Source organism: Nocardioidaceae bacterium SCSIO 66511 (genome assembly GCA_023100825.1).
In the GTDB taxonomy this organism is placed as follows: domain Bacteria; phylum Actinomycetota; class Actinomycetes; order Propionibacteriales; family Nocardioidaceae; genus Solicola.
Window position 1 is genome coordinate 978,060 of the sequence record CP095846.1, and the last position, 54,686, is coordinate 1,032,745.

The following is a 54,686-nucleotide window of genomic DNA, read 5'->3' on the forward strand; positions in this document are numbered from 1 at the left end:
GTGCTCGTCGCTCAGGGCGGGCGCTTCGGCGGCTGGTCGCTCTACTGCGTCGACGGAGCGCTGAGGTACGCGTACAACTGCTACGGACGCGACCGCGCGCTCGTACGCGCCGAGCAGCAGCTGCGGCCCAGGCGACACCGGCTCGCGATGCGGTTCGCGTACGACGGCGGTCCTGCGGGCAGCGGTGCGACGGTGTTCCTCGAGGTCGACGGCGAGACCGTCGGCGAGGGGCGGGTCGAGGCCACGACGGCGTACTACTTCTCGTTCGACGAGACGCTCAATGTCGGCATCGACCGGGGTACGCCGGTCTGCGAGGACTACGCCGTCGGCGACAACGCCTTCACCGAGACGATCCATCGGGTGCATTTCGATCTCGACACCGATGGCTCCGAACTGACCAACGCCGAGCGCCTACGCACCCGCCTCGCGCACCACTGACCGATAGCGGCCCTTGGCCTACCGGGCAAGGATGCGCCGAATCGCGTCCACATCGCGAGCGAGGTCATCGCTGAGGGAGCGCCAGACGATGCGGTAGTCGATGAATCCGTACTCGTGTGCAACGACATTTCGCATGCGCTTCATCTTCAGCCACTCGACCTCCGGGTGGGCTGCGATGAAGTCGTCGTCGAGACGCGAGACTGCTTCGCCCAATCGGTGCAGTAGCGCCTCGGTGACCAGCTGAGTCGGCCGGTCGTCGAAGAAGTTCTGTTGGCCGTGCGAGATCACGTACTGGCTGATTTCGTCGGCGAAGGTGAGCATGTCCGTGAGAATGCGCTCAGTTCGATGATCTGGGCCCGCACCCGTCGGCGAACTCGTCACACCGCCACCGGACCCTCGATCCGATCGACGCCGGCCGCGCCATCTGAAATGACGTCGACCCGGATCCCGAGCAGCTCCTCCAACGCCTCGGCGAGTGCGATCTGGTCGTAGAGGGTCGCATCGTCGGAGAAGCGCACCAGCAGGTCGAGGTCGGATGTCGTGGTGTCGGTGCCGGTTGCGGCCGACCCGAAGACCCTGACGTCGCTCGCATGGTGTTCGGCGGCGACGCCGACGATGTCGTTGCGGTACTGTGCGAGCAGCATCGACGGGCGCATCCGCGTCGCCTCCTCGATCCGCGCGAGGGTTGCCGGGCTCGGGGTGAGCCTGCCCGACTCGTAGGCCGAGATGTTGGGCTGGGCGATTCCGGTGAGTTCGGCGAGTTCCCGCTGAGACAAGCCCGCACGACGGCGCCGCTGTCGAATCTCCATTTTCCGATGATATCAGCGCTTATATCTTGCTCTCGGAGTTACGCGGTCGGGATCACTCCGAGGGAGGTCAGTCGTCGCTGCGGGGTACGACGGTCGCCAGTCGCTCGATCGCGTCATCCATATGCGCGACCAGCAGCCGATCGACGAGCGCGGGGTCACCCGCAGCGAAAGCATCGGCGATCGCCTGGTGCTCGGGTACGCGTACGTCGGGTGCGGGGTACGTGCCGCCGAGCGCGTTGATGCACATGCGGGTCTCGGTCAAGAGTGTGTCGTGCATCCGGGACAGCCGTAGGCTCTGCGCTCCGCGTACGAGGCAGTCGTGGAAGTCGAGGTCGGACTCGCCGACCTGATCTGCCCGCTCCCGGTCGGACGCGGCCGACATGTGCTCGGCGATCGCGCGGAGGTCGGCGGCGGTCTTGAGCGGGTCGTGCTCGAAGACCTGGGCTGCGGCGGCGCGTTCGACGGCACTACGGGCGACGTACATATCGCGTACGTCGGCCTCGGTCATCTCGACCACGAACAACCCGCGGTTCGGGATCGAGATGAGCAGCCCCTCTTGGGTGAGGCGCTGCATGCCTTCGCGTAAAGGCCCCCTGCTGACGCCGAGCTCGCGGGCGAGCTCGGCTTCGCCGAGCTGCGCACCCGCCGGCAGCTCTCCGCTACGGATGGCATCGCGCAGCTTGGCCGCGATGATGCTCGGGGTCGACTCTCGTACGACGGGTTCGAGATGGCGGCGGTTAGTGGTCACGACGGCTCCTTGCGCAGCGGACGATTCGGCGGTCACCGTCGGAACAGCGTCCCGAGTCCGTCGAGCCGGGGTACGTCGCCGATCAGGTCGAGCCCCTTCCACACCGTCACCTGGTTGGCGGTGAGCACGATCTTGCCGGCGGCCTCCTCGAGCTCGTCGAGCCAGGCGAGCGAATGCATCGCGGTGTCGGGGACGAGCACGGCCTCGGCGTCGGGCACATCGGCGGCATGGATCATCGAGATCACGGCGTCCTTGCCGAGCGTACCCACCTCGGCGGCGGTGATGATGTCGTTGCTGCGCATCGTGAGTACGTCGGCGCCGCCCTTGCGCATGAAGTCGACGAAATGGGTGGCGACGTCTTCGGGGTACGAAGCGGCGACGGCGACCTTGCTGATGCCCAGGTGGCGGAATGCATCGACGAACGCGATCGACGTCGAGGAGACCGGTACGTCGAGCTCGGCGGCGACTCCCGCGGCCTGCTCGCGTGCGCCGTCCCAGCCGAACACGAAGCTGCCCGAGGTGCATGCCCACATGACGGCATCGGGCTCGTACTCTTCGAGCGCCCGGGCGCCCTCGGCGAGCCTCGGTGCGCTGCCGAGGTCGAGGAGTGCGTCGACGCGGTGAGCGTCCTCGCCGACCGAGGTGTGTACGAGCGGCAACCGGATCGCACCGTCGAGACGCTGCTCGAGTGCGGGGTAGTCATCCTCGGCACTGTGGCCCGGATACAGTAGGCCGATCGTCGGTTTATCGCTCATTAGTGACTCCTCGTGATGGTATAGATGCGCGTTGTGACCAGCACTTTCACAACGAGGTCACAATACGGTGCAGATTGTTGACAATGCTACTGCGCCTGGTTAGTTTCCAAGAAATTCGCAACCGTCTCGGGTGCACGACGAAGGGCTTGTATGTACCTCACCGGACCAACGACACGACGTCGCCGAATCGGAGTCGCCGCGATCGGGGCTTTGCTCTCCGTCGGCCTGATCGCCGCTTGTGGTGGTGAGACGGACGACTCTGGCGACCGCGGTGGGGGCGACACCGATAAGAACGCCACGCTGGAGTCGCTGAAGGACGAAGGCACGATCACCGTCGGCATCGCGGGTGAGGAGCCGTACAGCTACACCGACGAAGACGGTGAGCTCACCGGCGCGACCATCGCATTGCACAAGAAGATCTGGGGCGACCTCGGCATCGACAACGTCGAAGCGCAGCAGGTCGAGTGGGATGCGCTGATCCCGGGCCTGAACGCCGGGCGCTACGACGCGATCAGTGCCGGCATGTCGATCCTGCCTGACCGCTGCGAGCAGGCAGACTTCGGCGACCCCGAGATCATGTATACGACCGCGTTCATGGTGCCCGAGGGCAACCCCGAGGACCTGCACGATATGCAGGACATCAAGGACTCCGGTGTCTCGTTCTCGGCGATGAACGGCGCGATCGAGCAGGGCTATGCCGACACGATGGGCATCAAGACCATCACCGTTCAGACTCCGGAGGACGGGATGGAGGCCGTGGAGAGCGGTCGCGCCGACGTCTACGCCCTGACCGGCATCTCCCTGCGTGCCCTGGCCGACAAGCACCCCGACGCCAAGGTCGAGGTGACCGATCCGTTCACCGCCGTCGTCGACGGCAAGGAGCAGGTCGGCGCCGGCGCGACGGTGTTCCGCAAGGACAGCGACGACCTGCGCGAGGCGTACAACAAGGAGCTCGCCAAGATCGTCGGCGACAAGCAGTCGTTCGAGGACGTTGTCGGCGAGTTCGGCTTCACCGAGGCCGAGCGGCCGCAGGGTGACGTTGACACCGAGATGCTCTGCGCCGGCGATCTGCCGGACGCCGAGTGATCCGACCGTCGTTCCGTCGACGTGTCTGAGATCTTCGATGCCCTGAGCGACTACGGGCCGCAGATCCGCGATGGCCTGTTCGTCACACTGCAGTTATCGCTGGGAGGCGCCGTTGTCGCGTTTCTCGTCGCGGTGATCCTCGGCCTGGCCGCGATATCCGGGCATGCGGTGCCGCGGACGATCTCCCGCATCATTGTGGAGTTCTTCCGCGGCACCTCGCTCGTGGTCCAGTTGTTCTTCATCTACTACGTGTTCCCTGCGTTCGGGCTGGAGCTTGATGCGGTCACCTGCGGGGTGATCGCGCTCGGGTTGAACTACGGCGCGTACGGCTCCGAGGTCGTACGCGGGTCGCTGAACGCCGTGCCCAAGGGGCAGTGGGAGACGGCAACGGCGCTGTCGATGCCATGGGTGACCAAGATCCGCCGGATCATCTGGCCGCAGGCCTGGGCGTTGATGCTGCCCGGGTTGAACAACCTGATGATCATGCTGGTCAAGGGCACCGCGATCGCGTTCCTGATCGGGCTGCACGATCTGACGTACGCGTCGGATGAGATGCGCAGTGGCGGTGTCGGCACCTACGTCGCGTACGGCATCGGGTTCGTCATCTACTACCTCGTCTCGCTGGTGTTCTACAGCCTGCTGCGGTTGTTGGAGCGACGCGCGCAACGTCGGCTGGGTATCAAACCGACCAAGGTGCAGACGGTTCAAGCGACGGCAGGGGCGGTGGCCTGATGAACTGGCATTGGGATATCGCCGGGGACGCGTTCCCGGTCATGCTGGAGGCCTTCCTCAAGACCACCCTCCTCGTCACGGTGGTGGGTTCGCTCATGGCTGCCGTCCTCGGTTTGGTCTGGGCGATGGGGCAACGCGAGCTTCCGGGTCCGGCGAGTAAGTTCCTCGGTTGGGTCCTCGGGGTCATCCGAATGACGCCGCTCCCGCTGCAGTTGCTGTTTGTCGCAGCGCTGTACGCGAACGAGTTCGACGGCTACCACAGGTTTGAGAGCCTCGACTCGACCACGGTTCTGACCGTCATCGGCATCCTCGTATTCGGCGTGCATTACTCGACCTACATGGCAGAGTCTTACCGCGCCGGCATCGACTCGATCCCCAAGGGGCAGTGGGAGGCAGCGACCGCGCTTTCTCTGCCACTGGGGCGTACGTGGCGGGCGGTGATGATCCCGCAGGCCATCCGGGCCACGTTGCCGTCGCTGGGCAACTGGGCGATCGCGATGTTCAAGGACACCCCGTTCCTGCTCGCGATCTCCGTACCCGAGATGGTTGCCGAGGCAAGGCGTATTGGTGGTGCGCAATTCTCGTACACCGAGGCGTTCACCATCGCCGGACTCATCTTCCTGGCGGCGAGTTATCCGACCGCCATTCTGATGCGCAAATTGGAGAAGAAGCTTGCCTACTGAGAACGCATCACCGCGGATCGTCTTCGAAGACGTACTGAAGAAGTTCGGTAAGAACACCGTTCTGAACGACCTCAACTTCTCGGTGGAGAAGGGCGAGCGGGTCACGTTGATCGGGCCGAGCGGGTCCGGTAAGACCACCATCCTTCGGTTGCTGATGACGCTGGAGGAACTCACCGACGGCTACATCTACATCGACGGTGACCCGCTCACGCACGCCAACCGCGACGGCAAACGGACGAAGCTTCGTCCGAAGGAGATCAGCCAGATCCGCCGCCGGATCGGCATGGTCTTCCAGCAGTTCAACCTGTTCCCGAACATGTCGGTCATCGACAACGTGATCGAGGCCCCGGTGCACGTGCTGGGGATGAACAAGGACGAAGCGCGTGAGAAGGGCGAGACGCTGCTGAAGCAGGTCGGTCTCGGCGACAAGACGGGTGCGCATCCGACGCAGCTCTCGGGCGGCCAGCAACAGCGGGTGGCGATCGCCCGTGCCCTGGCCATGGAGCCGGAGATCCTGTTGCTCGACGAGGTCACCTCGGCGCTCGACCCGGAGCTGGTCAAGGATGTTCTCGGAGTGCTGCGCGATCTCGCGGAGACGACCGACATCACGATGCTGATCGTCACGCATGAGATGCAGTTCGCGCGCGACGTCTCGCACCGGGTGCTGATGTTCGACCAGGGCCACATCATCGAAGAGGCCGATCCGGACGTCATGTTCACCGATCCGAAGCAGCGGCGTACGCGGGAGTTCCTGGAGGCGATCCTCTAAGGGGGCCGACTCGCTTCTCAGATGCTGTGCAGATTGTTGACAATCTGCGTGGGTCATCGCTAGGTTTCCGGAACGGTCAGCCTGCGCACATCAAAGACGCTGTGCGCGCTGGCCGTTCCTTCGCACTTTTGTCGCGATGATTGGACAGCGTCATGTCCCACGACCCATCCAGGCGGCGGCTGCTGCGCGGAATCGGCGCGGCCGCCGTCGGTGTTCCGCTGCTGGGCTGGTCGACCGGCTGTACGTTCACCGAACCCGGCACCGGCGCCCCGAAGGGCAGTGTGCTCGACCGCGGCCGCGACCAAGGCTCGCTCAAGGTGGCGATCTTCAACGAGCCTCCGTACACCAAGCTCGAAGTCGACGGCACCGTCACCGGCGCCGAGCCGGATGTGCTCCGTGCGGTGCTCGAACGCCTCGGCATCGACGACATCGAGGGCGTACGCATCGAGTACGACGCGATGATCCCGGCGCTGAAGTCCGGACAGGTCGACGTGATCGCCGCCGGCCTGTTCATGAAGCAGTCCCGCTGCTCCGAGGTCGCCTACACCGAGCCGGTCATCGTGTCGACGGAGTCGTTCGCCGTACCGCCGGGCAACCCACAGAACGTCACCACGATCCAGGATGTGCTCGACACGCCGAAGCTGAAGGTCGCAGTGCTGCCCGGCGGGTTCGAGGAGGGCATCCTGATGGCCGCCAACGTGCCGGAGAAGCAACGCGTGATCGTGCGCGACAACGTGACGGGTGTTGAGGCCCTGGAGGCGGGCCGGGCGAATGCGTTCCTGCTGCCGACCCTGTCGCTGCAAGGGCTCGCCAAGGAGAACGACACCTTCGAGGTGACCGACCCGATCGAGGACGCACCGGCCACCGGCTCCGGTGCCGCGTTCGAGCAGTCACAGACCGACGACGTCGTCGAGTACAACAAGGAGCTCGCAAAGTTCAAGCAGAGCAGCGACTTCGACGATCTGATGGACAAATGGGGCTTCGACGCCGAGGCGGCTCGAAACGCCACCACCGAAGAACTCTGCAAGGCTGACGGGTGATCGCGGATGTCTGAGGTTCTCGAATATCAAAGCCTGCTGTGGGAAGGTCTACGGATCACGGCCGTCGCAGCCGTCTTCGGCATCCTGCTCACGATCGTGGTGGCGTTCGTGGTCGGCATGATGCGGCTGTCGCGGAGTCCCTGGCTGCGCGGACCTTCGTACGTCTTCGTCGAGTTCTTCCGCGGTACGTCGATCCTCGTCCAGCTCGCCTGGGTGGTGTACGCGCTGCCGTTCCTCGGTGTGCGATTCACCGACAACCTGGTCGCGGGCATCGTCGTGCTCGGTTTGAACGAGGGTGCGTACGCATCGGAGGTCGTACGCGGGGCGATCGCCTCCCGGCCACGTGGGCAGACCGAGGCCGGCATCGCGCTCGGCCTGACTCCTGCACAGCGGATGCGCAGAATCCTTGTGCCACAGTCGATTCCGGTGATGCTGCCGTCGTTCGGCAACGTCGCGGTCGACCTGTTGAAGGCGACGCCGTTGCTCTACTTCATCGGCATCACCGACTTCACCGCCAACGGCATGTCCATTCGTACCGAGACGCAGCAGACGACGGCGATCTTCATCGGCATGCTGATCGTGTACTTCATCCTGTCGTTGCTGCTCGCGGCGTTCACCCGCTGGATGGAGAACAGGTTCGCGCTGGAACGACGACGTAGCCCGCTGTTGCGCCCACTGGTCGGGAGCGCCTCATGACCAATGACACGACTCTCGCCGCCGACATCTGGGACAACGGCTTCGCCGTCGACATCTTCCCCAAGCTGCTCGATGCGTTCTGGCTGACACTTCGGCTCACCGCCGGAGGCATGACCATCGCGTTGGTGCTCGGGCTGATCGTCGCGGTGATCCGTTACCCGCGGATTCCCGTGCTGTCACAGGTGTTCGACTTCTACGTGCTGTTCATTCGCGGCACACCGTTGCTGGTGCAGATCTTCGCGGTGTACTTCATCCTGCCCGACTACGGCATCACGCTGTCCTTGTTCGTCACGGGTGTGCTCGTGCTGGGCGTGAACTACAGCGCGTACACCGCGGAGGTCTATCGGTCGGGTATCGAATCTCTGCCGAAGGGCCAGTGGGAGGCGTCGACCGCACTGAACCTGCCACGAGCGCGGATTTGGACCAAGATCGTGCTGCCGCAGTCGATTCCGCCGACCATCCCGGTGCTCGGCAACTACCTGATCCAGATGTTCAAGGACACCGCATTGCTGTACGCGATCGGCGCCTTGGAACTGCTGACCCAGGCACGTGCGATCGGGCAGAGCGAGGGTCGGTTCCTCGAGCCGCTCACCATCGCCGGTCTGATGTACCTGGTGGTCAGCTACATCGCCGCCGTCAGCGTCAGGCGATTGGAACGTCACTATGCACCCGCCGTCTGACCCGACCGTCTTCGTACGTACCGATAGGAAGAGCCGATGATCACCTTCGAGAACGTCAGCAAGAGCTGGGGCGACAACCACGTGCTTCGATCGCTCAACTTCGAGGTCGAACGCGGCGAGAAGGTCTCGATCATCGGGCCGTCCGGATCGGGTAAGACGACGATCCTGCGCGTGCTGATGACCCTGGAGACACCCGACGACGGGGTCGTCACCATCGACGGCGAGACGCTGTGGGACGCGAGGGACGGTAAGAAGCCCAAGGAGACCAAGCAGATGCGCGCGGTGCGCAGCAAGGTCGGGATGGTCTTCCAGTCGTTCAACCTGTTCCCGCACATGACGGCGTTCGAGAACCTCATCGAGGCGCCGATCCGCGTACTCGGCATGAGCAAGGCCGAGGCCGGTGAGCGTGCGCTCGATCTGCTGGACCAGGTGGGACTACGCGATCATGCCGACCACAAACCACCGAAGCTCTCCGGCGGTCAGCAGCAGCGGGTCGCGATCGCGCGGGCGATGGCGATGCGGCCCTCGATCCTGCTCTTCGACGAGCCGACATCGGCGCTCGACCCGGAGCTGATCGGCGATGTGCTGGCGGTGATCCGCGATCTTGCCAACGACACCGATATGACGATGCTGATGGTCACCCACGAGATGCGCTTCGCGGAGGAGATCTCCGACCGGGTGGTGATGTTCGACTCCGGTGCGACGGTCGAGACCGGGCCGCCAGAGCAGGTGCTGAAGAATCCGACGCACGAGCGCACGCAGCGCTTCCTGCACGCCGTACTCGACCACTGACGGCCCGGCCCGGATCTGCTAACGCAGCAGGCGCATAGCCGCCAGGGCGTACGTGCGGGCGGCGACCACGAGCTCGTCGACGCCGACCGATTCATCCGGCTGGTGTGCTTGGCTTCCGACCGAGCCCGGGCCGAGTACGACGACCGGCATACCGTACGTACGCGCGATGAAGCCGCCGTCGCACGCCGCGCTCCAGCCCGCGAGCGGAAGACCGGGGCCGCCCGCCGCGCGGAGTGCACCGTCGGTCGCGCTCACGAACGCGTGGTCGGCCGGTGTCTCGAAGCCCGGCATCTCCATGGTCATGTCGATCTCGACGCTGAGGCCGCGGGCCTCCAACTCGAGCGCCGCAATGCGCTTACGCGTCTCGGCAAGCACCGGCGCACCGTCCTCGGTCGGCAGCAGCCGCCGGTCGACCATCAGGTTGCACTCGGCCGGCACCGTTGACGTACCGAGTCCGCCGTCGATCTGTCCGACGTTCCAGGTCGGCGGACCGACCAGCGGATGTGCGTCGGCGGCAGCCATCTCGACGTGCCAGCGCTCGAGCTCGCCGACGATCGTCGCAGCGCCGTTGATCGCGTTCACGCCGTCGGCCGGGTTGCCCGAATGCGCAGCCTTGCCCGTCACCCGGATCGCGATGTACGAGTCGCCGCGCGCCGCGATGATGGGCTGCAGATCGGTCGGCTCGGCCACGATGCAACCGCCGAAGCCGGAGCCTCCCGCACGCTCGATGTAGTGCCGAATGCCCTTGCCCGTCTCCTCTTCGTCCATCACGGCGGCGAGCTCGACGGGGCCGGCCAGCGATACGCCCGCCGTACGAAGGGCGGACATCGCCACGACCGACGCCGCAAGTCCGCCCTTCATATCGGTTGACCCGCGCCCGTACAGCCGACCGTCGCTGACATCGCCGCCGATCGGATCGCGCGTCCAGCCGTCGCCGATGGGTACGACGTCGGTGTGGCCGAGCAGAATGAGCCCAGGTGCCGAACCACCAGCCAGCGTTGCGGAAACGTTGGGCCGGTCGGGCTCCACATCGTCGAGCTCGACGTCCAACCCACGCGCCCGGCACGCATCGGCGAGTACGCGTGCGGTCTCGGACTCGCCTCCGGGCGGGTTCTCGCCCGGTGCACGCACGAGCGCTCCGGTGAGCGTGACGACGTCGTCGGCCGAGATCAGGTCGAGGACCTCGCGCTCGGCGGCGGTCAGCTCGCTCATGCGGCGACGTGCTTGTCGATCGCGGCGCGAAGCCGGCGTACGCCCTCATGCGTACGCTCGGCGTCGGTGGTCGCGAAGCAGAGGCGCAACGCATCGGAGAAGTGACCCTCCGGCGAGAAGGCCGGACCCGGGATGTACGCGACGCCTTCGGCGAGAGCGGTCTCGAACAACGCCTGGGTGTCGACGCCGTTGGTCAGCGTGACCCACAGGAAGAAGCCGCCCTCGGGGTCGGTCCAGCGCGCGATGTCGCCGAGATGCTGGGTCAGTGCGTCCTGCATCGCGTGCTTGCGCTTGCGGTACTGCTCGCGCTGGGTTTCCAGATGCTTGTCCAGATGGCCGCCTTCGAGGAAGCCGGTGACGAGGCGCTGCGCGGGCAGGTTCGTGCAGGTGTCCATCGCCTGCTTCGCGTTGATCAGCAGCGACTGCAGCTCGGGGGCGGCGTCGACCCAGCCGACGCGCAGCCCCGGCGCGATGATCTTCGAGAACGTACGTACGGAGAAGACCAGCGGGTCGCCCTCGCCGATCTCGCGCAGGGTCGGTAGGTCCTCGCCCTCGAAACGCAGCATGCCGTACGGATCGTCGTCGATCACGACGGAACCCCACTCACGCGCGAGCGCGAGGAGCGAGCGGCGGCGTTCCAGCGACATGGTCGAACCGGACGGGTTTTGGAACGTCGGCACCGTGTAGATCGCCTTGGGCGTACGCCCCGCACGCTCAGCGATCCCCGGCAGCGCCTCGACGACCATGCCGTCGTCGTCGACCGGCACCTCGGCCAGCTTCGCGCCGTACGACATCGCGGTCGCGCTGCCGTTGGTGTACGTCGGGCCCTCGACCACCACGAGGTCGTCGGGGTCGACGAACGCCTTGCAGGCCAGGTCGAGACCCTGCATGCCGCCGGCGGTGATCGTCAGCCGATCGGCGGTCGTCGCGTCACTCGTACCCTGCAGCGTCGACAGGAGTGCTTCACGCAGTGGCGGATCGCCCTCGGTGGCGCCGTAGCCGTAGGCGTCCGCGGCGTCGGGGCTCAACGCCGACTCGGCGATCCCCGCGAGGATCTGCGACGGAACGGCGTCGTCGGCTGGGCTGCCCATGGCGAACCGCACGATGTCGTGGGACTGCTGCTGCAGCAACGACGTGCTGGAGTCGATGACCGATCCCACGAGCTGGTCGGCGCGGGCGGCGAGTGGGAGGTTCGATGAGGTCATGCGATCACTTCCTTACAGTGAGCTCGTGCGGTAGGTCGGTCAGGTGCTCGACGCCGTCAGGGGAGACGACGATCGGTTCGGACAGCTCATAGCCCCAACCGTCCATCCAGATACCCAGGATGACGTGGAACGCCATGCCGGCTTCGAGGACGGTCGGATCGGCTGCGCGCAGGCTGACCGTACGCTCGCCCCAGTCGGGGGGATAACCGATGCCGATCGAATAGCCGATGCGTGACTCCTTCACGAGTCCCTGCCGGCTCAGGATGTCGTTGACGGTCGCGTGTACGTCCGAGACGATCGCGCCCGGTTTGATCGCCTCGAGGCCGGCGGCGAGTGCTTCGTCGACCGTCTTCGCGGTGTCGGTGAGCAGCGGCGGCGGGTCGCCGAGATGGATGGTCCGCGCGAGCGGCGCATGGTAGCGACCGAACGCTCCCGCGAGCTCGATGGTCGTGGCCTCACCTGCGATGAACGGCTGCTCGCTCCACGTCAGGTGCGGCGTACCTGCGGCAGCGCCGGTCGGCAGCATCGGCGGGATGGCCGGGTAGTCGCCGCCGTGCTCGGCAGTGCCCTTCGCCTGCGCAGCGACGATGTCACCGGCCACATCGCATTGGCGCCGGCCAGGCCACACCGACTCCAACGCCGCCTGCATCGTCGCCTCGGCGATCTGACCGGCGATCCGCAGTTGGGCGACCTCGTGGTCGGACTTGACCAGACGTACCCAGTTGACCAGCTCGGCGCTGTCGACGACCTTGGCGCCGTCCAAACCTGCGACGAGGTCGACGTACGCGCGCGCGGAGAAGAAATGCGAGTCGCATTCGGCGCCGACGACGGCGTCGGGGCCGGCGGGGAGGATCCCGCGTTCGCGAGCTGCCTCGGTGATCCATCCGAACGGGTGGATGTCCGGGCGGTGTACGAGGGTCTCGGGGTACCCGACGATCTGCTCATCGGGCAGGTTGCAGGTGTGGCGTGCGCCCGCGGCGTCCATCGCGCGAGCGAACAGCGTCGGCGGTCCGTCGGCCGGCAGGATCAGGCACTGCGGCGTGTAGAAGGACCAGGCGTTGTACCCGGTCAGATAGAACAGGTTCGCCGGGTCTGTGACGACCAACGCCGACAGCGACCTCGTTCGCATCGATGTGCGTACGCGGCGTAGCCGGTGCGCGTACTCGTCGTCGCTGGCCATGCTGGCCATCTCGGTGGAGCGTGTCATCGCGTCCTCGCTGTCGGCCATCTCCGGTGAGCGTGTCATCGGGTCCTCCCTTCGGTTGTGTGAATACGTCAATGCGGCCGGCGGAGTGTTCCGCGGCCGAGATCGGTGGATGCGTTCAGCCGTCCAGCAGCGCCTGGCCCTGGCCGATTGCATGCTTGTTGATTGCACGGAGCGCGGCCCACATCGTCGCCTGGTTGGCGGTGACGATCGGCTTACCGAGCTCGCGCTCGAGCGGCGCGATCACGTCGTACGTCGGGAGGTTCGTGCACGAGACGACGATCGCGTCGGCGTCGGGTCGGTCTGCCTGTCGGATGAGTCGGGTCGTACGCGCGTACCCCACCTCCCAGATCTTCTCGTGCAGGCCGAGACACGCCTTGCCGACGACTTCGGCGCCGGCCTCCTCGAGGTACTCGTCGAGCAGCGCGGTCATCGGCTCGTCGTACGGCGTCGCGATCGAGACCCGCTTGGCGCCGAGGTGCTCGATCGCGTTGAGCACGGCGCCCGAGGTGGTGAGTGCCCGCTGCGCACCGGCCGCCTCCATCGAGGAGACCAGGCTGTTCTCGCCGAGGATGCCGTTGGCGAAGCTGCCCGACGTGCAGCCGTACGCGACGACGGACAGTTCGATCGTCGAGATATCGGCAACGCACTGCGCGATCGCCGTCGGGTCACCGATCAGCATCGCCATCTCGACGGTGACCGGAAGGGGTACGAAGGCCTCGCGGGTGAAGTGCAGCGTCACGCCCTTCGGCGTCCACCGCCACATCTCGCCGTCGAGGGCCATGTCATGGGGCACGATGATGCCGATCCGCAAGGGCATCGATGGTCCGACGAGGTCGGCGACCTCGACGGGAACGTCCGCGGCTTCGGTGCCGGTCGGAATCGAGGTCGTCATGCGGAAATGATGCACCAGAAACGTGATTGTTGACAATCCTACTGAGGGGTTCCTACGCTCCCATCGTGAACCGACCAATCATCGCCGTGCTCACCGCGCCCGGTGTCGCCGATCCCGCAGGCATAGCGGCGATCGAGGACCGTGCCGATATCCGCTTCACCGACGTCGGCGGGTTGGCCGCCGCGGTCTCCGGCGCCGACGCGCTCTTGCTCTGGGACTTCTTCTCAACGGCCGTCCGCGACGTGTGGCCGCACGCGGGTTCGCTGCGCTGGATCCACGTCGCGGCGGCCGGGGTCGACAAGCTGTTGTTCGACGAGCTGCGCGAGTCCGACGTCGTGGTGACGAACGCCCGCGGTGTCTTCGACCGGCCGATCGCGGAGTTCGTGCTCGCGTCCATCCTCGCGCAGGCCAAGGGCATGCACACCAGCCACGACCACCAGCAGGAGCGTCGCTGGGAGCATCGCGAGACGCGTACGCTCGTCGGCGAGAGAGCGCTTGTCGTCGGCACCGGGGCGATCGGTCGCGAGACCGCCCGGCTTCTCGCCGCCGTCGGCATGGAGGTACGAGGGGCGGGGCGTACGGCTCGCAGCGGCGACCCCGACTTCGGAGAGATCGTCGAGAGCGCATCGCTCGCCGAGCAGGTGGGTTGGGCCGATCATGTCGTGGTCGCCGCGCCGCTCACGGACGCGACCAGAGGTTTGGTCGACGCCGAGGTGCTCGGCGCGATGCAGCCGAGCGCACACCTGGTGAACATCGGCCGGGGAGAGATCGTCGACGAGGACGCACTGCTCGCGACTCTCGAGGCGGGCGGGATCGCCGCCGCTTCGCTCGACGTCTTCTGCACCGAGCCGCTGCCCGACGACAGTCCGCTGTGGAGCGCACCTGGCCTGGTCGTCTCGCCGCATATGTCCGGCGACGTACTCGGCTGGCGGGAAACGCTCGCCCGCCAGTTCGTCGACAACGCACAACGATTCCTCGACGGCGAGCCGCTGGCCAACGTCGTCGACAAGCGTCTCGGGTTCGTACCCGCCGATACCGCAGGGAGTGCTCGTGCCTGATCCGAATCTCTGGTCCGTCGCGGAGCTGACCGCCGCGTACCGCTCGCGTGAGGTGTCGCCCGTCGAGGCGACCCAGGCCTCGCTCGACACCATCGAGGCGCACGACGGCGACGTCAACGCGTTCGTACGCGTGGAGGGCGAGTCCGCCCTCGAAGCCGCTCGGGCATCCGAGAAGCGGTGGGCCGCCGGCGAACCGATCGGCCCGGCCGACGGCGTACCCACGTCGATCAAGGACATCTTCCTGACCCGAGACTGGCCGACGCTACGCGGCAGCGCGCTGATCGACGAGGCCGGAGCCTGGACCGAGGATGCGCCGAGCGTTGCCCGGCTGCGGGAGGCCGGCGCGGTCTTCGTCGGTAAGACGACGACGCCGGAGTTCGCCTGGAAGGGCGTCACCGACTCACTGCGGTTCGGCGCCACCGGCAACCCGTGGGCCGCCGATCTGACCGCGGGCGGCTCGAGCGGGGGAAGCGCTACTGCGGTCGGGCTCGGTATGGGCACCTGGTCGGTCGGAACCGACGGTGGGGGCTCGGTAAGGATCCCGGCGGCGTTCACCGGCACCGTCGCGATCAAGCCCACGTACGGGCTGATCCCGCTGTACCCGGCGAGCCCGTTCGGAACGCTCGCACATGCCGGGCCGATGACGAGGTCGGTCACGGACGCGGCCACGATGCTCGACCTCATCACCGGCTACGACCCACGAGACTGGTCGGCGATGCCGACTCCCACCGGATCGTTCCTCGACGGGCTCGAAGACGGCGTCGAGGGGATGCGCATCGCGTACTCGCCGAACCTCGGCTTCGTTGCGAACGACCCGGAGGTCGACGCGGCCGTACGCGCAGCGGCCGCGGTACTCGCCGATGCCGGCGCGGTTGTCGAGGAGGTCGACCCGGGATTCGACGACCCGGTCGAGGCCTTCGAGGTGCTCTGGTTCACCGGCGCGGCCAAGGTGATCGAACCGTACGGCGACGACGCGCTCGAGCGGATCGACCCGGGTCTGCGCGCGGGCGTCGAGCGCGGTCGAACGATGTCGGCCGGCGACTACCTCGACGCGACCGCAGTACGAATGGCGCTCGGCAAGCGCATGAGCGAGTTCCACGAGACGTACGACGTGCTGCTCACCCCGACCATGCCGATCGCGGCGTTCGAGGCCGGACGGGACGCGCCGGCCGGGTCGGCGTCGTCGGCCTGGACGAGTTGGACCCCCTACACGTACCCGTTCAACCTGACCCAGCAGCCGGCGCTCAGCGTGCCGTGCGGGTTCACCTCGGCCGGGCTGCCCGTCGGACTCCACGTCGTCGGTCCGCGCCACGCCGACGCCCGCGTGCTGCGCGTCGGGCGGGCGTACGAGCGGGCGACGGACTGGTCGAGCGCCGTGCCGACCCTGCTGCAGGACTGAACCGATCGATGCGACCCAAGGAGACACGACGTAGATGACCCGCTACCTGACCGTGAGCCTCGACAAACGCGGTGTGCAGTGCACCGCGAAACTGCTCGACGACGAGGCGCCGCGTACTGCCGCCGCCGTATGGAACGCGCTGCCGCAGTCCGGGCAGGTCTACCACGGCAAGTACGCGCGCAACGAGATCTACAACCTGGTCGCGCCCTTCGCCGAGACCGCGCCCGGACCGGAGAACACCACGATCACGCCGATCCCGGGTGACCTGTGCTACTTCGACTTCACCGGCGGCCAGCTCAGCAACCCCGCGTACGGCTACGCCGACGGCGGCTCCGAGGACGACACCAGCGGGGTGATCGACCTCGCCGTCTTCTACGGGCGCAACAACCTGCTGATCAACGGCGACCAGGGCTGGGTGCCGGGCAACGTCTTCGGCACGATCATCGACGGGTTCGAGGAGTTCGCGCTGGCCTGCCAGGACATCTGGATGGGCGGTGCGCGGGGCGAGAGCCTCACCTTCGCCCGTAAGGACGACTGACCGGGCAGGTAGGGTCGGCCGTGCGATAGCACGTGCCGACCCTCGATTTGGGTAATCGACACGCCCTGTCGTAGGATTACACGTCGGCCAAGGCTGGCTCCTGCCACCATGCCCCGCGGCTGCCGCTCGACACCCCTCATGGTCCGTGCGGAGGGGTACGTGTGCGCTGGCCAGGCCACTACAGCAGCGGACCTACAGATTGCGGAGGCTATGCCGAAGAAGGAAGGTGTCATCGAGATCGAAGGCGCCGTTGTCGAAGCGCTCCCGAACGCCATGTTCCGGGTCGAGCTCAGCAACGGGCACAAGGTTCTCGCGCACATCAGCGGCAAGATGCGCCAGCACTACATCCGGATCCTCCCCGAGGACCGCGTCGTGGTGGAGCTATCGCCGTACGACCTCACCCGAGGCCGCATCGTCTACCGCTACAAGTAAGTCCGCAACGATAACCAGCCAACCCACGACCGAAAGAGCTCGATGAAGGTTCAGCCGAGCGTCAAGAAGATCTGTGACAAGTGCAAGGTGATCCGGCGTCACGGCCGGGTCATGGTCATCTGCGAGAACCCCCGCCACAAGCAGCGCCAGGGCTGATCGCAGGCACGAAGTCCGACTTCGGCACAAATTGAACAGAGCGTGATCGCTCGCGTCGAACCGCATCAGCGGATTCGGCGTGCCACCTCCGGATGCGATGGCCGGAGCCCTCACCACAGGTGCAGGGACGCGACACGTCGGACACCGTCGCCCAATGGAAGGAACACCCGCCAGATGGCACGCCTCCTCGGGGTCGATCTTCCGCGCGAGAAGCGCGTAGAGATCGGTCTCACCTACATCTTCGGCATCGGCCGAACGCGCGCTCAGCAGACGCTCGCCGCAACGGGCATCAGCCCGGCGATGCGCGTACACGAGCTCGGCGACGACGAGCTGATCAAGCTGCGCGACTACATCGAAGAGAACTTCCAGATCGAAGGTGACCTGCGCCGCGAGGTCGCCGCAGACATTCGCCGCAAGGTCGAGATCGGGAGTTACCAGGGTCGCCGCCACCGTTCGGGTCTTCCCGTACGCGGCCAGCGCACCAAGACCAACGCGCGTACCCGTAAGGGCCCCAAGCGCACCGTTGCCGGTAAGAAGAAGGTGGGTCGCTGATGCCTCCACGTCCGGGCGGCGCCAAGAAGGTGCGCCGTAAGGAGAAGAAGAACGTAGCCGTGGGCGAGGCCCACATCAAGAGCACGTTCAACAACACGATCGTCACGATCACCGACCCGTCCGGTGCGGTGATCTCCTGGGCCAGTGCCGGCACCGTCGGCTTCAAGGGCTCGCGTAAGTCCACGCCGTACGCCGCGCAGATGGCCGCCGAAGCCGCGGGCCGTCGCGCGATGGATCACGGCATGAAGAAGATCGACGTCTTCGTCAAGGGTCCGGGCTCGGGCCGCGAGACGGCGATCCGCTCGCTTGGTGCGGTCGGCCTCGAGGTCGGCACCATCCAGGACGTGACCCCCAGCCCCCACAACGGATGCCGGCCGCCCAAGCGGCGCCGCGTCTGATCCGGCCAAGAAGAGGAGCAACGAACTCACATGGCCCGTTACACCGGACCCATCACCAAGAAGTCGCGTCGCTTCGGCGTCGACCTCGTCGGTGGCGATCAGGCGTTCGAGCGTCGCCCCTACCCGCCCGGTATGCATGGCCGCGGCCGGGTCAAGGAGAGCGAGTACCGCAACCAGCTGATCGAGAAGCAGAAGGCACGCTTCACCTACGGCGTGCTCGAGAAGCAGTTCCGCAAGTACTACGAGAAGGCAAGCCGTCGCCCCGGCAAGACCGGTGACAACCTGCTGCAGATTCTCGAGTCGCGGCTCGACAACGTCGTGTACCGCGCCGGCTTCGCCCGGACTCGTCGGCACGCTCGTCAGCTCGTCGTGCACGGTCACTTCCTGGTCAACGGCCAGAAGGTCGACGTGCCGTCGTACCAGGTGAGCGCCAAGGACATCGTCGACGTACGTACGAAGTCCCACGAGATGACGCCGTTCATCGTCGCGCGTGAAACGCACGGCGAGCGGATCGTCCCCGGCTGGATGGACGCACTGCCCGACAAGATGCGGGTCCTCGTCCACCAGCTCCCCGTCCGCGAGCAGATCGAGGTGCCCATCCAGGAGCAGCTCATCGTGGAGTTCTACTCCAAGATCTGATCGCAGCACCGCCACAAGTTCAATCCCCGAACCGCGCGAGTCAAATAGCGGGCCGCGCGGAAAGGAATGCAAAGTGCTCATCGCCCAACGCCCCACCCTCACCGAAGACACCGTCGACGACTACCGCTCCCGGTTCGTCATCGAGCCGCTGGAGCCCGGCTTCGGCTACACGCTCGGCAACTCGCTGCGCCGTACGCTGCTGTCGTCGATTCCCGGTGCTTCGATCACGTCGATCAAGATCGACGGAGTGCTGCACGAGTTCTCGACCGTCCCCGGTGTGACCGAGGACGTCACGGAGATCATCCTCAACCTCAAGGACCTCGTCGTCTCCTCCGAGCACGACGAGCCGGTTGTGATGTACCTGCGTAAGCAGGGCCCCGGCGACGTGACCGCCGCCGACATCGCCCCGCCCGCCGGTGTCGAGGTGCACAACCCCGACCTGAAGATCGCGTCGCTCAACGACAAGGGCAAGCTCGAGATGGAGCTCGTCGTCGAGCGCGGCCGTGGCTACATCTCGGCCGTCCAGAACAAGACCGGCGACGAAGAGATCGGCCGGATGCCGGTCGACTCGATCTACTCGCCGGTGCTGAAGGTCTCATACAAGGTCGAGGCGACCCGTGTCGAGCAGCGCACCGACTTCGACAAGCTCATCGTCGACGTCGAGACGAAGAAGTCGATGCGTCCGCGCGATGCGATCGCTTCCGCCGGTAAGACGCTGGTCGAGTTGTTCGGGCTCGCGCGTGAGCTCAACGTCGAGGCCGAGGGCATCGACATCGGCCCGTCGCCGGTCGACGAGCAGCTCGCCGCCGACCTCGCCCTTCCGGTCGAAGATCTCCAGCTCACGGTGCGTTCGTACAACTGCCTCAAGCGCGAGGGCATCCACACCGTCGGTGAGCTGATCTCGCGCAGCGAGCAGGATCTTCTCGACATCCGCAACTTCGGGTCGAAGTCGATCGACGAGGTCAAGGCCAAGCTGGTCGAGATGGGTCTGTCCCTCAAGGACAGCCCGGCCGGGTTCGACCCGGCGGCGGCGCTCTCGTCGTACGACGATGACGAGTCCTTCGCCGAGGACGAGCAGTACTGATCGGTCGCGCTCAGCAACCCATAGGTTCAACAGGAGACAACGATGCCCACCCCCACCAAGGGCCCACGCCTCGGCGGTAGCCCGGCGCACCAGCGGCTGATGCTGGCCAACCTCGCGACGAGCCTGTTCGAGTACGGCCAGATCACCACGACCGAGGCCAAGGCGCGTCGGCTGCGTCCGTACGCGGAGAAGCTGATCTCCAAGGCACGGGTCGATACGCTGCACAACCGGCGCCAGGTGCTCAAGGTCATCCGCGACAAGTCCATCGTCCATGAGCTGTTCACCGAGATCGGCCCGGGCTACGCGACCCGACCGGGTGGCTACACCCGGATCACCAAGATCGGTCCCCGCAAGGGCGATAACGCCCCGATGGCGGTGATCGAGCTGGTCGAGGTCAAGGAGTTCGCGGCCCAGCAGGCCGCGGCGCCCGAGGCACCGGCCGCTCCCGCGGAGGAGCCGGCCGAGGTCGAGGAGACTCCGGAGGAGACTGAAGCCGTCGCCGACGAGTCAGCCGAGGCCGCGGAGCCGGTCGCGGCCGACGAGCCGGTTGCGACCGAGGAGCCGACCGACGACGCTGCGGAGTCCGAGGACGGCGACGCCGAGAAGGCCTGACCGCACCACCCGCCTCAATGGCGCCCACCCCGATGCCGGGGCGGGCGCCATTGTGCATTTTTCGTACGTATCACCCGCCGAAGTACGCGCTCCTGCCATAAGAGACGGCGTTTGTGGCACGAGTACGTACCTCGGCGGGTTTGAACGGGGCGAAAACCTGTTGAAACCTGGTACGCGGATATGGCGTCGTAGAGATTGGCCAATCGGAGGGGTCGATCCGAAGGAGGAACGACATGGTAGGAACACGAACCGCGCTCGTCGCAGTCGCCTCGATCGCGCTCGCGGCGTCGGTCGCCGCGCCCGCGAACGCCGACACGGTGAGCTTCAAGGACAAGGCGGGTGACATCAAGGGCGGACTGGACATCCACTCCGTCAAAGTCGACAACGACGGCCCGAGGGTCGGCGTGAAGACAACCCATCGGAACCTGAGGTACGGGCCGAAGGCTCCTGGCGGAAGCATCGCGGTCTATCTCGACATCGCCAAGAAGCGAAAGGGTCCGGAGTTCATCATCGCCGGCCCGGTGGGATCCGACGGCGACTATCACCTCAGCAAGATGCGTAAGTGGAAGATGGTCGGCGCCCCGTTGCTCTGCAAGGGACTGCGCTTCCGGATCAACTACAAGCGCGACATCGTCCGGGCCTCGGCTCCGCGGCGCTGTCTCGACCGCGCGTACGACCACAAGGTCGGCAAGATCCGGGCAGCCGTACGCGCATCACAGAGCCGCAAGCACGGGCAGCCGAAGTACGACTGGTGGCCCAAGCGTCGCCACCTGTCCCGGGCTGTTGCGGCGAACTGATTGGCGTTAGCCGCAACGGCGTTTAGCCGCAGGGGGTTCGTTCCTGGCCCAGCCGGGAACGAACCCCCTGCGTTCTTCTCCTGAGTCACACTGGGCGCGTCTGCAGCACCCGGAACCCCTTGGCGCTGGTGAGCCGCTCGGTGGGGTAGCCCTGGTCGATCAGCCAGCGCTGCAAGGAGTCCGAGCCGAGATTCTTGCCGACGACAAGCCGCGCGACGCCGCCGTCGGCAAGCCGTGCCAGCCAGGTCAGGAGCAGGTCGTGTAGCGCTGGTTTGCCGATCCGAATCGGCGGATTCGACCAGATCTCGTCGTACGTCGTCGGCGGGACCTCGTCGGGCGCGTACGCGAGCACGCGATCGCGGATGCCGAGTCGGTCGGCATTACGGCGGACGAGGTCGAGAGCACGCTCGTTCGTGTCGACTGCGTGGACGACGACGTCCGAGCACTCGCGGGCGATGGCGCAGGCGACGGGACCCCAGCCGCACCCCAGATCCAGCACCGTACGCGCCGATCGTGGTGGCTCACACGAGTCGAGCAAGATCGCCGTCGCCTTGTCGAGGCCGTCGCGGGCGAACACTCCGCGTGCCGTGGTGAACTTGTAGTCACGACCCCAGATCCGCGCGCGGACGTCACGGCGCTCGTCGGCGGCTGCGGGCTCCGCGCTGAAATAGTGGTCGGCCACGGCGCCAGCCTAGATGAGCGCGGCCGGGGCGGATGACTGCGCGCCTGCCCGATCTCGGCTCGCTGTCGGCTTTCCCTCGCCTGCTGGTTCGGCAAAGACGCGGCGACGCGGGGGCCGCAGCTGCGTGGCTCGGTTGCTTGCCGGCTTTCCCGATTCGGTCGGCTTTCGCAGGTCCGTGGTGGTGGTTCACCAAGTAGACATGGTGAAACTCCACTTTGCACGGCAGGGACACCGTGCAAAGTAGCAGGTCGCCGTGCCCGTTGGTACGCCGGTGGCTGCCGGTACTGGTGTGACGCCGAAACCGAACGTTACACCGATCGCATATTAAGGTGACGGGAAAGCCGCCGAGCAATCGAACCGAAGAGCCGGCTCTGCGCGTCGCCGCGTCTTTGCCCAAGCAATGCAGCGGGGAGAGCCGACAGCGACGAGGAATCGGGCAATCGGGTGGTCGCACGGTAAGCAGGAGAGCCGACAGCGAAGCCGAACCGGGCAGGCGGGAGTCGCCGAAAGTCCTTACGAGCCCGGCTCGTCGCGCCGACGTCGGGTCGCGACCGCACGGGCTGCGAGCTCCTCGTCGTCGGGATAGACGACCTGCTCCAGTGTCAGGCCGTGCGCGGGCATCACGGTGACGTGCGGATCACGGACCTGGGCAGTGAGCACCTCGCCCAACCAGTCGGGCTCGTGTCGCCCTTCGCCGACGGCGACCAGACCGCCGACCAGCGCGCGCACCATCGAGTGACAGAACGCGTCCGCCTCAACGGTGATGTCCACCCCGGCGCTGTGGCGTTCGGCCTCCAGTCGCAGCAGCGTACGAATGGTCGTCGCGCCGGGACGTTTCTTGCAGAACGCCGCGAAGTCGTTCTCGCCCAGCAGCTGCCAGGCTGCCTCTTCCATCGCGGCCGCGTCGAGCCTCTTGCGCTGGGCGACGACGTATCGGCGGAGCAGCGGATCGGGCCCGGTCGGTTCGTCACACAGCCGGTAGACGTACCGGCGGCGCAGAGCCGAGAATCGTGCGTCGAAGCCCATGGCGGCCGGGCGTGCATCGGCGGCTCGTACGTCGTCGGGGAGTACGCGTACCAGCCGATGGAGCAGCCGGTCTGGTGCGATCTCGATCCCGTCGGGCAGATCCACGTGGACGACCTGGCCGCGGGCGTGCACACCTGCGTCGGTACGACCGGCGCAGACGGTCGCCGGCGGTTCGGGCAGGCGCAGCACCATGCCGAGCGCATCCTCGAGCGTCTCTTGGACGGTACGCAGGCCGGGCTGCGTCGCCCAACCGTGAAAGTCAGTCCCGTCGTAGCCGAGGTCGATGCGCCACCGTTGAGTGTCGGGCAGAGTCGACTTCTCCGTCAGCGGCTCGTCCGTTGGTCGCACACCGACCACGCTATCGGCTGGGCTAACGTGAACACCGGAGGTGCCCCATGACGCTGAGCCTCGCCGTTCGCGCCACCGGAATTGCGGCCGTCGCGATCGCACTGGCTTCGACCGCCTGCTCATCGGCCGTCGAAGACGACCCGGGCACCGACGAACGTCGGGTGGCGCCGTCGGCCGAACCATCGCGGGTCATCCTCACGCCGACGAAGCACCCGCGCACGATGCAGGCGTTCGGCTGGCGTACGGCCGAGTCGACCCGCCGCGGCGTTGTCCAACTGCACCGGGTCGGCCACCGCAAGCGCCGGACGGTCAAAGCGTTCGCACGACGTACCGTGACGTTTCCCGACTGGCACTACACCTCCCGCCACCATCGAACCGTCGTACGAAAGCTCCGGCCCGATACACGTTATCGCTACCGCGTCGGCCGGCCCGGCGCATGGAGCACGTGGCGGACCTTCCGAACGGCACACGGCCCCCGTAAACCGTGGACGATCGCCTACTTCGGCGACGCGCAACTCAACGTCGGCGGAGCATGGGACAAGTCTGCGCACCGAGCACTGCACCACCGGCCTTCGGTCGACATGATGCTGTACGGCGGTGACCTCGTCGACGATCCGACCGACGACAGCCAATGGACCGAGTGGTTCCACGCGCTCACGCCGAACCGCCGGACGACGAACTCGCTGTCGACGGTCGGCAACCATGAACTGCGAGGTGACCCGCACGAGCGGCAGTACCTCGCACACCTGCGGATGCCGCGTAACGGCCCGCGGCCGACAGCCTTCAGCATCGACTACCAGGGCGTCCGCTTCATCGTGTTGGACGCGAACGACCCGTCCGACCGGGCACAACGGCGCTTCCTGAAGCGCAAGCTACGCGGCGCCGGCGACCGCTGGAAGGTGATGCTCTTCCACAAGCCGATCTTCGCCGGAGCCGTCGGACGCGACAGCAGCGCCCAGCGCAAGGCGTGGCTCGCAACTCTGGAGCGGCGCGGTGCCGATGTGGTGCTGCAGGGCCACGATCATGTATACGCACGTGGGTTCCTGCGCCGCGGTGCACCCCACGAAGCGGGTGCACGCAAGCGGCCGATGTACGTCGACGCCGTCTCCGGCGGTAAGTACTACAAGCTCGACCGAGGCGACAACGACTGGACTCGACACGGCGCCAAGCGGGTGGAGGCCGAGCAGGGGGTTTCGACGTTCCAGCTCATCCGGGTCACCCGTAAGACGCTCACGTACCGCAGCGTCGTCGCGGCGACCGGCGCCGGCACCGACGAGCACGTCGGCGATGTGATCGACAGGTTCCGGATCAAGCGTCGCTGAGTCTCAGCACCAGCGGTAGCGGTACGCGGGTTTGCCGCGCGGAACGACATCGCGGTCGCGGAGCAGGACCGAGATTCGATCACCGCGCTTGCGGCAGGCGCGTTTGAACGCCCTGCGCCCGTTGTCGGTGTACTCGATCTCGATCACCCGGCGACGGTACGTACGGGTGTAGCGGGCGCACTCTCGGTAGACCTCGCACTCTTCGGCAATGGCGAAGTCGAAGCCGATGCGCCGCGCCTGGCGTCGGCTCAGCTGGGGAGTGTTCTTCTGGGCGATCGCAAGCCCGTGCCGATGTGCGAGACGCGTGAGCCGCCGGGCGAGTGCGATGTTGTCGCTGCGGCTGAGCCGATGGCGAGATCTGGTCCAGGAGTCGAGGTTGTCCGGCTCCACGGCGTCGAACCCGTCTTTCGCACAGCGGGCGTACCAGCGTCGTTGCACCCGTACGATCGCGCGCCGCTTCTGTTTACGGGTCGTGTCGAGGAGAACCTCTCCCGGCCAGCCGGGATCGCGTACGAGCCGACCGTTCTTGCGCAGCAGCAGGCGTGGATGATGGCGCTTCCACCAGCGCAACGAGCCCGGCTGGGTCTGAAACGAGTTCACGTAGCAGACGTTGTAGCGCCGCTTCGCCGCACGTACCGAGCGGTCGCGGATGACGATGTCGACACCTTTGGCCGGCCGGTACGCGCCGCCCAACTGGTAGCCGGCGCGACCGTCGACCGGCGGTTTACGTACGTCGGCGCCCGCGGGGGAGGCGAGCGTGACGGCAAGGGTTGCACCCAGCAGGACGGCGGCGATACGCAACGGGCTCACGCCGCCATTCTGCCAGCGCGCTGTCTACATGGCCTTGAAGCCGCGAACCTTCATCGAGCGGCGGATCTTCGTCGCCGACCGCTTCGTCGCCTTCCACCGACGCTGGGGCGAGCTCACCGAAAGCACAACCTGTGCGTCGCCGTGGACGCGTACGTGTCGACGCTTGCCGTGGCCCCGGAAGGTGTACTCCAGGACGGTCCGCTTGCCCCTGCTGGACTGGACCTTGGAGTCCTTCGCGAATCGGATGAGCTTGAAACCCGGCTTCTTGCGGGCCTTGAAGTAGCGCTTCGTCATCTTAGGCCGGGTACCGGGTCGGTACGTCGCCGACAGCTTCAGGACGGTATGGCGCTTGCGCTTGAAGACGCACACCCGCTTGCCTTCACGCACCTTGTGGAACCCGCGCAGCTTCTTGATGCCGACCATCATGGTCGTGTCGCCGATCACGATCCCGTCGTCGGGGTCCCTCGGCGGGTTCGCTTTGTGCGAGCACCGCACGTGCTTGATGAACGGCTTGGATCCGGCGGCGGGGGCGGCCGTCGCGCTCGGCGCGATCGCGGACATCGCGCCTGCCACCAAGCAGGTGGCGATGGCGGTGACTGGCAACTGGCTGCGGCGCATGAAAAAATCGTCTCCGTGGTCGGGGCCGGTCGTCCTGCGCGAGCATACGGCCGCGTCGGGTCACGTCTCGGTCGTATCGCTCTGGCAGAAACCATTCGCGACCGGCCAGCGGATAACCGAGACTTGTTGTCCGTGGGACATATCGACCTGGCCGGAATCCGCTATGAGCTGCCCGATGGGCGGGTGTTGCTCGACGACGTGTCGTTGCGTGTCGGAGACGGCGCGAAGATCGCGCTCGTCGGGGCGAACGGAGCCGGTAAGACAACGCTGCTGCGCATCGTCATCGGTGAGCTGACACCGCATGCCGGGGCAGTGACGAGAACTGGCGGGCTCGGCGTCATGCGCCAGATGGTCGGCCGCGGCAGTGAGACGGTACGTGATCTGCTGCTCTCGGTGTCGCCGCCGCGAGTGCGAGAGGCGACGGCAGCCGTCGACGCGATCGAGCTGGAGCTGATGGAGCGCGATGACGAACGCACTCAGCTGCGGTACGCCTCAGCGCTGGCCGAGTTCACCGACGCCGGCGGGTACGACATCGAGGTGCTGTGGGACACCTGTTGCACGGAGGCGCTCGGCATTTCGTACGACCGGGCGAAGTGGCGGTCGTTGACCACGTTGTCGGGAGGGGAGCAGAAGCGACTGGTGCTCGAGGCGCTGTTGCGCGGACCCGACGAAGTGCTGCTGCTCGACGAGCCCGACAACTTCCTGGACGTACCCGGCAAGCGGTGGCTGGAGCAGCGGATCAACGCGTCGGCCAAGACCGTCTTGTACATAAGCCACGACCGCGAGCTGTTGAACAACACGGCGACGCGGGTGGCCACGATCGAGCTGAGTGCTGCGGGCAACAGCCTGTGGGTCCACCCGGGCGGGTTCGGTACGTACCACGACGCGCGTGCCGCCCGCTTCGAGCGGCTCGAAGAGCTGCGACGTCGGTGGGACGAACAGCACGCGAAACTGCGCGAGCTGGTGCTGATGTACAAGCAGAAGGCCGCGTACAACTCGGATATGGCGGCGCGCTACCAGGCCGCGCAGACCCGCCTTCGCAAGTTCGAGGAGGCGGGCCCGCCGGAGGCGATTCCGCGTGAGCAACAGGTGTCGATGCGGCTGCAGGGTGGGCGTACCGGAAAGCGTGCCGTGGTCTGCGAGGACCTCGAGCTGACCGGCCTGATGAAGGCGTTCGACCTCGAGGTCTGGTACGGCGAGCGGGTCGCCGTTCTCGGCTCCAACGGCTCCGGCAAGTCGCATTTCCTGCGGCTGCTCGCGGCCGGCGGGTCGGATCCGGATGTCGAGCACCGCCCGGTCGGCGACGTGACGATCGAGCCCGTACGCCACTCCGGTCGCGCGCGGCTCGGCGCGCGCGTACGACCGGGGTGGTTCGTGCAGACCCATACTCACCCCGAGCTGGTCGGACGGACGCTGCTGGAGATCCTGCATCGTGGCGATGCGCATCGCGACGGAATGGGGCGCGAGTTAGCTTCTCGGAAGCTGGACCGTTACGAGCTGGCGGTGGCTGCCGAGCAGCGGTTCGAGGCGCTTTCTGGAGGACAGCAGGCGAGGTTCCAGATCCTGTTGTTGGAGTTGTCCGGAGCCACCCTGCTGTTGCTCGACGAGCCGACCGACAACCTCGACGTACAGTCCGCCGAGGCGCTCGAGGAGGGGCTCGACCAGTTCGACGGGACTGTCCTCGCAGTGACCCACGACCGCTGGTTCGCTCGCGGATTCGACCGTTATCTCGTCTTCGGTGCCGATGGCTCGGTGTATGAGAGCGACGAGCCGGTGTGGGACGAGGCGCGGGTGGAGCGCGCACGCTGACCCGAGGTGGCGCGGTGGGTCATCACTCAGCTACGCCGCACCGATCAGATCATCCGGCGCGAACACGCGTACTGCCTCGTCGTTGGCGAGGTGCGTCGGGTACACACGTACGCCGTGCTCGCGCGCGGTCGTCGCGATGCCTGCCGCCCACCCACGATCGGAGTCGGTGAGTACGTCTGGTCCGGGGCGGGAGAGCAACATCGCGATGCCGTCGTCGCGAAGGTACTCCAGCTGCCGCGCGCACAGCTCCATCAACGAGTCGAGATTGGGCGCCGACGGGTATGCGGGTAGATCGGCGATCTGGACGATGTGCGGGACGACGAGTCCGTCGGGCTCGATGAAGATGATCCAGAGCTTGCGTTCGGCGAAACCGAGCTCGCCCATGAGCATGGTCCAGCAGGTATGCAGGTCGAGTGGTGTCAGGATCGCCGGAATGTCGTCGGGCATCGGATGTGGTGTCGTTTCGTCCATACCGACAGCCTGCCGCGGCGCGAACGGATCGGCGCCGCCGTCCACAGTCGGGCTGCGTACGCCTGTGCATACCGACACTGCGGTGTGTCGGGGGCGTTTCGTACCTTTTCGGTTCGACCACCCGCCTGCCTGATTCCGGTGCGCTGTCGACGTTCCCGATTCTTCGGTGCGACCACCCGCCTGCCTGGCTCGGCTTCGCTGTCGACTTTTCCTACTTCGTCGGTACGACAACTCGCCTGCCCGATTCCGGCGCGCTGTCGACACCCCCGCTGCCTTCGGTTGGGCAAAAGACGCGGCGACGCGCGGACCCGCCACTTCGGCTCAGGTTGCTTGGCGGCTTGCCACCACTTTAGGGTGGGTTCGGGGTAAAGTCGGTGCCTCCCAAGGGCGGTTGTCGCTGTCCACGGGAAGTGTCCCTCGGGCAGTGACCATTTGCCGTGGTCCCAAGGCAGACCGCAACGACGGTCGGCGCGCGCGACCCCGAGTGAGTGGACTCCTGCCACCGTGGCCACGTACGTACCAGCGGGCACGGCAACCTGTCACTTTGCACGGTGTCCCTGCCATGCAAAGCGGTGCTTCACCATGTCTACTTGGTAAACCACCACCCACCGACCCCGCAGAAGCCCGGCTACACGCGTACCCCGAGTTGGTAGCGGTAGGCGCAGACCTCGAGCGCGACGCGTCGCAACGTCCACGGGTCGGTTGCGAGCGCGGAGCCGTCCAGTGAGGTGGCCAGCAGCCGCATCGGTACCCAGTGGGTGCCGGCGCCGGCCGGGCTCGCGTACTCGCCGATCGGGAGCAGCGAACCGCCGAGGCGTTCGAAGAACCCGATCCGGCGGAGCTGGGAGTCTTGTTCTTCGTGCTCGGTTGCCGGCTCATCGTCGTTGGGGGCGACATCCCATACAAGCTGGGCGAAACCACGCTGCGATGCGAGCTCGGTCACCCGCTGCCACAGCAGCGCGCCGAGACCGCGGCCACGCAGGTCGCCGTCGATCACGGGGTAGCGGAGCAGGATTCGCCCCGTGTCGGAGAGCGGATGGGTAGAGGCGAAGCCGACTGGAACGTCGTCGCGCATCAGGGCGAGGGTCTCGTTGTTCGGATGGTCGAGACTCACGCGATGCCACGGGGCGCGCTCGGCGGCGGTGTAGCCGCGTTCGTAGATCGCCCGCAGGGACGCGCTCTGGTCGGCGGCCAACGCATCCGCAGCGACCAGCTCGTACATCAGGCTGCCTCCCCGAGGTCGTATACACGCTCCCCGTGGTTCTCGCAGCGTACGCCCGGTGCATGGGGTTTCCGCCAGTAGGGCCCGTGCCCGCGGCTCACCCGAAGAAGAATCCGGGCGCGGCCTCGTACCTCGTCGTTGCCGGCTCGGGTGCACGATCAAGCGTCGAGCTGCTCCACGGTGACGGACAGTCGGCCGAGGAGGTTCGCGAGCTGCGCGCGCTGGTTGGCTGTGAGGCCGTCGAGGAGTGCTCGCTGGCGATCGAGGTGCTCCTCCATGAGGCGGTCTACGAGCTCGGCGCCATCGCGGGTCAAGGAGATCCTGCGTCCCCGGGCATCACCCTCCGCGATGGCGCGCACCACGAGCCCGCGGCGTTCGAGGCGGTCGACCCGTTTGGTCACGGCGCCGGTCGTGACCAGCATTGCGCGGCTGAGCTCGCCGGGCGTCAGCGTGTGCGCGTCATCGGCCCGGCGCAGCGCGGCGAGCACGTCGAAGTCGCCGTTGCCCAGCTTCGCGGCGGCAAACGGCGGCCGAAGTAGCGCGTCGATCGAACCGGCCAATCTGCTGATTCGACCGATCACGAGCATCGGGTCGGGGTCGAGGTCGGGGCGAATGGCTCGCCACCGCTCGGTGATCTGTCCAACGGCGTCGTCATCCACGCCTTGACTATAGCTTCCATGGAAACTAAGTTATCTTCCATGGAAGATAGATTGCTTCGAGCGACGCTCTACTTCGACCCGTCCTGCCCGTTCGCGTGGATCACCTCGCGCTGGTTGCTCGAGGTGGCGGCCGTACGCCCGCTCGAGGTGACGCTTCGGGTCATGAGCATCTCGGTGCTCAACGAGGGCAGGGAGCTGGAGCCTTGGTACCGCGAGTTCAACGACCGAGCGTGGGGACCGGCGCGGATGTTCATCGCAGCCGAACAACGCTGCGGTGCCGACGCACTCGGTGGCCTCTATACGGCGTTCGGCCGCCGTTGGCATATCGAGCGCAACCGGCAGGTCGATGAGGTCGCGGCCGCCGCATTGGCGGACGCGGGACTTCCGGCCGAGCTGGCCGCGGCGGTGAATGACCTCTCGTACGACGACGCGCTGCGCACCAGTCATGCGCAGGGGCAGGCTGTCGCGGGGGAGGAGACCGGCACGCCCCTGCTCGTACTCGACGGGCACGCGTTCTTCGGGCCGGTGCTCACCGGCATCCCGCGTGGCGCAGCTGCAGTCGAGATCTTCGACGGGCTGCGCACGCTCCTCGCGGCGCCGCATTTCAGCGAGCTCAGGCGGAAGCGTGACGACAATGCACTCGCGGTCGCCTGAGGCGGACGCGGGAGTCCGTACGCTGGTCCGCTCGCAACTTGCGAGCGCGGTCGGCGACGGCAGTTTCTACGTCACATCGGCACTGTTCTTCGCGAATGTACTCGGCCTGACTGCCACGCAGATCGGTGGCGCGCTGACGTTCGCCTGGACCTGCGGGTTCCTGCTGACGCCGATGATCGGTCGAATCGGCGACCGATACGGCCTGCGCGGCGCCGCTGTCGGACTGTCGCTGGTGACCTCCGCCGCGCTCGCAGCGTTCGTGCTGGCTCCGTCGACCGCCGCCTTCGTAGCCTCCCTGACCGTGTACGCGATCGCGCAGAGCGGCGCATCGGCCGTACGCCAGGCGCTGCTCGTCCGTCTGGTGCCGCCCACCGAGCGCGTCGTCGTACGGGCACGACTTCAGGCGATCGTCAACGGCGGCATAGCGGCCGGTGCCGGTGTCGGTGGGCTCGCGCTCCACGCGGAAGCGCGCTGGGCGTACGTCGCGGTGTTTGCGCTCGACGCGTTGGCCTTCACGGTCAGTGCGGTGCTGCTGCTCCAGCTGGCGACCGTCGGCCCGTCGCCGCTCACGCGACGGAGCGGCATCAGTTTCGCGGTGATGCGCGATCGTCCGTACCTCGCGGCGGCGGGCCTCAATGCGGTGATGTACCTGTACATGCCGTTGTTGGGCGTTGCGCTTCCTCTCTACATCGCGCACAGCACCGATGCTCCCCGCTGGATGATCGCGATCCTGTTCGCCGCGAACACGCTGGGCGTACTCGCGCTTCAGATTCCGGCAGCGCGGCGCGTGACCGGTCTGGTCGGCGCGGCCGCGAGCGTACGGCGCGCCGGGTTGCTCCTGCTCGCTGCGTGCGTGGTCTTCTGGCTCGCGTCGGCGCCGGCGTCGCCACTGATCGCATCGGTCGTGCTGCTCGCCGCGGTCGCGCTACAGGTTCTCGCCGAGGTGCACCTCGCCGCCGGCTCCTGGGAGATCGGCTTCGCACTGGCCGACCCGCAACGACCGGGTGAATGGCAGGGCTTGTACAGCGTCGGCGTACCCGTCGCGCGGGCGATCGGACCAGTCGTACTCACCTCGGTCGTACTCGACTGGTCCGGTCCCGGATGGCTCGTGCTCGGCGGTGCGTTCGTTGCGGCGTCGTTCGCGTTGACTCCGGTCGTTGCCTGGGGTCGGCGTACGCGCACAGCCGAGACGTCTCGCCGGCCGATCGAGGCTTAGCGCGGCCGCTTAGCAGCGCAGTTCTACGAGGCGGCGCCCGCTGACGATGCGGCGGCGCCGCCTCGACGGCGCATGATGTAAGCGACCCACAGCAGGAAGACCTGTTCGTCGGCGGAAACGGACGAGTCGACCTCGAGCGTCGGCCGACTGCTCCAGAAACCCGCTCTGGCGCTGGTACCGACCTGTGCGCCGTCGCGCAGGACCCGGTAGCCGGACTGAAACATGCCCATCGGTTCGATGCGGTACGTCGCGCGGTCAGTCCGGATGTCCCATGCCTGGCGCATCATCGACGGGCGGGTCGCGACCATCCGAGGTTCGGGCTCGGGAGTGAGCGTGGCGCGCAGAGCGCGACTGCGCCTGGCGTACGACCAGTGCCGTGCATCGACCTCGGCTTCGGCGCGCTCACGCAGGTGGCTCGGCCAGATGGATGCGACAACGGCGTCGTCACGCAGGACTGGTACGGAGCCGCCGCGTTTGCGGCCCCAGACGAGTGCGTCCACGTCACATGCCTCCGACGTAGCCGCCGCTGTGTGCGGTGCCGGCCGACGGGCTCGGACCCATCGTCGATCCACCGGCGCCCGGGCTCTTGGCGCCGCGATGTTTAGCGCCGATCAGCCAGAACAGGAACACCTCGTGCTCGACCGGGACCGAGACCGAGAGGTCGAGCGATGCTCGTCGACCGCCGGACCCGCTGCCGATCTCACTACCCGCACGGCGTACGACGTAACGATTCCGGCCACTGCGCACAACCTCGTACGCGAGCCGCTCGGTCTGCACCCGCCAGGTCGAGCGATCGGCGCGGGTCGCGTGTGCGGCCGGCTTCTCGGCACCGGTGCGCTCGGCCCAGAGCCCGCCGCGGGCGGCGAAGAACAACCATTGCGTGCCCGCGATGTCGACGTACGCGTCGTCGCGCTGCGCCGCATCGCGCAGGGTGGCGATCGCCGCTCCGTCGCGGACCACGGATCTGATGCCGTCGGATGTACTCCACGCGATCATCTGCTCACCCCTCGAGACAAGTCTGGCGGATTCCCGTGGTGCCCGCCACTGCGACACCACGAAGAACCCGCCAGTTGAGGAGCGAACGTCTCAGCTCATGCCCAGCGCTGGCCGCGCGGGGTGAAGTCGAGCGTACGGTCGCCGGTGTAGATCTGCTTCGGTCGGGCGATCTTCTGGTCCTTGTCGTCGACCAGCTCGAGCCACTGCGCCAGCCACCCGGCCGTACGCGGGATCGCGAACAGCACGGTGAACATCTCGGGCGGGAACTGCAGCGCCTCGTAGATCAGCCCCGAGTAGAAGTCGACGTTGGGGTAGAGCTTGCGGGAGACGAAGTACTCGTCTTCGAGCGCGATCTTCTCCAGCTCGAGTGCGATCTCCAGCAACGGGTTGACACCGGTCACCTCGAACACGTCGTCGCAGGCCTTCTTGATGATCTTGGCTCGCGGGTCGTAGTTCTTGTAGACGCGGTGGCCGAAGCCCATCAGGCGCTCCTTGCCCTCCTTAACGCCTTCGATGAACTCGGGGACCTTCTCCTTGCTGCCGATGCGGCGCAACATGCGCAGCACCGCCTCGTTGGCGCCGCCGTGCAGCGGGCCGTAGAGCGCTGCGATACCGCCGGAGACCGCGGAGTACGGGTCGACCTGGCTGGAGCCGATCGAGCGTACGGCGTTGGCCGAGCAGTTCTGCTCATGATCGGCGTGCAGGATGAACAGCACTTCGAGTGCCTTGACGAGGCGCTCGTCGGCCGCGAACTTCGGCTCGCTCATCTTGAACAGCATCGCGAGGAAGTTCTCGGCGTAGCCGAGCTCGTTGTCCGGGTAGATGTACGGCTTGCCCTGCGCATGCCGGAATGCCCACGCCCCGAGAGTGGGCATCTTGGCGATCATGCGCACGATCTGCAGGTGCCGCGCCTCGGCGTCGAAGATGTTGCGCGCCTCGGGATAGAACGTCGACAACGCGCTGACGCCCGAGAGCAGCATGCCCATCGGGTGTGCGTCGTAGCGGAAGGCCTGCATGAGGTCCTTGACGTTCTCGTGCACGAAGGTGTGGAACGTGATTTCGTGCTGCCACGTCTCGTACTCGCTCTTGGACGGCAGCTCGCCGTGGATGAGGAGGTACGCGACCTCGAGGAAGTCGGAGTGCTCGGCCAACTGCTCGATCGGATAGCCGCGGTACTCGAGGATGCCCTTGTCACCGTCGATGTAGGTCACCGAGCTGCGACAGGAAGCGGTGTTGGTGAAGCCGGGGTCATAGACGGCTACTCCGGGCTCGTCGTCGTCGGCCTTGATCTTGCCGAGGTCGGATGCCCGGATGGCGCCTTCGGTGATGGGGATTTCGTACTCCGTGCCCGTCCTGTTGTCGCGGACGGTCAGCGAGGAGCCGGCAGAGTTGCCAGCGGAGGCAGTGTCATTCGACACGACGGCTCTCCTTGGGGTCTCGGGGCCCGCGGTCGCAGGCCGGAACGCCCCGACCGACAAGTTCGCGGTTGCGTAACCCAGCTCAGGACGTCTGCGTCATAGATTCTTTAGTGGGGTCCAACCTAAACCCGCTCGGATGGTGAGACGATGCCGGGTGCGTACGCGCGCGGGGCCGGGTGGGAGGCCGGGATCGGCGTCCCGAGCAGGGTCGTGCCCGAGCGCTTGCCGGGCCAACCCCCGTTTTGACCGCCTATGCGGTCGGGAGGTATTCTGAGTGGTCGTTGTGCCTAGGTCGTCCAAGGTGGCCTGGCGCCGACGAAACCCCGCCTGCGGCAACCCGGTCGATGACCGATGCGCTCACGGCGGCCTGACAGACTCATCGACTCGAAACGAAGGTCAACCACGTGCCTACGTACAGCCCGAAGCCTGGCGACGTCCAGCGTGAGTGGCGCGTCATCGACGCCGAAGACGTCGTGCTCGGCAAGCTCGCCGTCCAGGCCGCGACGCTGCTGCGCGGCAAGCACAAGCCGACGTTCGCTCCGCATCTCGACACCGGCGACTTCGTCGTCATCGTGAACGCGGACAAGGTCGCTCTTTCGGGCAACAAGCGCGCCGACAAGATGTCGTACCGGCACAGTGGCTTCCCGGGCGGGCTGAAGTCCGCCTCGTACGGAGACCTGCTCGAGAAGGACCCCCGCAAGGTCGTCGAGAAGGCGGTGTGGGGCATGCTCCCGAAGAACCGTCTCGGCCGCTCCCTGATGAGCAAGCTGAAGGTCTACGCGGGTCCGGACCACCCGCACAAGGCCCAGCAGCCGCAGCCGTACGAGATCACCCAGATCGCTCAGTAGAGCACCGAACCGTAAGCCCGAGTGAGGAACCCCGTGGCAGACACGACAACGCAGACCGACGAGACCGAGGCCGAGTTCACGACCGACGAGCGCGGTGTTGCGTACAGCTCCGAAAGCGCGCCGTCGGCGGATGCGCCCCTGCGCCCCGCGACGATCGCCCCGGCCGCGGCGACAGGTCGACGCAAGCAGGCCATCGCCCGCGTTCGGATCGTTCCCGGCAGCGGCAAGTGGTCGGTCAACGGTCGTGAGCTGGACGGATACTTCCCGAACAAGCTGCACCAGCAGATCGTGAACGAGCCGTTCGTGCTCGCCGAGCTCGCCGACCGGTTCGATGTCATCGCCCGCGTCAGCGGCGGCGGCATGACCGGTCAGGCCGGTGCCCTCCGGCTCGGTGTCGCACGTGCGCTGAACGCCGTCGACGCCGAGGCCAACCGCCCGACGTTGAAGAAGGCCGGCCTGCTGACCCGTGACGCCCGGGTCAAGGAACGCAAGAAGGCCGGTCTGAAGAAGGCGCGTAAGGCGCCTCAGTACAGCAAGCGCTGATCCCCGGGGCATCGTGGGCCGGTTGTTCGGCACCGATGGAGTACGAGGGGTCGCGAACCGCGATCTGACCGCCGAGGTGGCGGTCGACCTCGCAGTAGCCGCGGCGCACGTGCTCGGTGAGGCCGGCGCCTTCGCCGACCAGCGTCCGGTTGCGGTCGTGGGCACCGACTCACGCGCCTCCGGTGAGTTCCTCGAGTCCGCCGTCGTCGCCGGTCTTGCCTCGGCCGGCGTCGACGTTCATCGCATCGGCATTCTGCCCACACCGGGCGTCGCGTACCTCACGGCGGCGCTCGAGGCCGATATCGGTGTGATGATCTCGGCCAGCCACAATCCGATGCCCGATAACGGCATCAAGTTCCTCACTCGTGGCGGCCATAAGCTCGACGACTCCGTCGAGGACGCGATCGAGCGTCGACTGCGCGAGCCGTGGGATCGCCCCACCGGCGCGCGCGTCGGCCGAGTCGGGCTCAGCGACACCGCCCGCGCGACGTACGCCCGGCATCTGGTCGGTACGGTCGAGACGTCACTCGACGGGCTCAAACTCGTGGTCGACTGTGCGAACGGTGCGGCGAGCCAGGTGGCGCCCGAGGTGCTCCGGACGCTCGGGGCAGACGTCGTCGCCATCAACGCGGCGCCCAACGGCATCAACATCAACGACGGATGCGGCTCGACCCATATGGAGTCGCTGCTCGAGGCGGTCGTCGAGCACGGTGCCTCGGCCGGGTTCGCCTTCGACGGCGACGCCGACCGATGCCTTGCCGTCGACGCCGACGGCAACCTCGTCGACGGCGACCAGATCCTGGCCGTGCTCGCGCTCGCGATGCACGATGCGGGCGAGCTTGTCGACGAAACGGTCGTCGGTACGGTGATGACCAACCTCGGGTTCGTCCAGGCGATGCAACGTAGTGGCATCGAGGTGGTCCAGACCGCGGTCGGCGACCGCTACATCCTGGAGTCGATGCGTTCGCGCGGGTTCAACCTCGGTGGCGAGCAGTCCGGACACGTGATCATGAGCGATCACGCGACGACCGGTGACGGGGTCCTCACCTCGCTGCAGGTCGCTGCGCGGATGGCTCGCACCGGCCGATCGCTCGCCGATCTCGCCTCCGTGATGACTCGTCTGCCGCAGGTGCTCGTCAACGTCGACGGTGTCGACAAGACACGTACCGACGTCGAGCCGAGGCTCGTCGCCGCCGTCGCGGCCGCCGAGGAGCAGCTCGGCACGACCGGCCGGGTGCTGCTGCGGCCGTCGGGCACCGAGCCGGTCGTACGCGTGATGGTGGAGGCCACCTCGAGGGAGGCGGCCGAAGGCGTTGCCGACCAGCTCGCCGGAGTCGTACGAGAGACGCTGGCGCTGTAGCGACCCGATACGGTGACGGCCATGCCGACACCCGACTTCATTCTCGAGCTGCGCGAGCAGATCGGGCACGCCCCGTTGTGGTTGCCCGGCGTCACGGCGGTCGTCGTCGACGGGCCGCGGGTGCTGCTCGTGCGCCGCTCCGACAATGGCGAATGGGCACCCGTGACGGGCATCGTGGATCCCGAGGAGGAGCCGGCGCGGGCGGCCGTACGCGAGGTGCTCGAGGAGACCTGCGTCGTCGCCGAGGCCGACCGCCTGGCAAGAACCGGGGTTTCGCCGTTACGGGCGCATGCCAACGGAGACCTGGCGGCGTACCTCGATCTGACGTTCCGGTGCAGCTACGTCGGTGGCGAGGCGCGGGTGGGCGATGACGAGTCGCTCGAGGTCGGGTGGTTCGAAACCGACGCCCTACCGGAGCTGCGCGACGAGCATCGCGCTCGGATCGAGGCCGCGTTGGAGGACCGCCTCGACGCGCAGTTCGTACGCTGACCTCGGCCGGCGAGTCAGCCAGCGAGCGGGTTGAGCGTACGAAGGCCGGTGAAGCGTGCGAACCCGCGATCGAGCGTGACCATGGTTGCGTCGTGCTCCATCGCCAACGCGGCGAGGTACGCGTCGGGCACGTCGTTGCCGCGCAGGCGTAGTGAGGTGACGAAATCGCCGAAGATCGACCAATGTCGACCGCTCGGTCGCACTGCCCGCACCGCGGGCGCATTCAACAGCGCGGTTCCGAATGCGATGCAGTCTTCGGGACTTGACGGGGTGCGGAAGACGCGGTGCTGCGTCGTGATCCGCGTGGCCGCGGAGAGGACGAACTCACTGACCCCGACCGGCTCGGTTCCGTTGATGCGGTCGGTCAACCAACTGTGCAGTTTGCCGGCTGCCTCGGACTCGCCGGGGCGCATGCCGTGCACGCATACATTGACGTCAAGGAACAACATGGCTGCCCGGCTCATTGTCGCCCAGTAGCTCGGCCAACTGCTCCTTGTCGTACAGGTCGACGCCTGGCTGTAGCCCCGGTGGGTCATAGGTGAACTGCGGCAACTCGTAGCGCTCGCCGGTCTGCCGGGTCTCGTACTCGTTGATCAGCTTGCGCAATGCATCCTCCAGCACGGATCCGATCGTGCGGTGCGAACGCGCGGCGATCAGCTTCGCCTCGGCAAGGAGATGCTCGTCGATGTTCACCGTCGTGCGCATGGATGCATCATATCATCATCAAGAGCGCATCAAGATGCGCCGATTCGAGGCCTCTGTTCGCGCAGTACGTACGCGGATGGTCTGCTCCTTAGGCTCGGCTCCGCCGTTCCACCGTCCGACCGACCTCGAAGGAACCCATGACCTTCCGCCGTGCCCTCGCGGGAACCGCCATCGCGCTCAGCGCCCTCGTAACCGTCGCCGTGCCGGCGGCGAGTGCATCCGACGACCCCGCCTCATCGCACACCGACACCCAGGAGTCGTTGGACCGTCTGCGCAGGGAATGGACCGCCCCGGGCGCGGTCGTCGTTGCGGGTGACGACAACGGCGACTGGACCGTCAGCAGCGGCTCGGCGGTGCTCGGTCAGAACCGCCCGATCGGGCCGGACGACAAGTTCCGGGTCGGCAGCCTGACCAAGACGTTCACCGCGTCGATCGTGATGCAGCTCGTCGACGAGGGAAAGGTCTCGCTGGACGAGCCGGTCGAGACGTACCTGCCGGGGGTCGTCGCCGGCAAGAACGACGGTACGAAGATCACTGTCCGCGACCTGCTGCAGCACACCAGCGGCATACCCGACTACCTGCAGATCGAGCGAATGCTCGACCTGATGAACCAGTTCAAGGCACACACCTTGGCCGAGGTCGCCTCGTGGGGCCTGTCGAAGCCGTCGCAGTTCGAGCCCGGCACGGAGTACGCCTACTCGAACACCAACTACATCATCCTCGGCATGGTGATCGAGAAGGTCACCGGCAGCTCGTACGGTCAGGAGCTGTCGTCGCGGATCATCGAGCCGCTCGGCCTGACCAACACCTACCTACCGGAGCCGCAGCACAAGCCGATCGAGGGCCCGCACGTACGCGGCTACTTCGGGCAGCAGTTCGCGTACCTCGACGTGACCGAGCTGATCGAGCCGTCGATGGGTCTCAGTGGTGGCGGGATGGTCTCGACCGGCAGCGACGCGGCGACGTTCATGCAGGCCCTCGCCGACGGCGAGGTCGTGCCGCAGAGCCTGCTGGACGAGATGCACGCGCCGAACGACCTGCCGGGCAGCGCTCCGGACTACGGCCTCGGCGTCGACAAGTTCGAGCTGCCGTGCGGCGGCGAAGCGTACGGCCACTACGGCATCTGGCCGGGCTACCAGACCATTGCCGCGGCCACCGATGACGGGCGACATGCGTTCGTCGGCATGAACGTGCTCAACTTCGCCGACGCCAGCGCCGGCAAGAGCGGCGGTGCCATCGAGGGGCGGATGAACACGATGATCACTGCGCTCTGCGACAACTGAGTCTCCCGAGGCGACCGTCGGCGTGAAACGTCGGCGGTCAGCCCCGGCGCAGGTCGTGCAGCGAGTCGGCGAGCCGCCTACGTTGGTCGGCGAGGTCGTCGAGGCGTCTGTCGATCACCTCGAGCCGCTCGGCGTACGTCGCGAGGGCATGGTCGGGCTCGTCGCAGTCGTTGAGGTCGCCCAGGCGTAGGCAGGGCTCTAGCTCCTTGACGCCCTCGATGGTCAGCCCTCGGGCCAGCAGAGCGGTGATGTTGCGGACCCGTCGCACGGCCGTCTCGTCGTACTCGCGCCAGCCGGCGGCGGTGCGACGGGCCGAGATGAGCTCGTGTTGCTCGTAGTAGCGCAGCGAGCGCCGACTCGCTCCGGTCCGTTCGGCGAGTTGTCCGATCCGCATCCTGATACTCCGACTTGCAGTTGACACCAGTGTCAGTACCTAGCGTCACCACCATGACGATTCATTCCGAAGGACAGCATCCGGTACGTACGGCCCTGGTGACGGGAGGCGGCTCGGGCATTGGCCGGGCAACCGCGCTCACGCTGGCCACGGCGGGCTTCGACGTGCTCGTGACCGGTCGGCGCGCCGGACCGCTATCCGAGACGGCCGCTTCGCACGACCACGTACGCGCACTCGCCGCCGACGTCGCGACGGAGTCCGGCGCCGCCGAAGCGGTCGGCGTCGCCGGCGAACGGCACGGGCGCATCGACGTCACCGTGAACAACGCGGGCTTGATGCGGCCGGGCAGCCTCGACGAGTTCGATCGCGTAGCGGCCGAAGAGATGTGGACGACGAATGTGCTCGCGCCGACCTTCGTCACTCGGTCGGCGCTGCCGCTCCTCCGCAAGGCGGAAGGAGTCGTCGTCAACGTCTCGAGCACGTTCGGAGCCAAGCCGGCGCCGTCCATCGGGCACTACGGCGCCAGCAAGGCGGCCGTCGAGCAGCTGACCAGAAGCTGGGCGCTGGAGCTCGCCCCGGACGGCGTACGCGTCAACGCCGTCGCACCCGGCCCGACGGAAAGCGAAGCCTTGGCCGCCAGCGGGATGTCGGAGGACGCGATCGCAGATGTCAAGGAGACCGAACGCAATGCCGTCCCGCTCGGGCGGCGCGGCTCTCCGGACGACGTCGCGACGATGATCGCGGCGCTCTGTCGACCGGACGCGGCCTGGATCACCGGCCAGGTGATCGGCGTCGACGGCGGGTTCGCGCTGGTCTGAGACGCCGGCCGCCGCTGCTCACAGCTTGCGCAGGCGTACCCAGCGCACCGAGTGGTCGGAGTCTTTGCGGAGTACGAGGGTCGCGCGCCCTCTGGTCGGCGCGATGTTCTCCTTCAGGTTCGGACCGTTGATGGTGTCCCACAGCGACTCGGCCCGTGCGACGGCCGCGTCGTGGTCGAGTGCGGCGTAGCGCACGAAGTACGACGCCGGGTCGCGGAACGCCGTCTCGCGCAGCCGCAGGAACCGGTTGATGTACCACTGGCGGATGTCGCGGTGGCTCGCGTCGACGTAGATGGAGAAGTCGAAGAAGTCGCTGATCGCCAGGCCCGGACGCCCGTCGCCGCGGCTACGCGCCGGCTGGAGCACGTTCAGGCCCTCGAGGATCACGATGTCTGGATGGTCGAGGGTGACGACGTCATCGGTCACGTCGTACTTCAGATGGGAGTACTGCGGCGCTTCGATGACCTCGTTGCCCGACTTGACGTTCATCACGAAGCGCAGCAGCGCCTTGCGGTCGTACGACTCGGGGAAGCCCTTGCGTTCGAGTAGGTCGCGGCGACGCAGCTCGGCGTTCGGGAGCAGGAACCCGTCGGTCGTCACCAGGTCGACCCGAGCCTTCGGCGCCGTATGCGCCAGGAGCTCGCGGACGAGTCGTGCGGTCGTCGACTTGCCGACGGCGACGGAGCCGGCGATCCCGATGAGGTACGGAGTGCGCTGCGGCTGTGGCCGGTCGAGGAACCGCTCGGTCGCCGCATGGAGCTCGTACGCGAGTCGAACCCGCATCAGGATCAGTTTGGTCAGCGGGAGGTACACCTCGCGTACCTCGTCGAGGTCGAGCTCGTCGCCGAGCCCGCGTACCGACTCGATCTCCTTCTCCGACAGCGGCTGAGCCGTGCCCTCAGCGAGCCGGGACCAGTCCGCGCGGTCCAGCTCGACGTACGGGGACGTGTCGTGTCGAGACGCCGATGAGTCCGCCATGGCGACCATTGTCCCGTGCCCGGCCGGACGCCGTGCGGTCGGTAGGCTGTCGGGCATGTGTGGAATCGTCGGATACGCGGGCGGACGCTCGGCCCAAGACGTCGTTGTCGGCGGCTTGCGCAGGCTCGAATACCGCGGTTACGACTCTGCAGGAGTCGCTCTGGTCACCCCCGACGGTCTCGTGTCGCGTAAGCGGGCCGGCAAGCTGACCAACCTCGACAAACTGCTCGCGGAGTCGCCTCTGCCCAAGGCCACGACGGGCATCGGTCATACCCGCTGGGCGACCCACGGCGCACCGAACGACGTCAACGCCCATCCGCACCTCGACGCCTCGGGTCGATTCGCGGTCGTGCACAACGGCATTATCGAGAACTTCGCCGAGCTCCGTTCCGAGCTCGAGGCCGACGGTGCGGAGTTCGAGAGCGAGACCGACACCGAGACCGTCGCCCATCTGCTCGCACAGTGCATCGATCCGGCCGGCGGTGACCTCCCTGAGGCCGTACGGATGGTCGCGCGCCGTCTCGAGGGTGCATTCACGCTGGTGATCGCCGACGGTCGCCAGCCCGGACTCGTCGTCGGCGCGCGCCGCAACTCGCCGCTGGTCGCGGGTCGCGGTGACGGTGAGAACTTCCTCGCCTCCGATGTCGCGGCGTTCATCGACTACACCCGCGAGGCGGTCGAGCTCGGCCAGGACCAAGTGGTCACGATCACGCCCGACGACATCGTCGTCACCGACTTCGACGGTGCGGCGGTTGAGCCGAGTACGTACCACGTCGACTGGGACGCCTCGGCCGCCGAGAAGGGCGGTTTCGACTGGTTCATGCTCAAGGAGATCGACGAGCAGCCGCAGGCGGTCGCCGACACTCTCCTCGGGCGTTACGCCGCCGACGGCACTCTGCAGCTCGACGAGATGCGGTTGTCCGACGGCGAGCTGCGTGACATCGACAAGGTGATCATCATCGCGTGCGGCACGGCGTTCTACGCCGGGCTCGTCGCCAAGTACGCGATCGAGCACTGGACCCGTGTGCCGTGCGAGGTCGAGTTGGCGTCGGAGTTCCGCTATCGCGACCCGATCGTCGACCGATCCACGTTGGTCGTCGCAATCAGCCAGTCGGGCGAGACGATGGACACGCTGATGGCGATCCGCCACGCGCGTACGCAACGGGCGAATGTGCTCGCGATCTGCAACACCAACGGCTCGACGATCCCGCGCGAGTCCGACGCCGTCATCTACACGCATGCGGGGCCGGAGATCGCGGTCGCCTCCACCAAGGGGTTCCTCTCCCAGGTCGTCGCGTGCTACCTGCTCGGGCTCTACCTCGCGCAGGTGCGCGGTGCGAAGTTCGGCGACGAGATCACCGCGATCATGCGTCAGCTCGAGGAGCTTCCGGGCGCGATCCGGCGCGTACTCGACGGCAGTGAGCAGGTACGCGAGCTCGCTCGTGAGCTCGTCACCAAGCGTTCGGTGCTGTTCCTGGGCAGACATGCGGGCTACCCGGTTGCGCTCGAGGGTGCGCTGAAGCTGAAGGAGCTCGCGTACATCCACGCCGAGGGATTCGCGGCCGGTGAGCTCAAGCACGGCCCGATCGCACTGATCGAGGACGACCTTCCGGTGTTCGTGATCGTGCCGCCGCGCGGTCGGGATCAGCTGAACGAGAAGGTCATCAGCAATGTGCAGGAGATCCGTGCGCGGGGCGCTCGTACGATCGTGCTCGCCGAAGACGGTGACGAGCATGTCGTGCCGTACGCCGACCACCTGATCCGGCTGCCGGCCGTACCCACGCTGATGCAGCCGCTCGTGGCCACCGTCCCGCTGCAGGTGTTCGCCTGCGAGCTGGCCCACCGACTCGGGCATGACGTCGACCAGCCGCGCAACCTCGCCAAGTCGGTGACCGTCGAGTGAGTCGGCTGTCCGTACGCACCCCCACCACACCCGTGGGCCGCACGTTTGCGCCCCAAATCTGCCGAAATCGGGGCCGAAACGTGCGGCCCAGCGGGGTGGGCGGGGCAGAGGTGGACGCGTGATCGTCGGCATCGGCATCGATGTGGTCGAGATCGAGCGGTTCTGCGAGACGCTCCGCCGTTCGCCGGCGGTCGCCGCCCGGCTGTTCGTGCCGTCGGAGGCCGAGCTCGTACCGGGTTCGCTCGCCGGTCGGTTCGCGGCGAAGGAGGCGCTCGCGAAGGCGCTCGGCGCACCGGCAGGCCTGCACTGGGTCGACGTCGAGACGTACGTCGAGGAGTCGGGGCAGCCAAGGCTGACGATGCGCGGCACCGTCCTGGCGCGCGCGGATGCGCTCGGGGTGAAGTCGTCGCACGTATCCATCTCGCATGACGGCGGGATCGCCTCGGCGGTCGTGGTGTTGGAGAGCTGATGCGGTACGCGCATTCGGTGGAGTCGGTACGCGCGGCGGAGGGTTCGCTGATGGCGACGCTCCCCGAAGGTGCGCTGATGCAGCGCGCCGCCGCCGGACTCGCGACCGTCTGCGCGGAGGTGCTCGGCTCCGTGTACGGCAGCCGCGTCGTCGTACTCGTCGGATCCGGTGACAACGGCGGCGACGCGCTCTACGCCGGTGCCCGGTTGGCAACGCGTGGGGCGGCTGTCGACCTGGTCATCCTGCAACCGCGGGCGGTTCACACCGAGGGGCTCTCCGCAGCCCTCGCGGCGGGTGCCCGTCGCACGAATGAGCCTGATTGGGCGAGCACCGACCTGCTCATCGACGGCGTCGTCGGTATCGGCGGGCGACCCGGCCTCCGCGAGCCGGCCCGCTCCTTGGTCGGCGCCGCCCGGGCAGCCGCCGTGTACACCGTTGCCGTCGACGTGCCGAGCGGAGTCGACGTCGACGGCGCCACCCTGCCCGAGGCGTATGTGACAGCAGATCTCACGGTGACGTTCGGTACGTACAAACCCGCGCTGCTGGCCGGTCCGGCGGCGCGTGCGGCCGGATGGGTGCACCTCGTCGACATCGGCCTCGGCCCGTACCTCGACGACGCCGTGGCCGAGGGCGTCGAGGTATCAGAGGTACGCGCGGCGTACCCGGTGCCGGGAGCAGAAGCGCACAAGTACACCCGCGGCGTCGTCGGGGTCGACGCCGGGTCCGGCACCTACGCGGGTGCTGCCGAGCTGTGTGTACGCGGGGCACAGGCCGGTCCGGCCGGGATGGTCCGGTTCGGCGGGCCGGAGCCGGTGGCCGTCGAAGTGGTCGGCCGTTGCCCCGAGGTGGTTGCCGGTCGCGGCCGCGTCCAGGCGTGGGTCGTCGGCTCCGGCACCGCGGACCGCGCCGAGCCCGCGTTGCGCGACGCCGTCGCTGAAGATGTGCCGGTCGTGGTCGACGCCGATGCGCTCGCGCACTGGCGGGTGGGCATGGCACCCTCGGCGCTGCTGACGCCGCATGCGGGCGAGCTGGCCCGGATGCTCGATATCGACCGGGCCGCTGTCGAGGCTGAGCCCCTCGCGTACGTGCGACGGGCGGCCGACGAGCTCACCGCGACCGTACTGCTCAAGGGCAGCCACACCGTGATCGCCGAGCGTGGACGCCCGACCCGAGTGGTCTCCGCGGGGCCGTCATGGCTCGCCACCGCCGGCGCCGGCGATGTGCTCGCCGGACTCGCCGGCTCCCTGCTGGCGGCCGGGCTGGATCCACTCGACGCCGGGTCGGTCGCAGCCTGGTTGCACGGCACTGCGGCGCAGATCGCGGCGACTCATCGACCCGCCGACACCGATAGTTTCCGGACGCGGCGGGCGGCCGAGGGGCCCATCACCGCCCGCGACGTGGCGGCTGCGCTCCCGGCGGCGACCGCAGCGGCGTTGGGCTGAGCAAGCTCAGGAGATGCTGGGATTCGGCGGTAGCAACGGGCCGGCGTGCCATGACTCGAAGATCAGCATCGTCTGCACCGATGTCACCTCCGACCGTGCGGTGAAACCTTCGAGTACGAGGCGCTGGAGGTCCTCCACACCGGCGGCCGCGACGTGGATGAGGTAGTCCTGCGGGCCGGCAACATGATGCAACGCGCGGGTCTGCGGCTGATCGAGCACATGCCGGACGAAGTGGTCCACGAGTGCCCGGTGGTGCGGGCCGACCCGCACGGCGAGGAACGCCTGTAGCGGCCGGCCGAGCGCGACCGGGTCGACCTCGAGGGTGTGGCGCACGATGACACCCGATTCACGCAGCCGGTTCACCCGGTCGAGACAGGTCGACGGCGCGACCCCGACAGCGCCGGCGAGTGCGCGATTACTGATCCGGGAATCCTTCTGCAGCAGCCGCAGGATCTCGAGGTCCACCGAATCAACAGACACCGATCCAGGCATCTGCCGAACGTACACCGGGAACGCGCCCGTGTCTGCAGAACGGTGTTCATGCTGGCCGCATGGACGACATCGCCACCGAACGGAACCTCGCCACCAGCGCCGTACACGCCGGACGCGAAGACCTTGCCGACCTCGGTCTGCACGCCGCGCCGATCGACCTCTCCACCACCTATCCGGCACGTGACTCGCAGGCGGAGGCGCAGCGCCTCGACGCGGTGGTCGCGGGTGCCGAACCGCCGGGCGGGCCGGTCTACGGGCGTCTCGGCAATGCGACCGTACGCCGCTTCGAGTCGGCCCTCGCGCAGCTCGAGGGCACGCAGGCGGCCATTGCGTACGCAACCGGGATGGCCGCGATGTCCGCCTGTCTGCTCGCGGCCGTCGCCGCCGGGAAGCCCCATGTGGTGGGCGTACGACCGTTGTACGGCACGAGCGACCATCTGCTCGATGCGGGACTGCTCGGCACGCGGGTCAGCTGGGCATCGTCGCCCGAGGACGTCGGAGAGCTGATCGAGTCGGACACGGGCCTGGTCGTCGCAGAGACGCCGGCCAACCCGACCCTCGCAGAGGTCGACATCCGGGCGCTCGCAGACGTGTGCGGCCAGGTACCGCTGCTGATCGACAACACGTTCGCAACGCCGATCCTGCAGCGGCCCGCGGCGCATGGTGCGACGTATGTACTGCACAGCGCGACCAAGTTCCTCGGCGGACACGGCGACACGATGGGCGGTGTCGTTGCATGCGACGAGGAGGCGGCCGGCGGACTCCGCCAGATCAGACACCTGACCGGCGGAATCCTGCATCCACTCGCCGGCTACCTGCTGCTGCGCGGGCTGGCGACGCTGCCGGTGCGCGTACGTGCGGCCTCGGCTTCCGCGGCAGAGATTGCGAATCGGCTTCTGCAGCACCCGCGAGTGACGGCGGTGCACTATCCGACCCACCGGGGGAACCGGCCGAACGGCCAGCTGGATGGTGGAGGCGCGCTCGTCTCCTTCGAGGTCAACGGCGACGCGCGGGCGGTCGTCGCGGGCGTGCGCCTGATCACCCCGGCGGTGAGCCTCGGGTCGGTGGACTCGCTCATCCAGCATCCCGCGTCTCTGACCCACCGCGTCGTCGATCCCGCCGATCGCCAGGCGGGCGGCTTCGACGATCGTCTCGTACGCCTGTCGGTCGGGCTCGAGAACGTCGACGACCTGTGGTCCGACCTCGACAAGGCGCTCAGCAACGCCTGAGGTCGACCGTCAGGCGGGCAGCGCGGCGAGCCCGCGGGCGTACCTGAGAGAATCGACCGCGATGTCTCGCCATGATCCGGCAGCCGAGGCCGTCGTCGACCTCGATGCCTACGCACACAACCTCTCCGTCATCGGTGAGGCAGCGCGCGGTGCCCAGCAGTTGGCAGTACTCAAGGCCGATGCGTACGGCCATGGGCTGATCGAGTGCGCGCAGACCGCGCGTTCACACGGCGTTCCGTGGCTCGGCGTGACCACCATCGCCGAAGCTCTGGCACTGCGCGCGGCCGGAGACGACCGGCGAGTGCTGTGCTGGCTTTATCCGCCCGGCGCGGACTTCGCCTCGGCCGTTGAGCACGACGTAGACCTCGCCGCGTCGTCGGCCGCGCAGCTCGGCGAGATCGTGGCGGCCGCCGCCGGCAGACGGGCGCGGGTACATCTCAAGGTCGACACCGGTATGACCCGCAACGGTGCACTCGGCGCCGACTGGTCGCATCTGGTGACTGCGGCAGCAACGGCACAACGCAAGGGCTCGATCGAGGTCGTCGGCGTGTGGTCGCACTTCGCCTGTGCCGACGAACCGAACCACCCGTCCGTGGACGCACAGGAAGAAGTCTTCCGCCAGTCGGTCGTCGAGCTCGGCTCCGCGGGCATCGAGCCGGAGCTCCGCCACCTCGCCAACTCCGCCGCAACACTCACCCGGCCGAGTGCGCACTTCGACCTCGTACGCGTCGGCATCGCGAGCTTCGGCCTGACCCCGGCGCCCAACGTCGGCTCGGCCGCCGAGCTCGGGCTGCGACCGGTGATGACCCTCCGCGCTCGACTCGCCAACGTCAAGCGCGTACCCGCTGGGTCCGGAGTCTCCTACGGGCACACCTACGTCACACCGGCCGACACCACCCTCGGCCTCGTACCCGTCGGCTACGGCGACGGAATGCTGCGCGCGCTGTCGAACCGCGCCTTCGTGTGGTGCGCCGGCGAACGTCGTCCGATCGTCGGGCGGATCTGCATGGACCAGTTCATGATCGACCTCGGCGACGACGATGTCGCCGTCGGCGAGCCCGTCGTACTCTTCGGAGGCGGCGACGGCGAGCCGAACGCTCAGGACTGGGCCGACGTCGCCGACACCATCTCGTACGAGATCGTCACCCGCATCGGCGGACGCATCGAGCGCCGCCATCTCGGAGCCACCGGATGAACCTGCTGAACAAACGCGCGCTCGGAATCTCCGCGGCGCTCGTCGGAATCGCCGCGGCCGGAGTCGCTACCGAACTCGTCGGTCGCCGGCGCCGATCTCGGCGCATGGACGCCGGCGAGGACGTACCGTTCGGCTCGCTGCACTCCGAGCCCCGGCCGTTCGTCGCCAGCGACGGCGTACGTCTGCACGTCGAGGTGGACGAGGCCGACGACCCGACGTCCGCCGTAACGGTGATATTTGCCCACGGTTGGGTCCTCGACCTCGACAGTTGGCACTACCAGCGCGCGGCGCTACGCGGCGACGTCCGCATGGTCTTCTACGACCAGCGGTCACACGGCCGCTCCGGGCGCGCGACCCGAAACGGCTCGACCTTCGAACAGCTCGGCCGCGACCTGCGCGACGTCATCGAGCAGACAACTCCCGAGGGCCCAGTCATCCTCGTCGGCCACTCCATGGGCGGGATGACGATCATGTCGCTCGCCGAGCACTTCCCCGACTTCGTCCGCGAACGCGTTGCGGGAGTGCTGCTGTGTGGTACGAGCGCGGGCGGACTACTACCCGCCGGCACACCACTGCGCACGGCTGCGAACCGCCTGGAACGAGTCGGCTTCGCGATCACGCCGTTCCTCGCGCTCGGCCGGCGGATCGGCAGCAACCGCTCGTCTCGCCGGCTCATCGTCGGCCCGGAGTCGCCGGACCGATACGTCGACATGACGACCCAGATGCTGCGGCGTACGCGCACCCACGTACTCCTCGACTTCCTCCCGAACTTCGGCGGATTGGACGCGTACGAGGCGCTCGCGACGCTGCCGGGCAAGTCGACGGTCGTCGTGAGCGGTACGGACGACCAGCTCACCCCGCACAAGCACAGCATCCGCATCGTCGACCGGCTCCCGGGCGCCCGACTCGTTGTCGCAGACGGCGCCGGACACATGGTGCAGCTCGAACGCCACGACCTGGTCACCGCCACCCTCGACGACCTCATCGACCAGGTGACCGACGAGCGGGAGACCGCATGACCGCCCTCAACCGGCACGCTCTGAACGTCCTCGACGCCAGCCCCGACGACGCTGAGGCGGTGCTCGCCGTCATCCGACTGTCGTTCGGCGCCCGGCCCGTGCTCGACCCGCCGTCGACGGCCGCCGACGAGACGATCGAGTCGGTCGCCGCCGCGCTGGAGGAGTCCGGTGGCCTGCTCGTCGAGCGTCGAGGCAAGCCGATCGGCGCAATGCTGTTCGACGAGACACGGCCGCGGATGCTCGGGTTCCGGCGTGTCAGCGTCGACCCCGACCACCAGGACCGCGGAGTCGCTTCGGCGATGGTCGGCGTGGCCGAAGACACCGCCGAGGAACGCGGCTGCGACGGCATCTGGCTCAATGTCCGTGAGGAGCTGCCCGACAACGTCGAGTTCTGGACCCGTCGTCGCTACATCCCGATGGGACGCAACGCCGAGATGATGGAGTTCGGCAAAACGCTGTGGCTCGGGCGTGAGCTGGCGACCGCCGAGTCGACCCGGGAGTTCGGCGAAGCGCTTGCCACCCTGCTCCAGCCCGGCGACCTGCTCGTCATGTCCGGAGAGCTCGGAGCGGGCAAGACGACGCTCACACAGGGAATCGGGGCTGGGCTGGGCGTACGCGGACCGGTGACGTCGCCGACTTTCGTCATCTCGCGGAAGCATCCGAACCTCGGCGACGGGCCCCCGCTGCAGCATGTGGACGCGTACCGCATCGACGATCCCGCCGAGCTCGATGACCTTGATCTCGACATGGCCGCCGACTCGTCGGTGACCGTCGTCGAATGGGGCGCCGGCAAGGCCGAGCAGCTCGCCGACTCGTGGCTCGACGTACGCCTCGAACGCCGCAAGGGCACTGTGCTCGATCCGCTCGGCACGATCGTTCCAGAGGAGTCGGGCGAAGACATGCGCGTCGTCACGGTCAAGCCGCACGGGAAGCGGTGGGTCTGGGCGCCGCTGCGGTCCACGTTGCTGGCCTGACTCGCAACTCGCGCCACGGCGGCAGACCGAGCCCGCGCCGGATCCGCAGCACCCGTACGCTGAGCGCGTGCTGGTCCTCGCGTTCGACACTGCCTCCCCGGCGATCACCGTTGCCCTCCATGACGGCAACGACGTACTCGCCGCGATCGACTCCGTCGACGCCATGCGACACGGCGAGTTGCTCGCCCCCAGCATCGAGCAGGTGCTCGCAGAAGCCGGTGCCGACCGGAGAGACCTCAGCGATGTCGCCGTCGGCGTCGGCCCCGGTCCGTACACCGGGCTGCGGGTCGGAGTCGTGACCGCCCGTACGCTCGCGGCCGCATTGTCGATCGAGCTGCACTGCGTCTGCTCGCTGGACATCATCGCGGCCGCGGTATCGACCGAGGTGCCGTTCGTCGTGGCCACCGACGCCCGGCGCAAGGAGATCTACTGGGCCCGCTACGACGCTGCCGGTGAACGGGTGACCGGGCCCGACGTCGCCCGGGCCGACGCGATCGACCATCCACAGCAGCTGCCCGCGTACGGCCGCGGTGCACAGCTGTACGCCGACGTGCTTCCGTTCGCCGGCGGGCCGCTGGACCCCGACGCGCGCGTACTCGCCGCCGCGGTCGCACACCGACGCATACCCGAGGTCGAGCCGGAGCCGATGTATCTTCGGCGCCCCGACGCAACCCCGCCGGGAGCCCGCAAGCGGGCGACGGGATGATCGATCGCGCCACGAGCGCCGACGTGGCCGCGCTTGTCGAGATCGAGCGGCTGTGCTTCGGCGCCGAGGCGTGGTCGGAGACCCTCGTACGCGCTGAGCTCGATGCGCCGTCGCGCACCGTCGTGGCGTATCGCGACGGAAGCGCTGTCGTCGGGTATGCGAGCGTGATGGCCACCGCAGACCTCGCCGACCTGCAACGCATCGCCGTGCGACCCGATCGGCGCGGGCGCGGGTCCGGACGCCGCCTGCTGGATGAAGCGATGCGGGTCGCGGCGCTCGGCGGAGCCGACCGAATGCTGCTTGAGGTGGCCGCCGACAACCACACGGCGATCGCGCTGTACGGCTCTGCCGGGTTCGGCGAGATCGGCAGACGTGTCGGCTACTACGGGCAGGGCCGAGACGCGCTCGTCATGGCACGCACCCTGGAACGCATCTGACTGAGTGGTAGCCGAATGGGTCACCCGTCCGGTACAGTCGTCCCACTTTTGTTACCGGGAGGTACGGAATGCGTACGACTGCTCTACTCGGATCGCTCGTCCTCACTGCTGGGTTGCTCGTCGCGTCCGGTGCGTCGACTGCGGCAGAGCCCACTTCCCATGCGGGCTTGAAGAAGAGCGCTGGCAAGTACGACATCGTCGTCACCAAGGACGTTCCGATCACGATGCCCGACGGGCGGGTGCTCCGCGCGAACATCCATGCGCCGGCCGACCCCGCGACCGGCAAGCCCGCCAAGGGGTCGTTCCCGGTGATCGTCGGCCAGACGCCGTACGGCAAGTCGGGTGCGCAGCCGGCACCGGGATACAACGGGGTGAATCCCTACCTGGTCAAGCGTGGCTACATCGGCGTCGTCGTCGACGTCGCCGGCACGGGCGGCTCCGAGGGCCAGTCGCAGCTGTTCGGAAAGTCGGAGGCTCGCGATGGGCGCCGGGTCGTCAACTGGGCCGCGAAACTGCCCCACAGCAACGGGAAAGTCGGACTCCTCGGCATCTCGTACCTCGCGATCGACCAGTTGTTCACCGCCGGAGCCGTAGGCAAGAACTCCCCGCTCAAGGCCGTCTTCCCGATCGCCGCATCAGTCGATCCGTACCGCGATCTGTTCACCAGCGGGGGAGTCGTCAACCTCGAGTCATCACTCGGCCTGCTCGCTGCGTACCTCGGCGTACGTACGACGACGCCGTTCTCCGAACGCCCGGACAATCCACTCGATGCGTTCCGGCTGAGCCTCGAGCACGCTTTGGCGGGCATCCCGTTCGAGCTGACCACCGCTCTCGACGCTCTGCTGCAGGGAGACCGCGTCTACGACGGCGACTACTGGCAGGAGCGCGCGCCTGAGAGAGTGCTGCGGCGGATCGTTCGCAACAACGTAGCGGTGTATCTCGTCGGCGGTCAGTGGGATGTGTTCCAGCGCGGAGAACCCTTGCTGTACAGCGGTTTGCAGAACGCCGCAGCAGGGAGACCGGTCACGGCGCCGATGGCTCCGGGTCAACAGGCCGACCCTCGGTATCAGTTGCTCACGGGTCCGTGGACCCACGCCAACCCGGGAGCCGGGGCAAAGCTCAACCGCCTTCAGCTGCGGTGGTTCGACCGATGGCTGAAGGGTCGCAACACCGGGATCCTCAAGACGCGCAAGCCCCTGCATGTCATCGAGCCCGGAGGTCGTAGCTACGACGCCGCACGGTATCCGCTACGCAACGCGCCGACGCGACGCTTCTTCCTGCAATCCGGCGGGGCACTGTCTCGTACGCCGGCGCCCGCCGACGACGGTGGCGACCACGTTGTGTTCACCGGACTGTCGCCGCTGTGTACGCGTTCAACCGATCAGTGGGCGGCAGGCGGTCTCAGCGGGCTACTGGCGGGCACGCCCTTCGACTGCACGAAGCATCGCGTTCCGCGCGGCCCGGGCCCGGGTGAGGTCGCGTACTCGACGAAGCCGTTCGCGAAGCCGACCACCCTCGCGGGACCGATCGGAGTGACGCTGCGCGCGAGATCGACCCAGCTCGAGTCGATGTTCGTCGTACGCCTGGACGACGTGGCGCCCGACGGCACGGTCACCGAACTGACCGGCGGCGCGCAGCTGGGGTCGCAGCGTGCGCTCGACCGCTCGCGTAGCTGGCCGTCCGGTGAGCGCGGCGGGTACTCCGTTCCGTACCACCCGATGACCCGCGAGTCGCAGCGGCCGGTGATGCCGGGCAAGACCACGCGCTACGACATCGAGGTACGCCCGGCGTTCCTGACCGTCCCGAAGGGCCACCAGCTGCGTTTGACGATCGGTACGGGTGACCTGCCACATCTGCTTCCGCCGCCGCTGCGACTGCCGATGCTCATCGGCGGGATCTACGACGTACGTCACGAGTCGGGCGCACAGTCCTGGGTCGATGTGCCGGTCAAGCGTTGAGCCGGAACTTCCGACCCGGGGAGCCTCAGCGCGGATCGCGTACGGCTCGGTCGAGCCGGTCGCGGAGAGCCTGGCAATGTGCGCGGAACTCGTCCGGGCCGACGATCGTGAAGTCGACGCCCATCGACAGCACGATCGCCGCGATCCATTCGTACGAATGCCCCCACAGATGCGCTACGCAACGCTGCGACGCGAGTGACTCGAGCTCGACCTCCTGGGTGAGGAGCCGGTCGGCGGCCGTGGAGAGCGGGGCATCGAGCATCAGCTCGGTGCGTATCGGCGGTGTCGAGTCGTCCTGATGGATCGCGGCGGCGTCGCCGGGGATGTCACGAGGGTCGAAGTCGCGCTGCCAGGCGAGTCCGGCCATCCGGTCAGTGCGGAACGTACGCCAGTCGTCGCGTTCGAGATCCCAAGCCAGGATGAACGTACGCGACTTGTGCACGACGAGCCGGTACGGCTCGGCACGGCGAGCTCCGAGCTCGCCGTCGGCCCCGTACGTGAAGGTGATGACGCGGTGCTCGCGCGCGGCATCGCCGAGCTCGTCGAGGGGTGACGCCTCACGCATTTCCGGCCCGCTCCTTTTTGTATCTATCACGCATGGGTACAAACCTATTGGAGCTATGCGTGATAGATACAAAACCTGAGGCGGCGGCAGTACGCCCGCAGGCTACGCTTCGGTAATGCGCGACCTCACGTACCCGTCGGTGATCCGGACCGCCAAGGTGGCGTTCAGGCTGCTCGGCTTGAAGTTCCAGATGTCCGGCACCGAGTACGTGCCGCGCAG

Annotated in this window: 65 protein-coding genes (2 of these 65 cut by a window edge); 41 read left to right on the forward strand and 24 right to left on the reverse strand. The window is 67.4% G+C overall.

What is annotated here, in order from left to right; all coding sequences use genetic code 11:
- A protein-coding gene (locus MU582_04560) for an arylsulfatase (GenBank protein ID UPK75913.1) crosses the window boundary here: on the forward strand, positions 1–438 show its final stretch. Its footprint begins 1,905 nt before the window's first position; the window shows 438 of its 2,343 coding nt (coding positions 1,906–2,343); its start codon lies off the left edge, out of view; its stop codon occupies positions 436–438.
- Between the two features lie 18 nt (positions 439–456).
- Here MU582_04560 and MU582_04565 read toward each other — a convergent pair whose 3' ends face one another.
- From MU582_04565 to MU582_04580, 4 genes are all read right to left on the reverse strand, one after another.
- Complete coding sequence (locus tag MU582_04565) at positions 457–759, reverse strand: DUF86 domain-containing protein (GenBank protein ID UPK75914.1); 303 nt, start codon at positions 757–759, stop codon at positions 457–459.
- Between the two features lie 56 nt (positions 760–815).
- Positions 816–1,247, reverse strand: a complete 432-nt coding sequence (locus tag MU582_04570; protein ID UPK75915.1) for a helix-turn-helix domain-containing protein — start codon at positions 1,245–1,247, stop codon at positions 816–818.
- A gap of 67 nt (positions 1,248–1,314) precedes the next feature.
- A complete protein-coding gene (locus MU582_04575; GenBank protein UPK75916.1) occupies positions 1,315–1,995 on the reverse strand; it encodes a GntR family transcriptional regulator in 681 nt (226 codons plus the stop codon).
- Between the two features lie 32 nt (positions 1,996–2,027).
- Positions 2,028–2,750, reverse strand: a complete 723-nt coding sequence (locus tag MU582_04580; GenBank protein ID UPK75917.1) for a maleate cis-trans isomerase — start codon at positions 2,748–2,750, stop codon at positions 2,028–2,030.
- A gap of 150 nt (positions 2,751–2,900) precedes the next feature.
- On the opposite strand from MU582_04580, the gene ehuB (MU582_04585) reads away from it, so the two are divergent.
- The 8 genes from ehuB (MU582_04585) (at position 2,901) to ehuA (MU582_04620) (ending at position 9,228) form a co-directional block, all read left to right on the forward strand.
- Positions 2,901–3,836 carry an ectoine/hydroxyectoine ABC transporter substrate-binding protein EhuB gene (gene ehuB / locus MU582_04585; GenBank protein ID UPK75918.1) on the forward strand — a complete coding sequence of 312 codons (936 nt, stop codon included), beginning with the start codon at positions 2,901–2,903 and terminating at the stop codon, positions 3,834–3,836.
- Positions 3,837–3,857: 21 nt separating this feature from the next.
- Positions 3,858–4,568: an amino acid ABC transporter permease gene (locus MU582_04590; GenBank protein UPK75919.1), complete on the forward strand. Its 711-nt coding sequence runs from the start codon at positions 3,858–3,860 to the stop codon at positions 4,566–4,568.
- Positions 4,568–5,251: an ABC transporter permease subunit gene (locus MU582_04595; protein ID UPK75920.1), complete on the forward strand. Its 684-nt coding sequence runs from the start codon at positions 4,568–4,570 to the stop codon at positions 5,249–5,251. Before MU582_04590 ends, MU582_04595 begins: the two co-directional genes overlap by 1 nt.
- Positions 5,252–5,267: 16 nt before the next feature.
- Complete coding sequence (ehuA, locus tag MU582_04600) at positions 5,268–6,020, forward strand: ectoine/hydroxyectoine ABC transporter ATP-binding protein EhuA (GenBank protein UPK77111.1); 753 nt, start codon at positions 5,268–5,270, stop codon at positions 6,018–6,020.
- Between the two features lie 152 nt (positions 6,021–6,172).
- Positions 6,173–7,060, forward strand: coding sequence for an ectoine/hydroxyectoine ABC transporter substrate-binding protein EhuB (gene ehuB, locus MU582_04605; protein ID UPK75921.1), 888 nt, complete (start codon positions 6,173–6,175; stop codon positions 7,058–7,060).
- 6 nt (positions 7,061–7,066) lie between these two features.
- A complete protein-coding gene (gene ehuC, locus MU582_04610) occupies positions 7,067–7,756 on the forward strand; it encodes an ectoine/hydroxyectoine ABC transporter permease subunit EhuC (GenBank protein UPK75922.1) in 690 nt (229 codons plus the stop codon).
- The gene (ehuD, locus tag MU582_04615; GenBank protein ID UPK75923.1) at positions 7,753–8,436 is read left to right on the forward strand and encodes an ectoine/hydroxyectoine ABC transporter permease subunit EhuD; all 684 of its coding nucleotides are present in this window, start codon (positions 7,753–7,755) and stop codon (positions 8,434–8,436) included. The genes ehuC and ehuD overlap by 4 nt, the downstream gene beginning before the upstream one ends.
- Before the next feature lie 36 nt (positions 8,437–8,472).
- The gene (gene ehuA, locus MU582_04620; protein UPK75924.1) at positions 8,473–9,228 is read left to right on the forward strand and encodes an ectoine/hydroxyectoine ABC transporter ATP-binding protein EhuA; all 756 of its coding nucleotides are present in this window, start codon (positions 8,473–8,475) and stop codon (positions 9,226–9,228) included.
- A gap of 18 nt (positions 9,229–9,246) precedes the next feature.
- Here ehuA (MU582_04620) and MU582_04625 read toward each other — a convergent pair whose 3' ends face one another.
- The 4 genes from MU582_04625 to MU582_04640 all read right to left on the reverse strand — a co-directional run bounded on the left by MU582_04625 (position 9,247) and on the right by MU582_04640 (position 13,744).
- Positions 9,247–10,440: a M20 family metallopeptidase gene (locus MU582_04625; protein UPK75925.1), complete on the reverse strand. Its 1,194-nt coding sequence runs from the start codon at positions 10,438–10,440 to the stop codon at positions 9,247–9,249.
- Complete coding sequence (locus MU582_04630) at positions 10,437–11,645, reverse strand: PLP-dependent aminotransferase family protein (GenBank protein UPK75926.1); 1,209 nt, start codon at positions 11,643–11,645, stop codon at positions 10,437–10,439. The genes MU582_04625 and MU582_04630 overlap by 4 nt, the downstream gene beginning before the upstream one ends.
- Positions 11,646–11,649: 4 nt before the next feature.
- Positions 11,650–12,891: a M24 family metallopeptidase gene (locus MU582_04635; protein UPK75927.1), complete on the reverse strand. Its 1,242-nt coding sequence runs from the start codon at positions 12,889–12,891 to the stop codon at positions 11,650–11,652.
- 76 nt (positions 12,892–12,967) lie between these two features.
- Positions 12,968–13,744 carry an aspartate/glutamate racemase family protein gene (locus tag MU582_04640; GenBank protein ID UPK75928.1) on the reverse strand — a complete coding sequence of 259 codons (777 nt, stop codon included), beginning with the start codon at positions 13,742–13,744 and terminating at the stop codon, positions 12,968–12,970.
- A gap of 65 nt (positions 13,745–13,809) precedes the next feature.
- Between MU582_04640 and MU582_04645 the strand changes: the two genes are divergently transcribed.
- The 11 genes from MU582_04645 to MU582_04695 all read left to right on the forward strand — a co-directional run bounded on the left by MU582_04645 (position 13,810) and on the right by MU582_04695 (position 21,409).
- On the forward strand, positions 13,810–14,802 hold the full coding sequence (locus tag MU582_04645) for a D-2-hydroxyacid dehydrogenase (GenBank protein ID UPK75929.1): 993 nt from the start codon (positions 13,810–13,812) through the stop codon (positions 14,800–14,802).
- Complete coding sequence (locus MU582_04650; GenBank protein UPK75930.1) at positions 14,795–16,201, forward strand: amidase; 1,407 nt, start codon at positions 14,795–14,797, stop codon at positions 16,199–16,201. The genes MU582_04645 and MU582_04650 overlap by 8 nt, the downstream gene beginning before the upstream one ends.
- A 34-nt stretch (positions 16,202–16,235) precedes the next feature.
- On the forward strand, positions 16,236–16,739 hold the full coding sequence (locus MU582_04655) for a DUF3830 family protein (protein UPK75931.1): 504 nt from the start codon (positions 16,236–16,238) through the stop codon (positions 16,737–16,739).
- Between the two features lie 210 nt (positions 16,740–16,949).
- Entirely contained in the window at positions 16,950–17,171 is a 222-nt protein-coding gene (gene infA / locus MU582_04660) for a translation initiation factor IF-1 (protein ID UPK75932.1), read from the forward strand.
- A gap of 42 nt (positions 17,172–17,213) precedes the next feature.
- On the forward strand, positions 17,214–17,327 hold the full coding sequence (gene rpmJ, locus MU582_04665; protein UPK75933.1) for a 50S ribosomal protein L36: 114 nt from the start codon (positions 17,214–17,216) through the stop codon (positions 17,325–17,327).
- Positions 17,328–17,501: 174 nt separating this feature from the next.
- Positions 17,502–17,879 carry a 30S ribosomal protein S13 gene (gene rpsM / locus MU582_04670; protein UPK75934.1) on the forward strand — a complete coding sequence of 126 codons (378 nt, stop codon included), beginning with the start codon at positions 17,502–17,504 and terminating at the stop codon, positions 17,877–17,879.
- Complete coding sequence (gene rpsK, locus MU582_04675) at positions 17,879–18,277, forward strand: 30S ribosomal protein S11 (GenBank protein UPK75935.1); 399 nt, start codon at positions 17,879–17,881, stop codon at positions 18,275–18,277. The genes rpsM and rpsK overlap by 1 nt, the downstream gene beginning before the upstream one ends.
- Positions 18,278–18,307: 30 nt before the next feature.
- Entirely contained in the window at positions 18,308–18,916 is a 609-nt protein-coding gene (rpsD, locus tag MU582_04680) for a 30S ribosomal protein S4 (protein ID UPK75936.1), read from the forward strand.
- A gap of 73 nt (positions 18,917–18,989) precedes the next feature.
- Positions 18,990–20,000, forward strand: coding sequence for a DNA-directed RNA polymerase subunit alpha (locus tag MU582_04685; protein ID UPK75937.1), 1,011 nt, complete (start codon positions 18,990–18,992; stop codon positions 19,998–20,000).
- 42 nt (positions 20,001–20,042) lie between these two features.
- On the forward strand, positions 20,043–20,612 hold the full coding sequence (rplQ, locus tag MU582_04690; GenBank protein ID UPK75938.1) for a 50S ribosomal protein L17: 570 nt from the start codon (positions 20,043–20,045) through the stop codon (positions 20,610–20,612).
- A 233-nt stretch (positions 20,613–20,845) separates the two neighbouring features.
- Complete coding sequence (locus tag MU582_04695) at positions 20,846–21,409, forward strand: hypothetical protein (GenBank protein UPK75939.1); 564 nt, start codon at positions 20,846–20,848, stop codon at positions 21,407–21,409.
- Between the two features lie 85 nt (positions 21,410–21,494).
- Here MU582_04695 and MU582_04700 read toward each other — a convergent pair whose 3' ends face one another.
- Positions 21,495–22,091 carry a class I SAM-dependent methyltransferase gene (locus tag MU582_04700; protein UPK75940.1) on the reverse strand — a complete coding sequence of 199 codons (597 nt, stop codon included), beginning with the start codon at positions 22,089–22,091 and terminating at the stop codon, positions 21,495–21,497.
- Positions 22,092–22,604: 513 nt separating this feature from the next.
- Positions 22,605–23,465 carry a tRNA pseudouridine(38-40) synthase TruA gene (truA, locus tag MU582_04705; protein UPK75941.1) on the reverse strand — a complete coding sequence of 287 codons (861 nt, stop codon included), beginning with the start codon at positions 23,463–23,465 and terminating at the stop codon, positions 22,605–22,607.
- 47 nt (positions 23,466–23,512) lie between these two features.
- Here truA and MU582_04710 point away from each other — a divergent pair, with 47 nt between their 5' ends.
- Complete coding sequence (locus MU582_04710) at positions 23,513–24,787, forward strand: metallophosphoesterase family protein (GenBank protein UPK75942.1); 1,275 nt, start codon at positions 23,513–23,515, stop codon at positions 24,785–24,787.
- 3 nt (positions 24,788–24,790) lie between these two features.
- Here the strand turns inward: MU582_04710 and MU582_04715 are convergent, their stop codons facing one another.
- Both MU582_04715 and MU582_04720 read right to left on the reverse strand, forming a co-directional pair.
- Positions 24,791–25,597 (reverse strand): endo alpha-1,4 polygalactosaminidase, encoded by an 807-nt coding sequence (locus MU582_04715; GenBank protein ID UPK75943.1) that lies wholly within the window; start codon positions 25,595–25,597, stop codon positions 24,791–24,793.
- 24 nt (positions 25,598–25,621) lie between these two features.
- Positions 25,622–26,215, reverse strand: coding sequence for a hypothetical protein (locus tag MU582_04720; GenBank protein UPK75944.1), 594 nt, complete (start codon positions 26,213–26,215; stop codon positions 25,622–25,624).
- 132 nt (positions 26,216–26,347) lie between these two features.
- On the opposite strand from MU582_04720, the gene MU582_04725 reads away from it, so the two are divergent.
- Positions 26,348–28,024, forward strand: a complete 1,677-nt coding sequence (locus MU582_04725; protein ID UPK75945.1) for an ATP-binding cassette domain-containing protein — start codon at positions 26,348–26,350, stop codon at positions 28,022–28,024.
- A gap of 30 nt (positions 28,025–28,054) precedes the next feature.
- On the opposite strand, the gene MU582_04730 is transcribed toward MU582_04725, so the two are convergent.
- From MU582_04730 to MU582_04740, 3 genes are all read right to left on the reverse strand, one after another.
- Positions 28,055–28,495 (reverse strand): hypothetical protein, encoded by a 441-nt coding sequence (locus MU582_04730; protein ID UPK75946.1) that lies wholly within the window; start codon positions 28,493–28,495, stop codon positions 28,055–28,057.
- 628 nt (positions 28,496–29,123) lie between these two features.
- Positions 29,124–29,717: a GNAT family N-acetyltransferase gene (locus tag MU582_04735; protein ID UPK75947.1), complete on the reverse strand. Its 594-nt coding sequence runs from the start codon at positions 29,715–29,717 to the stop codon at positions 29,124–29,126.
- Positions 29,718–29,875: 158 nt separating this feature from the next.
- Positions 29,876–30,376 carry a MarR family transcriptional regulator gene (locus MU582_04740; protein UPK75948.1) on the reverse strand — a complete coding sequence of 167 codons (501 nt, stop codon included), beginning with the start codon at positions 30,374–30,376 and terminating at the stop codon, positions 29,876–29,878.
- Positions 30,377–30,415: 39 nt separating this feature from the next.
- Here MU582_04740 and MU582_04745 point away from each other — a divergent pair, with 39 nt between their 5' ends.
- Positions 30,416–31,030: a DsbA family protein gene (locus tag MU582_04745; GenBank protein ID UPK75949.1), complete on the forward strand. Its 615-nt coding sequence runs from the start codon at positions 30,416–30,418 to the stop codon at positions 31,028–31,030.
- Positions 31,011–32,246, forward strand: coding sequence for an MFS transporter (locus MU582_04750; GenBank protein ID UPK77112.1), 1,236 nt, complete (start codon positions 31,011–31,013; stop codon positions 32,244–32,246). The genes MU582_04745 and MU582_04750 overlap by 20 nt, the downstream gene beginning before the upstream one ends.
- 23 nt (positions 32,247–32,269) lie before the next feature.
- Here the strand turns inward: MU582_04750 and MU582_04755 are convergent, their stop codons facing one another.
- The 3 genes from MU582_04755 to MU582_04765 form a co-directional block, all read right to left on the reverse strand.
- The gene (locus MU582_04755; GenBank protein ID UPK75950.1) at positions 32,270–32,746 is read right to left on the reverse strand and encodes a hypothetical protein; all 477 of its coding nucleotides are present in this window, start codon (positions 32,744–32,746) and stop codon (positions 32,270–32,272) included.
- Between the two features lies 1 nt (position 32,747).
- Positions 32,748–33,242 (reverse strand): hypothetical protein, encoded by a 495-nt coding sequence (locus tag MU582_04760; protein ID UPK75951.1) that lies wholly within the window; start codon positions 33,240–33,242, stop codon positions 32,748–32,750.
- Between the two features lie 95 nt (positions 33,243–33,337).
- Positions 33,338–34,660: a citrate synthase gene (locus MU582_04765; GenBank protein ID UPK75952.1), complete on the reverse strand. Its 1,323-nt coding sequence runs from the start codon at positions 34,658–34,660 to the stop codon at positions 33,338–33,340.
- 404 nt (positions 34,661–35,064) lie between these two features.
- Here MU582_04765 and rplM point away from each other — a divergent pair, with 404 nt between their 5' ends.
- The 4 genes from rplM to MU582_04785 are packed head-to-tail and all read left to right on the forward strand — an operon-like array spanning position 35,065 to position 37,900.
- A complete protein-coding gene (gene rplM, locus MU582_04770) occupies positions 35,065–35,508 on the forward strand; it encodes a 50S ribosomal protein L13 (GenBank protein UPK75953.1) in 444 nt (147 codons plus the stop codon).
- 33 nt (positions 35,509–35,541) lie between these two features.
- Positions 35,542–36,051, forward strand: a complete 510-nt coding sequence (rpsI, locus tag MU582_04775) for a 30S ribosomal protein S9 (protein ID UPK75954.1) — start codon at positions 35,542–35,544, stop codon at positions 36,049–36,051.
- A gap of 13 nt (positions 36,052–36,064) precedes the next feature.
- Positions 36,065–37,411: a phosphoglucosamine mutase gene (gene glmM / locus MU582_04780; protein UPK75955.1), complete on the forward strand. Its 1,347-nt coding sequence runs from the start codon at positions 36,065–36,067 to the stop codon at positions 37,409–37,411.
- A gap of 21 nt (positions 37,412–37,432) precedes the next feature.
- The gene (locus tag MU582_04785) at positions 37,433–37,900 is read left to right on the forward strand and encodes an NUDIX domain-containing protein (protein ID UPK75956.1); all 468 of its coding nucleotides are present in this window, start codon (positions 37,433–37,435) and stop codon (positions 37,898–37,900) included.
- Positions 37,901–37,914: 14 nt separating this feature from the next.
- Here MU582_04785 and MU582_04790 read toward each other — a convergent pair whose 3' ends face one another.
- Entirely contained in the window at positions 37,915–38,349 is a 435-nt protein-coding gene (locus MU582_04790) for a PIN domain-containing protein (protein UPK75957.1), read from the reverse strand.
- On the reverse strand, positions 38,336–38,605 hold the full coding sequence (locus MU582_04795) for a type II toxin-antitoxin system VapB family antitoxin (GenBank protein UPK75958.1): 270 nt from the start codon (positions 38,603–38,605) through the stop codon (positions 38,336–38,338). Before MU582_04795 ends, MU582_04790 begins: the two co-directional genes overlap by 14 nt.
- A gap of 137 nt (positions 38,606–38,742) precedes the next feature.
- Between MU582_04795 and MU582_04800 the strand changes: the two genes are divergently transcribed.
- Positions 38,743–39,888 (forward strand): beta-lactamase family protein, encoded by a 1,146-nt coding sequence (locus MU582_04800; protein UPK75959.1) that lies wholly within the window; start codon positions 38,743–38,745, stop codon positions 39,886–39,888.
- Positions 39,889–39,925: 37 nt separating this feature from the next.
- On the opposite strand, the gene MU582_04805 is transcribed toward MU582_04800, so the two are convergent.
- The gene (locus tag MU582_04805; GenBank protein ID UPK75960.1) at positions 39,926–40,282 is read right to left on the reverse strand and encodes a MerR family transcriptional regulator; all 357 of its coding nucleotides are present in this window, start codon (positions 40,280–40,282) and stop codon (positions 39,926–39,928) included.
- 53 nt (positions 40,283–40,335) lie between these two features.
- On the opposite strand from MU582_04805, the gene MU582_04810 reads away from it, so the two are divergent.
- Positions 40,336–41,100 (forward strand): SDR family oxidoreductase, encoded by a 765-nt coding sequence (locus tag MU582_04810; protein UPK75961.1) that lies wholly within the window; start codon positions 40,336–40,338, stop codon positions 41,098–41,100.
- An 18-nt stretch (positions 41,101–41,118) separates the two neighbouring features.
- Here MU582_04810 and coaA read toward each other — a convergent pair whose 3' ends face one another.
- Positions 41,119–42,087 carry a type I pantothenate kinase gene (gene coaA / locus MU582_04815; GenBank protein ID UPK77113.1) on the reverse strand — a complete coding sequence of 323 codons (969 nt, stop codon included), beginning with the start codon at positions 42,085–42,087 and terminating at the stop codon, positions 41,119–41,121.
- Between the two features lie 46 nt (positions 42,088–42,133).
- Here coaA and glmS point away from each other — a divergent pair, with 46 nt between their 5' ends.
- From glmS to MU582_04830, 3 genes are all read left to right on the forward strand, one after another.
- On the forward strand, positions 42,134–43,981 hold the full coding sequence (gene glmS, locus MU582_04820) for a glutamine--fructose-6-phosphate transaminase (isomerizing) (protein ID UPK75962.1): 1,848 nt from the start codon (positions 42,134–42,136) through the stop codon (positions 43,979–43,981).
- 118 nt (positions 43,982–44,099) lie between these two features.
- Entirely contained in the window at positions 44,100–44,450 is a 351-nt protein-coding gene (locus tag MU582_04825) for a holo-ACP synthase (GenBank protein UPK75963.1), read from the forward strand.
- Positions 44,450–45,892 (forward strand): NAD(P)H-hydrate epimerase, encoded by a 1,443-nt coding sequence (locus tag MU582_04830; GenBank protein UPK75964.1) that lies wholly within the window; start codon positions 44,450–44,452, stop codon positions 45,890–45,892. Before MU582_04825 ends, MU582_04830 begins: the two co-directional genes overlap by 1 nt.
- A 6-nt stretch (positions 45,893–45,898) precedes the next feature.
- On the opposite strand, the gene MU582_04835 is transcribed toward MU582_04830, so the two are convergent.
- The gene (locus MU582_04835; GenBank protein UPK75965.1) at positions 45,899–46,384 is read right to left on the reverse strand and encodes an Lrp/AsnC family transcriptional regulator; all 486 of its coding nucleotides are present in this window, start codon (positions 46,382–46,384) and stop codon (positions 45,899–45,901) included.
- A 59-nt stretch (positions 46,385–46,443) separates the two neighbouring features.
- Between MU582_04835 and MU582_04840 the strand changes: the two genes are divergently transcribed.
- The 7 genes from MU582_04840 to MU582_04870 all read left to right on the forward strand — a co-directional run bounded on the left by MU582_04840 (position 46,444) and on the right by MU582_04870 (position 53,902).
- Positions 46,444–47,613, forward strand: coding sequence for a PLP-dependent transferase (locus MU582_04840; GenBank protein UPK75966.1), 1,170 nt, complete (start codon positions 46,444–46,446; stop codon positions 47,611–47,613).
- Between the two features lie 61 nt (positions 47,614–47,674).
- Positions 47,675–48,808, forward strand: a complete 1,134-nt coding sequence (gene alr, locus MU582_04845) for an alanine racemase (protein UPK75967.1) — start codon at positions 47,675–47,677, stop codon at positions 48,806–48,808.
- Positions 48,805–49,827, forward strand: a complete 1,023-nt coding sequence (locus MU582_04850) for an alpha/beta hydrolase (GenBank protein ID UPK75968.1) — start codon at positions 48,805–48,807, stop codon at positions 49,825–49,827. Before alr ends, MU582_04850 begins: the two co-directional genes overlap by 4 nt.
- Complete coding sequence (tsaE, locus tag MU582_04855; protein UPK75969.1) at positions 49,824–50,801, forward strand: tRNA (adenosine(37)-N6)-threonylcarbamoyltransferase complex ATPase subunit type 1 TsaE; 978 nt, start codon at positions 49,824–49,826, stop codon at positions 50,799–50,801. Before MU582_04850 ends, tsaE begins: the two co-directional genes overlap by 4 nt.
- A gap of 67 nt (positions 50,802–50,868) precedes the next feature.
- On the forward strand, positions 50,869–51,507 hold the full coding sequence (gene tsaB, locus MU582_04860) for a tRNA (adenosine(37)-N6)-threonylcarbamoyltransferase complex dimerization subunit type 1 TsaB (GenBank protein ID UPK75970.1): 639 nt from the start codon (positions 50,869–50,871) through the stop codon (positions 51,505–51,507).
- Positions 51,504–51,944 (forward strand): ribosomal protein S18-alanine N-acetyltransferase, encoded by a 441-nt coding sequence (gene rimI / locus MU582_04865; GenBank protein ID UPK75971.1) that lies wholly within the window; start codon positions 51,504–51,506, stop codon positions 51,942–51,944. Before tsaB ends, rimI begins: the two co-directional genes overlap by 4 nt.
- 68 nt (positions 51,945–52,012) lie before the next feature.
- A complete protein-coding gene (locus tag MU582_04870) occupies positions 52,013–53,902 on the forward strand; it encodes a CocE/NonD family hydrolase (protein UPK75972.1) in 1,890 nt (629 codons plus the stop codon).
- 25 nt (positions 53,903–53,927) lie between these two features.
- Here MU582_04870 and MU582_04875 read toward each other — a convergent pair whose 3' ends face one another.
- Positions 53,928–54,467 (reverse strand): WYL domain-containing protein, encoded by a 540-nt coding sequence (locus MU582_04875; GenBank protein ID UPK75973.1) that lies wholly within the window; start codon positions 54,465–54,467, stop codon positions 53,928–53,930.
- Between the two features lie 115 nt (positions 54,468–54,582).
- Here MU582_04875 and MU582_04880 point away from each other — a divergent pair, with 115 nt between their 5' ends.
- Positions 54,583–54,686, forward strand: partial view of a 1-acyl-sn-glycerol-3-phosphate acyltransferase gene (locus MU582_04880; protein ID UPK75974.1) — the 5' end (the start) only. Its footprint extends 652 nt past the window's final position; the window shows 104 of its 756 coding nt (coding positions 1–104); the start codon lies at positions 54,583–54,585; its stop codon lies off the right edge, out of view.

What these genes read in the sequence shown, in the direction of transcription:
- MU582_04565 (UPK75914.1), bottom strand. Translation starts at nt 759, where the DNA reads ATGCTCACCTTCGCCGACGAAATCAGCCAGTACGTGATCTCGCACGGC.
- MU582_04570 (UPK75915.1), bottom strand. Translation starts at nt 1,247, where the DNA reads ATGGAGATTCGACAGCGGCGCCGTCGTGCGGGCTTGTCTCAGCGGGAA.
- MU582_04580 (UPK75917.1), bottom strand. Translation starts at nt 2,750, where the DNA reads ATGAGCGATAAACCGACGATCGGCCTACTGTATCCGGGCCACAGTGCC.
- ehuB (UPK75918.1), top strand. Translation starts at nt 2,901, where the DNA reads ATGTACCTCACCGGACCAACGACACGACGTCGCCGAATCGGAGTCGCC.
- MU582_04595 (UPK75920.1), top strand. Translation starts at nt 4,568, where the DNA reads ATGAACTGGCATTGGGATATCGCCGGGGACGCGTTCCCGGTCATGCTG.
- ehuB (UPK75921.1), top strand. Translation starts at nt 6,173, where the DNA reads ATGTCCCACGACCCATCCAGGCGGCGGCTGCTGCGCGGAATCGGCGCG.
- ehuC (UPK75922.1), top strand. Translation starts at nt 7,067, where the DNA reads ATGTCTGAGGTTCTCGAATATCAAAGCCTGCTGTGGGAAGGTCTACGG.
- ehuD (UPK75923.1), top strand. Translation starts at nt 7,753, where the DNA reads ATGACCAATGACACGACTCTCGCCGCCGACATCTGGGACAACGGCTTC.
- ehuA (UPK75924.1), top strand. Translation starts at nt 8,473, where the DNA reads ATGATCACCTTCGAGAACGTCAGCAAGAGCTGGGGCGACAACCACGTG.
- MU582_04625 (UPK75925.1), bottom strand. Translation starts at nt 10,440, where the DNA reads ATGAGCGAGCTGACCGCCGCCGAGCGCGAGGTCCTCGACCTGATCTCG.
- MU582_04630 (UPK75926.1), bottom strand. Translation starts at nt 11,645, where the DNA reads ATGACCTCATCGAACCTCCCACTCGCCGCCCGCGCCGACCAGCTCGTG.
- MU582_04635 (UPK75927.1), bottom strand. Translation starts at nt 12,891, where the DNA reads ATGACACGCTCACCGGAGATGGCCGACAGCGAGGACGCGATGACACGC.
- MU582_04640 (UPK75928.1), bottom strand. Translation starts at nt 13,744, where the DNA reads ATGACGACCTCGATTCCGACCGGCACCGAAGCCGCGGACGTTCCCGTC.
- MU582_04655 (UPK75931.1), top strand. Translation starts at nt 16,236, where the DNA reads ATGACCCGCTACCTGACCGTGAGCCTCGACAAACGCGGTGTGCAGTGC.
- infA (UPK75932.1), top strand. Translation starts at nt 16,950, where the DNA reads ATGCCGAAGAAGGAAGGTGTCATCGAGATCGAAGGCGCCGTTGTCGAA.
- rpmJ (UPK75933.1), top strand. Translation starts at nt 17,214, where the DNA reads ATGAAGGTTCAGCCGAGCGTCAAGAAGATCTGTGACAAGTGCAAGGTG.
- rpsM (UPK75934.1), top strand. Translation starts at nt 17,502, where the DNA reads ATGGCACGCCTCCTCGGGGTCGATCTTCCGCGCGAGAAGCGCGTAGAG.
- rpsK (UPK75935.1), top strand. Translation starts at nt 17,879, where the DNA reads ATGCCTCCACGTCCGGGCGGCGCCAAGAAGGTGCGCCGTAAGGAGAAG.
- rpsD (UPK75936.1), top strand. Translation starts at nt 18,308, where the DNA reads ATGGCCCGTTACACCGGACCCATCACCAAGAAGTCGCGTCGCTTCGGC.
- rplQ (UPK75938.1), top strand. Translation starts at nt 20,043, where the DNA reads ATGCCCACCCCCACCAAGGGCCCACGCCTCGGCGGTAGCCCGGCGCAC.
- MU582_04695 (UPK75939.1), top strand. Translation starts at nt 20,846, where the DNA reads ATGGTAGGAACACGAACCGCGCTCGTCGCAGTCGCCTCGATCGCGCTC.
- MU582_04710 (UPK75942.1), top strand. Translation starts at nt 23,513, where the DNA reads ATGACGCTGAGCCTCGCCGTTCGCGCCACCGGAATTGCGGCCGTCGCG.
- MU582_04720 (UPK75944.1), bottom strand. Translation starts at nt 26,215, where the DNA reads ATGCGCCGCAGCCAGTTGCCAGTCACCGCCATCGCCACCTGCTTGGTG.
- MU582_04730 (UPK75946.1), bottom strand. Translation starts at nt 28,495, where the DNA reads ATGGACGAAACGACACCACATCCGATGCCCGACGACATTCCGGCGATC.
- MU582_04735 (UPK75947.1), bottom strand. Translation starts at nt 29,717, where the DNA reads ATGTACGAGCTGGTCGCTGCGGATGCGTTGGCCGCCGACCAGAGCGCG.
- MU582_04745 (UPK75949.1), top strand. Translation starts at nt 30,416, where the DNA reads ATGGAAGATAGATTGCTTCGAGCGACGCTCTACTTCGACCCGTCCTGC.
- MU582_04750 (UPK77112.1), top strand. Translation starts at nt 31,011, where the DNA reads ATGCACTCGCGGTCGCCTGAGGCGGACGCGGGAGTCCGTACGCTGGTC.
- MU582_04760 (UPK75951.1), bottom strand. Translation starts at nt 33,242, where the DNA reads ATGATCGCGTGGAGTACATCCGACGGCATCAGATCCGTGGTCCGCGAC.
- MU582_04785 (UPK75956.1), top strand. Translation starts at nt 37,433, where the DNA reads ATGCCGACACCCGACTTCATTCTCGAGCTGCGCGAGCAGATCGGGCAC.
- MU582_04790 (UPK75957.1), bottom strand. Translation starts at nt 38,349, where the DNA reads ATGTTGTTCCTTGACGTCAATGTATGCGTGCACGGCATGCGCCCCGGC.
- MU582_04795 (UPK75958.1), bottom strand. Translation starts at nt 38,605, where the DNA reads ATGCGCACGACGGTGAACATCGACGAGCATCTCCTTGCCGAGGCGAAG.
- MU582_04800 (UPK75959.1), top strand. Translation starts at nt 38,743, where the DNA reads ATGACCTTCCGCCGTGCCCTCGCGGGAACCGCCATCGCGCTCAGCGCC.
- MU582_04805 (UPK75960.1), bottom strand. Translation starts at nt 40,282, where the DNA reads ATGCGGATCGGACAACTCGCCGAACGGACCGGAGCGAGTCGGCGCTCG.
- MU582_04810 (UPK75961.1), top strand. Translation starts at nt 40,336, where the DNA reads ATGACGATTCATTCCGAAGGACAGCATCCGGTACGTACGGCCCTGGTG.
- coaA (UPK77113.1), bottom strand. Translation starts at nt 42,087, where the DNA reads ATGGTCGCCATGGCGGACTCATCGGCGTCTCGACACGACACGTCCCCG.
- glmS (UPK75962.1), top strand. Translation starts at nt 42,134, where the DNA reads ATGTGTGGAATCGTCGGATACGCGGGCGGACGCTCGGCCCAAGACGTC.
- MU582_04830 (UPK75964.1), top strand. Translation starts at nt 44,450, where the DNA reads ATGCGGTACGCGCATTCGGTGGAGTCGGTACGCGCGGCGGAGGGTTCG.
- MU582_04835 (UPK75965.1), bottom strand. Translation starts at nt 46,384, where the DNA reads ATGCCTGGATCGGTGTCTGTTGATTCGGTGGACCTCGAGATCCTGCGG.
- MU582_04840 (UPK75966.1), top strand. Translation starts at nt 46,444, where the DNA reads ATGGACGACATCGCCACCGAACGGAACCTCGCCACCAGCGCCGTACAC.
- alr (UPK75967.1), top strand. Translation starts at nt 47,675, where the DNA reads ATGTCTCGCCATGATCCGGCAGCCGAGGCCGTCGTCGACCTCGATGCC.
- MU582_04850 (UPK75968.1), top strand. Translation starts at nt 48,805, where the DNA reads ATGAACCTGCTGAACAAACGCGCGCTCGGAATCTCCGCGGCGCTCGTC.
- tsaE (UPK75969.1), top strand. Translation starts at nt 49,824, where the DNA reads ATGACCGCCCTCAACCGGCACGCTCTGAACGTCCTCGACGCCAGCCCC.
- rimI (UPK75971.1), top strand. Translation starts at nt 51,504, where the DNA reads ATGATCGATCGCGCCACGAGCGCCGACGTGGCCGCGCTTGTCGAGATC.
- MU582_04870 (UPK75972.1), top strand. Translation starts at nt 52,013, where the DNA reads ATGCGTACGACTGCTCTACTCGGATCGCTCGTCCTCACTGCTGGGTTG.
- MU582_04875 (UPK75973.1), bottom strand. Translation starts at nt 54,467, where the DNA reads ATGCGTGAGGCGTCACCCCTCGACGAGCTCGGCGATGCCGCGCGCGAG.